Here is a 41,591-nt window from a genome sequence, read left to right on the forward strand (position 1 = left end):
TGCCGCCTGCCGGATGCGCGCCTCTCGGGGGTTGCCGTCAAGATCGGTGGCGACCAGAAACGCCTCTTGCGCCATCGCGTCGCCCTCGGGCAGCACAGCGCCTTTTCCGCCCGAAAGGACGTACCGTGGCGCATCGCCCGCACGCCGCATTCCGACCCGGTCGGGATAGGCGAGTGCTGCCATCACGCCCAAGGGGCGCCGTGGCCCCTTGGCCTGCCGGGCCAGCCGCTTTGTCTCGTCCCGGACCCGGTGCAGCGTCGCCTCGTGCGGCTCGTGCCCGTGCGCGCGTCGGAAACGCGCCGGATCGCGCAGGGCCTCGACGCGCAGGGACAGATCAGCAGAGACTCCGCGCAGCGGGTCACGCTCGCTGAGCAGTGCGGCCACCATCGGGGCATCGGCTCCGCCGCGCGTCAGCATGTGGCCCAGTCGCGGATGCAGCGGCAGGGCCGAGAGGTCGCGGCCATGCGCCGTCACGCGCCCTCCAGAGTCGAGCGCGCCGAGCATCTCCAGCACCGCGCGCGCCTCGGCCAGCCGGCCTGCGTGCGGCGGGGTCAGGAACGACAGGTCGTCAGCCTCGGCGCCCCAGACCGCGAGTTCGAGCGCGAAACCTGTGAGATCGGCCACCTCGATCTCGGCGGGGGGATAGGCAGGCAGCGCACCGTCCTGCCCGCGGGTCCAGAGACGGTAGCAGACGCCGGGTTCGAGCCGGCCCGCGCGTCCCGCGCGCTGGGTCGCCTCGGCGCGGCTGACGACGGTGGTGATCAGCCGCGACATGCCCGAGGCCGGGTCGAACTCGGCGCGTCTTGCGCGCCCGGCATCGACGACGATGCGGACCCCTTCGATGGTCAGCGAGGTTTCGGCAATGGCGGTCGCCAGCACCACTTTGCGCCCGGATCTGGGGGGCGCGATGGCCGTGCGCTGTGCCTTGAAATCCATAGCGCCGTAAAGCGGGTGCAGGCTGCACCCGGCAGGAAGATCGCCACGCAGCAGCGCCTCGGTGCGCCGGATCTCGGCCTCGCCGGGCAGAAAGACCAGAGCGCTGCCCGATGTTTCGGCAAGCGCCGTGCGCACGCGATCGGCGGTGGCCGTCTCGATCCGCGTGTCCTTGGGCAGCGGCTTCGGAAGCCAGATCATCTCGACCGGGTGGCTTTGGCCCTCGGACGTGACGATCGGCGCGTCCATCAACGCCGCAACCGGCGCGGCGTCGAGGGTGGCGGACATTGCCATGAGGATCAGGTCGTTGCGCAGCGCCCCGGCGACCTCGAGGCAGAGCGCGAGGCCGAGATCGGCGTTCAGCGAGCGTTCGTGGAACTCGTCGAAGATCACTGCGCCGACGCCGGGCAAATCGGGCCTGTCCTGCAGCATCCGCGTCAGGATGCCTTCGGTCACGACCTCGATGCGCGTAGTCTTCCCGGTCTTCGACTGTCCGCGGATCCGGTAGCCCACCGTCTCGCCCGGTCGCTCGCCCAGCGTCTGCGCCATGCGCTCGGCCGCGGCGCGCGCGGCTAGACGGCGCGGCTCGAGCATCAGGATGCGCCCTTGCGTCAGGCCCGCGTCCAGCAGCGCAAGCGGCACGCGCGTGGTCTTGCCCGCGCCCGGTGGAGCCTGCAGGACGGCGCGGCCCCGGTCGTGCAGCGCGGCGATCAGGTCGGTCAGAACAGCGTCGATGGGCAGGGCGGGGGACATGCCTTTCCTTAGCCATTCGCCCGCGCCGCGCCAAGCACTGGACTTTTGCCGGGGCCTGCCGGACAACCAAGCGATGCTGAAGGACCAACGCATGGACATCGAGGATCTCGCGCAGCGCGTGGCAAAGGGCGAGCGGCGGGCGCTGGCGCGGGCGATCACGCTGGTCGAAAGCGCGCGCGCCGACCACCGCGAACAGGCTGCGGCCCTGCTCGACGCGCTGCCCAAGGACCGGCAGGCGCTGCGCATCGGGCTGTCCGGCACGCCCGGCGTCGGCAAGTCGACCTTCATCGAGAGCTTCGGGATGATGCTGACCGGCGCGGGCAAGCGCGTGGCCGTGCTTGCCGTCGATCCGTCCTCGTCGCGCTCGGGCGGCTCGATCCTCGGCGACAAGACCCGGATGGACCGGCTGTCGCGCGACCCGGGCGCCTTCATAAGGCCATCGCCGAGCCAGTCGCACCTGGGCGGCGTCGGGCGCCGCTCGCGCGAGGCGGTGGCGCTGTGCGAAGCGGCGGGTTTTGACCTGATCCTGATCGAAACCGTAGGCGTCGGCCAGTCCGAGACCGTCGTGTCGGAGATGGCGGACATCTTCGTGCTGCTGCTGGCGCCCGCCGGCGGCGACGAGTTGCAGGGGGTCAAGCGCGGAATCATGGAGATCGCGGACCTGATCGTGGTCAACAAGGCCGACGGTGACCTGCGCGCAGCGGCGAAACGAACCTGCGCGGATTACGCAGGCGCCCTGCGACTGCTGCGCAAACGACCGCAGGATCCCGAAGGGTTCCCGAAGGCCATGACGGTTTCGGCGCTCGAGGACGATGGCCTGCGCGAGGTCTGGGACACCATCGGTACGCTTGTCGACTGGCGTCGCGAGAATGGGCACTGGGACAAGACGCGGACCGGCCAGGCGCGATTCTGGTTCGAACAGGAGGTTCGCCGGTCGCTTCTGGCCGTGCTCGAGACAGCCCGGGCCCGGGAGCTCCTGGCCGAGTACGGCGGCCGCGTCGCGGCGGGTGACTGCGTGGCCGCGGCGGCGGCGCAGGCCTTTCTGGAGCGACTGGACAAGGATGCCGCGTCAAACTGACGACAAGGGCGCCGGGGCGGGTTGACCGTGGGGGCGATTTCCACTAAAGCCAGCGAACGAAATTCCGGGGCGCTGCCGGACGGCCGCCCCTTTTGTCGTTTTCCGGACCGCCGGGAGCGATCGTTGAAAAGAGGAAAAGATCATGTCGCGCGTTTGCGAATTGACCGGTAAAGGCCCGATGACTGGCAATAACGTCAGCCATGCCAACAACAAGACCCGTCGCCGGTTCCTGCCGAACCTGAACGACGTTTCGCTGCAGTCCGAAGCGCTGGGCCGCGCGTTCAAGTTCCGTATTTCGGCATCGGCGCTGCGTTCGGTCGACCACCGCGGCGGGCTGGACAAGTTCCTGGCCAAGGCCAAGGACAGCGACCTGTCGCCGGCGGCACTGAAGGTCAAGAAGGCCATCGCCAAGTCGGGCAGCGAGGCAGACGCGCTCAGCTGAGCCGCCGGCCTTTGCGGAGACGTTTGAAACCCCGTCCGGTCCCCGGGCGGGGTGTGTCGTTTTGGCGCGATGCATGTCCGCGGGCCCGAGGCTAGGACGGGCGGCGCAGCGGCCCGGGGCCGCGAACTGAGTACAGGTGATCCGATGCAATTCCTCAAACCCTTCCTGATTTCGACCGCACTCTGCCTTCCGGCGGGCCTGGCACAGGCGGACATTGTCGTGAGCGACGCCTATGCACGCAGCTCGCGGCCCGATGCGCCGGTCGGGGCGGTCTTCATGGTGATCGAGAACGGGTCGGAGACCGCGGACCGGCTGATCGCGGCCCAGACCAGCGCGTCGATGCGTGCCGAACTGCACACCCATGTGCAGAACGCCGACGGGGTCATGTCGATGGTCGAGGTCGAGGACGGAATCGTGATCCCGGCCGGTGGCGCACACACGCTCGAGCGCGGCGGGGATCACGTCATGCTGATGGGCCTGACCGAACCGCTGGTGGATGGCGCCAGCATCAGCGTCACGCTGAGCTTCGAGATGGCCGGCGACGTCACCGTCGAGGTTCCGGTCGATCTCGACCGCTAGGCGGTTCGGCTGAGAACTTCGTCGACCCAGGCCGGAAGGGTTCCGGTTGCGGGGCCGAGGCGTACATCCTCGAAGAGATCGCCGACGAGAGAACGTTCGAGATTGAACTCGATCGTACGCGCGCCCATGCGGCGCGCCTCCGCGACGAACCCCGCGGCGGGATAGACGTTCCCCGACGTGCCAACAGAGGCAAAGATCTCGCAGCTTGCCAGGTGATCGAAGATCTCGTCCATCTGGTAGGGCATCTCGCCGAACCAGACGATGTCGGGCCGTGCCGTGCCGCGCCGGCAGGACGGGCAGGGATCGCCCGGAGCCATGACCATCGGCGCCGGCCAGCGGTGATCGCAGGCATGGCAGAGCGCGCCCGAGAGCGCCCCATGCATGTGGATGAGGTTCCGCGTTCCCGCCCGCTCGTGCAGGTCGTCGACGTTTTGCGTGACGACGATCACCTCGTCCGGGTGGTAGGTTTCGAGCCGGGCCAGCGCTTCGTGACCGGCATTGGGTTCCGCCGCCGCCGATTGCGCACGTCGGGCATTGTAGAAATCGACCACCAGTTTCGGATCCCGCGCGAACCCTTCGGGGGTCGCCACATCCTCGACCCGGTGCTGTGCCCATAGCCCGTCCTCGGCCCGGAACGTCCCGAGCCCGCTTTCGGCGGAAATGCCAGCGCCCGTCAGGATCACGATTTTGCCCAAGCTTAGCCCTCCAGAACCTTCAGCTCGCCCGCCAGACGGGGAAGTCGGGCCAGCGCCGGGTCCACCATATGCGACTGGATCAGCCCGCGCATCGTTCGGGCGATCGTATCCGCGACCTCGCCCGTCCGGTCGGCGCCGGCAAAGAGCGAGATCTGCCGCGAGAATCCTCCGGACGGCAGAGGATGCGCCTCCATCTGGTCGTGGAATCGTGCCGCGCGCATGTAGCCCAAAGGCGTCGTGATCGCCCAGCCGATGCCGCGCGCCACCATCGCCATGAGTGCCAGGTGGCTGCCGATCTCGAAACGGTCGGGCAGAACGATCTTCTCGCGCGCGAGATGCGCCTCGATCTGGCGGCTGATGAGCTGTTCGCGTTCATAGCGCAGGAAGGGCAGCCCGGCGGGATCGCGCATCGTCTCTTCGGTCACGACCGCGCTGCGGGGAACCACGAGGATGAAGGGATCGCGTGCGAGCGGGTATTCGAGTACGCCGTCGATCACCTGGCCGGTGCTGGCCGAAATCGCGAGATGCAGGCGCTGCTCGTCCATCGCCGCGAGAAGCTCGTTGCTGGAGGCCGTGATCATCTTGAAGCGGCAACGCGACATGCTGTCGGCGAGGATCGTGGCAAGGCGCGGGGTCAGGTTGTCGTCGAAATCGTCGATGATCCCGATGCTGAGCGCACTGAGATGCGCAAGATCGACGACCGTGAGCTCGGTCTGCGCAAGGCGCAGCTGCGACAGGGCGGCCTTTGCGCGTACGAGAAAGCCTTCTCCCGCCGGCGTCAGGCTCATCGGGCGACGTGCGTGATCCACGAGGTCGGTGCCGAGCGCCTGTTCGAGATTGCGCAGCTGCTGGGACACGGCCGGTTGCGACAGCCCAGTCCGCGCCGAAGCCTGTGCGACCGATCCCGATGAGGCGAGCGCCTCGAACACCTCGAGGCCGCGCAGCGTGACGCCCTTGGTGAGCATGGCACTCCCGTCAACTCATTTCGACAAATCGAACAGTCACCGGGATACCGGCAGGTTTCAAGGGGTCCGTCCGCCGCCTCCTTCCGGTTTTTGAAAGATGCCGATCACGTCCGGTTGCGCCTGCGCAGAAAACCGAGCAACCCGACACCGGCCGCCAGCAGCGGCAGCGACAGCGGACCCGGAACGGCCTGGGGTGTCATCGGATCTCGAAAATTTCTCAGATCGACAAGGCTGAGGTCTCCGTCGAAGGCGGAAAAAACCGCGTTCTGGACCGTGCCGTAGCTCTGGACCGAGCCGAAATCGAGATCGAAGCTGCTGACGTTCGCATATTTCAGGATCACCGCGCCGGTGGCGTCGCTTTCGGAGAAATTCTTGTTCGGCCCGCGGAAGGTGATCACATCGCCCTCCTGCTCGGCCGTCAGTGCCTGCGGCGTGTTGCCCAGCTGGTAGCTTTGCAGGCCGTCGGACACGAATGCCCGGAAAAATTCCGACTGGTCCGACCATCCGCCCTTGGCGCGCGATTCGCCGTCGACGTCATAGATGGCGAAGTTCAGTTCCGACACCTCGATGGCATTGGAAAAAGTCCCGGACTGGGCGCCGGTGCCGTCGAAGAACTCGAAACCGAGCCTCACGCCGTTCTCGGTCGAATTGATTCCATTGCCGTAGTAGAAGATGCCCAGATCGCCGCCGTCGCGTGTGCCGGACGGGCGGTAGTCGGGAATGAACCCCGGATCGCCGTGCCGACCCGAGTTTCCGACCTCTCCGAAATCGGTTTCCGCCTTGACGGTCGCCACGATGCGAGCGTCCACGGTGCGGCCACTGTCGGTGGCGACGTTGGTGAATTTCGCGGTCGTGCTGCGTGCAACGTCCGACCGCCCGATGACCGTGTAGCCGGTGGCGCGGCCAACGAGATCCTCGAAGTTCAGCGGCACAGCCGAAGCGGTGGTTCCGGATCCGACGATCACTGCGGCGCTGACAAGTCCGGCCACGGTATGGCGGATGCGGCGGCGGGGGCTGGGACGGGAAACTTTCATCTGTGAAACCTCGCAAACACTGAAACACCGGGCATCTTTTACGCGATGCAGGGCGGTCGGCGCGCGGGCCCGGGCGGCTAGTGGAGGGAAACTCCGGGCTATCCCCCCACTCGAACGGATAGGTTCAGGCTGGTTCGGGCTATGGTCCCGCGCGTGCGCGGGTTGCATCGCGGCCCGGGCAAAGGCATGACACGCGCACATCGAAGACCCCGGAGACGCCTATGAAGATCGCTGCCGCCGCCTACCCGCTGGATTTCCTGGAAACCTGGGAGCAGTACGCGGAAAAGCTGACAAGCTGGGTGGCCGAGGCGGCGCAGGAGGGCGCCGAGCTGCTGGTGTTCCCCGAATACGGCGCGATGGAGCTTGCGACGCTCGCAGGTGCCGACGTGGCGCGCGATCTCGAAGCGTCGCTGCACGCGGTGTCGGACCGGCTCGACGCGGCGGACGACTTGCATGCGCGGCTGGCCCGCGAGCATGGCGTCCACATCCTCGCGGCCTCGGGTCCCGCTGCGACCGAGACCCGGCCCGTGAACCGCGCGCGCTTTTTCGCACCGTCGGGACAGAGCGGTGTTCAGGACAAGCAGATCATGACCATGTTCGAACGTGACGACTGGAAGGTGATCGGGGGCGGTCCGCTCAGGGTCTTCGACACGGCGCTGGGCCGGATTGGCGTGCTGATCTGCTATGATTGCGAATACCCGCTGCTGGCCCGGGCCCTGAAGGACTGCGACATCATCCTCGTGCCGTCCTGCACCGAGGCGCTGGCCGGCTATTGGCGCGTGCGCATCGGCGCGATGGCCCGGGCGCTCGAGGCGCAATGCGTGACCGTGATGTCCTCGACCGTTGGCGAGGCGCGCTGGTCCGAGGCGGTTGATGTCACGGTCGGCGCGGGTGGCATCTTTGGACCGCCCGACACCGGCTTTCCGTCGGACGGTGTTCTGGCGGTGGGACCCATTGGCAAACCGGGCTGGACCTACGCCGAGGTCGATCTGGACGCAGTGGCGGCCGTGCGCAAAAGTGGCGTGGTGCGCAACCGTGCTCACTGGGACGAACAATCGGGATGCGACGGAACGCCCGAGCACGTCACCCTGCGTTGATTGCCCTTGAAAAGCGCGCGGTTTGAGCGCATTTAAGCGTGCGCGTCCGATCGGCGGGCGCGGCATGCAAGGAGACACCATGGCCAAGGAAGACATTCTCGAATTCCCCGGCGTCGTGAAGGAACTCCTGCCGAATGCGACATTCCGGGTCGAGCTCGAGAACGGCCATGAGATCATCGCGCATACGGCGGGCAAGATGCGCAAGAACCGCATCCGCGTTCTGGCGGGCGACCGGGTCCAGGTCGAAATGACCCCCTATGACCTGACCAAGGGCCGGATCAACTACCGGTTCAAGTGACAGTCGCCGGGCCCGCGCGGCCTGGCCTTTGCGGCGGAGCTGGCAGATGAAGTTCATTCTCGGCTCGGGTTCGCCGCGGCGCAGGGATCTGCTGGCGCAGATCGGCGTGATCCCTGACGCGATCCAAGCTCCGGACATCGACGAAACCCCCGAAAAAGGCGAACTGCCCCGGCCATACTGCGCGCGCATGGCGCGCGAGAAGGCGGCGGCGGTTGCGGCCGGGGATGATGATATCGTGCTCTGTGCCGATACCACGGTGGCGCTTGGCCGTCGCATCCTGGGCAAGCCTGCCGATGCGGATGAGGCGCGGGCTTTCCTGCGCCTGATGTCGGGCCGGCGTCACCGGGTGATCACGGCGGTCGCAGTCAAGCGTGGTGCGCAAGTCTGGGAACGCGATGTCGTCAGCACGGTGCGCATGAAACGGATCACCGAGGAAGAGCTTTCGGCCTACATCGCCAGCGGGGACTGGCAGGGCAAGGCCGGGGCCTACGGCATCCAGGGCCCGGCCGGCGCCTTCATCCCGTGGATCTCGGGGTCGTTCACCGCCATTGTCGGCCTGCCGCTGGCGGAAACCGCGGCCATCTTGCAATCCGCGGGTTGGCCCTTGTGGAAGGTGGCGGCATGAAGGGGCGCAGCATCGTTCTGGATCATCTTGGCGCGCGCGAGGCGGCCGCGTTGATCGTCGACGGCGAGCTTGACGACCTGCTGGTCGAGGCCGACGCGCCGCGTCCCGGTACGGTCTACCGCGCGGTCGCTGACAAGCCGGTCAAAGGACAGGGCGGCATGTTCTTCCGCACGCCGGACGGCTCGGCCTTTCTGCGGCAGGTCAAAGGATTGAAACCTGGGCAGGAAGTTCTGGTGCAGGTCACGGGCTACGCCGAGCCGGGCAAGGCCATTCCGGTCACCGACCGGCTGCTGTTCAAGAGCCGTTATGCCATCGTCACGCCGGAGGCGCCCGGGCGCAACCTGTCGCGCCAGATCCGCGATGATGCCGAACGCGACCGGCTTCTGGAGATTGCCGACGAGGTGCTGCAGGACGAACCCTACGGGCTGATCCTCCGGTCGAGCTGCGAGGCGGCGGATGCCGACGCCATCGCCGAGGACATCGCCGCGATGATGGACCTTGCCGCGAAGGTCATGACGGACGAGGGCCGCGGCCCGGAAACCTTGGCCGAAGGCGACGGCCCGCATGTTCTGGCATGGCGCGACTGGACCGCCCCCGCTGACGTGGTGACGGAGCCCGGCGGCTTCGAAAGCCACGGCGTGCTCGACACGCTCGACGAACTGCGCGGGTCCGAGGTCCGGCTGGGGGGCGGTGCCTCGATGTTCGTGGAGCCGACCCGGGCGCTGGTCGCGATCGACGTGAACACGGGATCGGATGCTTCGCTGGCGGCGGGGATCAAGGCCAACATGGCCTGCGCGAAACTGCTGCCGCGCGCGTTGCGGCTGCGCGGGCTCGGTGGGCAGATCGTGCTCGACCTCGCGCCGATGCCGAAGAAAGACCGCCGGACCTTCGAAAGCGCGCTGCGTGCCGCCTTTCGTCGCGATGAGATCGAGACCAACCTCGTCGGCTGGACGCCGCTGGGGCATTACGAATTGCAACGAAAGCGCGCGCGTGCGCCGCTGTCGGCACTCCTGCCATGAGCTGCCCGATCTGCGGCAAGCCCGGGAACCGCAAGCTGCGGCCGTTCTGCAGCAAGCGCTGTGCCGATGTCGACCTCGCCAAGTGGCTCGACGGCAGCTACGCGGTGCCATCGCAGAACCCGGATGATGCCGACGAGGTCGAGGCCGCGATGGAGGCGGCGCTGGATCCCAGGCGCAGCGATCCCGGCGACGCCTGACACTCTGCCGGGGTTCAGATCCGGAAGGTCGGCAGCTGGTCGAAGGCCGCTTTCAGCGCGTCACCCCAGCCTGACGAGATGCTGCGATAGACCGGGTCATCCTCTTCGATCCGGCGTTCGGCGTGCGGCGCGAAGCGGTCGTTTTCGCAGACCATGAGATCGAAGGGCGGCCCGACCGACAAGTTGGCACGGACGGTCGAATCGAACGAGACCAGCAGCAGTTTCACGGCCTCCTCGAACGGCATGTCCGGATCGTAGGCCCGCACGAGGATGGGCTTGCCGTATTTCGCTTCGCCGATCTGAAAGAACGGTGTCTCCTCGGTCACCTCGATGAAGTTGCCTTCGGGGTAGATCAGGAACATCGTCGGCGGGCCACCCTTGATCTGTCCGCCGACGATCACCGTGGCCTGGAAAGCCGCATCGCCGGTCTGACCCGTCGTCGCAGAGCCCGCGATCACCTCCTTCAGGATCGACCCGACCATGCGCGCGACCTGGAACATCGACTGCGCGTGCAGGATCTCGGGATCGCGGTTGTCCGCGCTGCGGTCGCGCTGCTCGATCAGCCCGACCAGCGCCTGTGTCGTGGCGAGGTTGCCGGCGGTCATCAGCGTGATGAGACGTTCGCCCGGCACGGTCCAGCTGAACATCTTTCGGGTCTTCGAAAAGTTGTCGACACCGGCGTTGGTGCGGGTGTCCGACATGAAGACAAGACCCTGATTAAGGCGCAGGCCGACGCAATAGGTCATCGAATCAATCCCGGAAAACGGCGCGTTGTCGGCGCCTCGCCTGCATTACTGCTGTACTTGAACGGAGACAATCATCGATTCCTCGGCATCGCCCAGCCTGAGACCGGAAATCGGCGCCGCCTCGCGGTAATCGAGACCCGAGGCGATCCGGACGTATCGTTCGTCCGGGCTGATGCCGTTGGAAATGTCGAACCCGACCCAGCCCAGCCCGTCGACATGGGCTTCGGCCCAGGCATGGCTTGCGTCCTGATCGACGCGGTCGTCCATCATCAGGTAACCGCTGACATACCGCGCCGGGCAGCCGGCGGCGCGGGCGGCTGCCACGAAAATCTGCGCGTGATCCTGGCAGACCCCGCTGCCGCCCGCGAGCGCGGCTTCGGCCGTGGTTGCCGCGTAGGTGTCGCCGATCTTGTAAGGCACGGCGGCGAGGATCGCGGCGGAGAGCCCGTGCAGCGCTCCCAGAAGATCCGGACTTCCCCGAACATCTTCCGCCAGCGCCGCGACGCGGTCCCCGGGTTCGGTCAGCGGTGTCGTTTTGAGGAAGTACCACAACGGTGCCGCCCCGGTGGCCTGTCCCAGAACGCCCGAGGTGTCATGTGTCTCGACCTGCCCCGCGGCGTTGATGGCAACGCCGGTGCCGCCGGGGGTGACCGACAGCAGGTGAACCCGGGTCTGGTGATGATCGCTATACGAGGTCTCGACCTTGCCACCTTCGACCGTGATGTCCCAGGACAGGACCCGCTGCTGCGGCGTCGTCGGCGGCGTCAGGCGCACCTGCTGAAGCGCGTAGTCCACGGGCCTGTCATAGGCGTAGCGCGTCGTGTGGCTGATATGGAGAAGCATCCTGTCCCTACCCGTTGAACCTGTAGTCGGCTTCGATCTGCGAGCCGAGCGCGTTGTTGTCCCGAATGAAGCCGGTGATAAACGCGTGCAGGCCCTGGTCGAAGACATCACGGATGCCGAGCGCCTTGAGCCGGCGGCGCATGTCCTCGGCCATGTCGTGACAGGCGTGGCGTTGTCCGTATTCGGCCTCGAGGTAGCCGAGATTTTCCATCACCTGCTTGGCGCAGAACGCCAGCGAACGCGGCAGGCGCTTGTCGAAGATCAGGAACTCGGCGATCGCTGTCGCCGTCATGTCCTGTTCGTCGAGCCAGCGGAACGAGCGATGCGCGGAGACAGACCGCAAGATCATTTCCCACTGCACGTTGTCGAGCGAGGACCCGACCGAACTCGCCGTCGGCAACAGCGTGTAGTACTTCACGTCGATGATGCGCGCCGTGTTGTCGGCGCGCTCGATGAAGGTGCCGAGCCGCGAGAAATCGTAGATGTCGTTGCGCAGCATCGTACCGTAGAGCGTGCCGCGCACCAGTGCGCTCTGCTGACGGATCACGGAAAGCGTCGCCGGCAGCTCGACCTGCGTCACCGGTTCGCGCAGCAAGTCCTGCATCGCCATCCAGCTTTCGTTGACCGCCTCCCAGACCTCGCGGGTCAGCGCCGTGCGCACCAGCCGCGCGTTGTCGCGCGCGGCCTTGGTCACCGAGATGACGCTCGACGGGTTGTCGGCGTCGCGCAGCAGGTAGTCGATGACATGGCTGTCGACATAGGCGTCGTACTTGGCCGAGTATCCGGCCTTTGCACCGGCCGTCGTCACGACGGATTCCCATTCGGAGCTGGAACTGGTCGACCGTGTCAGCGCCATCCGCGACCCGGCTTCCATAAGACGGGCGAGGTTCTCACCGCGCTCGAGGAACCGGAACATCCAGTAGAGGCCGCCTGCCGTTTTTCCCAGCATGTCAGTCCTCCAGCACCCATGTGTCCTTGGTCCCGCCGCCTTGGCTTGAATTGACGACCAGCGAGCCTTCGGTCAGGGCCACGCGTGTCAGCCCGCCCGGCGTGATCCTCACGCCCTCTGGCGATACCAGTACGTAAGGGCGCAGGTCGACATGGCGCGGCGCCAGCCCCCTGTCGACGAAGATCGGCACCGTCGACAGCGACAGCGTCGGCTGGGCGATGTAATTCGCCGGCCGCGCCTCGAGCTTCTTGCGGAAGGCCGTGATTTCCTTCTTCGAGGCGGCAGGGCCCACGAGCATCCCGTAGCCGCCCGATCCGTGCACCTCTTTCACGACCAGCTTGTCGAGGTTGTCGAGCACGTACTTCAGGGTCTCGGGTTCGGCGCAGCGATGGGTCTCGACGTTGCGCAGGATCGCCTTCTCGCCGGTGTAGAACTCCACGATGTCGGGCATGTAGGAATAGATCGCCTTGTCGTCGGCAATCCCCGCCCCCGGCGCGTTGGCGAGCGTGATGCCGCCCGCGCGATAGACATCCATGATCCCGGGCACGCCCAGCATGCTGTCGGGATTGAACGACATCGGGTCGAGAAAATCGTCGTCGATGCGCCGGTAGAGCACGTCGATGACCTTGTACCCCTGCGTCGTGCGCATGGCGATGCGCCCGTCGACCACCCGCAGGTCATGGCCTTCGACCAGTTCCGCACCCATCTGGTCGGCGAGAAAGGAATGCTCGAAATAGGCCGAGTTGAAGATGCCCGGCGTCAGCACCGCGACTGTCGGCTTGCCGTCGCAGGCTGCGGGCGCACAGGCCGCGAGCGACCGGCGCAGGTTCTTGGGGTAGTCCGAGACCGGTTGCACGCGGATCTTCGAGAAAAGCTCGGGAAACATTTGCAGCATCGTCTCGCGGTTCTCCAGCATGTAGGAGACGCCTGAGGGCGTGCGGGCATTGTCCTCGAGCACGAAGAAATCGTTTTCGCCGGTGCGCACGATGTCGGTGCCGACGATATGGGTGTAGACGTCGCCCGGTGGGCGGAACCCGATCATCTGCGGCAGGAAGGCCGCGTTATCGGACACGAGCTGCTGCGGGATGCGTCCGGCGCGCAGGATTTCCTGCCGGTTGTAGATGTCGAGCAGGAAGGCGTTGATCGCGCGCACCCGCTGTTCGATACCCCGCGACAGGCGCGACCACTCTCGGTGCGACAGGATGCGCGGAACCAGATCGAACGGGATCAGCCGTTCCTGCGCCTCGGCCTGGCCGTAGACGTTGAAGGTGATGCCGGTGCGCCGGAAGAACGCCTCGGCCTCACGCGCCTTGGCGTCGAGTCGCGCCGCGTCCTGCTGGCCGAACCAATCACTGTAGGCGTCGTAAGGCGCCCGAACCGACCCGTCCGACCGCTTCATCTCGTTGTAGAACTGGGGAGTGCTGGACATTCCAACAGCATATCCGCAGCCGCGCGCCAAACAACCATTTGTCCGCGGCTGTCGAGATCAGCCGTCGCCGGGTCGGGAAATGACCGGATTTTGTGCGATTGGCACGGATCGGCACTGACACGCCTGCGATCTTGGTCATCGCGCTGTCCGCCGCGGCCCGTGTCCCGCTCACCATGTGCGAGGCCCATCGTTTCCACCCTGATCCGCGACCGGGTCGACCTTCGCCTGTTCACGCCGAAAACCGGGCATAATCCCTCTGGACACTCTCCCCCCGACCTCCTAAAACCCGCTCACCCAGCCGCCGCCAAGGTGGCGCCCGTGCCCGGGTAGCTCAGGGGTAGAGCAGTGGATTGAAAATCCTCGTGTCGGTGGTTCGATTCCGCCCCCGGGCACCACTTCAAAGTCCAGCAACGTGCAGGAACGTCCAAGTGATTGTAATCCTTGGATTCCGAGTCCAGTGGTGTCCAGCCAAAACCCGTGACAGCCGCGAAAGTAGGGGGTATATTGCAGGGTACCGTTAATTCGATTCCGGTTTTTGCCAGTGCCCCTTTCCGATGTCGCCATCCGCAACCTCAAGTCCCGCGAGAAGCCCTACAAGGCAAGCGACTCGCACGGGCTATACCTGCTGGTAAACCCAACGGGATCAAGGCTTTGGCGCTTCAAGTACCGGTTCAACGGGAAAGAGAAACTGCTGGCGCTGGGCAGCTACCCGCTCGTAGGTCTCAAGCTCGCACGGGAAAAGCGCGACGATGCGCGTCTTTTGCTCGTCGAGGGGTATGATCCCGCGGCCGAACGCAAGCGCAGGAAACGGCAAGAGTTCCTCGAAAAAGGTATCTCGTTTTCCGACTTGGCCAAGGAGTACCTCGACAAGCTGAAACGCGAGGGTCGAGCCCCGCAGACCCTCAAGAAACTGGAGTGGATCGTGTCGCTGGCCGAGGCGCGCCTCGGCGACATGGAAGTGAAGGAGATCGAGACTCAGGACATCCTCGCCTGCCTCCGGGTTGTCGAGGCCGAGGGCAAGTTCGAAACCGCGGGTCGGCTTCGTTCGACCATCGGCGCGATCCTGCGCTACGCGATTGCCACGGGGCGGGCCACGACGGACCCGACGCAGGCCCTGAAGGGTGCGTTGATCAGCCCACGGAAGAAGCACCGCTCAGCCCTGACGGACAAGCGCGAGATCGGGGAAATGATGCTGGCCATCGACGGCTATTCCGGGGAGCCGAAAACGGCGATTGCCCTGCAACTCCTCGCTCTCCTCGCGCAGCGCCCCGGCGAATTGCGTCTCGCCTGCTGGGACGAATTCGACCTCGACGAGGCCACGTGGCGGATCCCGGCAGAGCGCATGAAGATGCGGCGCCCGCACCGCGTCCCGCTACCGAGCCAAGCGGTCGCGTGGTTGCGCGAGCTGGAACGGTTCCGGCAAAAGAGCGACCTGCTGTTCCCGTCGACGCGCAACTGGAAGAAGCCGGTGTCTGAGAACACCTTCAACCAGGCCATTCGGCGCATGGGCTTCGACAAGGACAAGGTCACGGCGCACGGGTTCCGGGCGACGTTCTCGACGCTGGCCAACGAGTCCGGCAAGTGGAACCCCGACGCGATCGAACGGGCCCTTGCCCACGTCGAAGGTAACGACGTGCGCCGGGCCTACGCGCGGGGCGAGCACTGGGACGAGCGTGTGGAGATGGCACAATGGTGGGCGGACGAACTGGACCTCTACCGCGAACAGGTCAAGCCGTGACATCCGGGACCGGAAAAAGCGAGGACGGTTTTCCACGGCAGTCGGGCGTGTCGTTCGAGGCTGTTTCGCGGATCGTTGATGCGACCGGCGTTCCCTTGAAAGACAGCGTTCAACTCGATGGTTTGCGCGCGGCGCTCGATCGTCTCTTGAACGAGGTCACAGTTCTCTCCTTGTCTCGCGATCCGCGGGGCGCGCGCCGGGAACTCGAACGGTTGAAGCGCGCGTTCGAAACTTACCAAGATCTTGCCGACCAGCTGCCCGCGTTTGCTCTTTTCCCACCGAAACCGCCGGCAGAATGGCGGGCTGCGGTGACGCTGTGGATCAAGAACACGGATGCGGAGTTGAGGTCGATGAAAGGCCAAACCCGTTCGAACGCCTTGGCAGAGTTTTACCCGCGCGCAATTGGTTTATTCGCAGCAGCTTTCGCGGCAGAGATCACGGTATGGCACGACGCGAAAGATAAGAGCGCCCCGATCGTCAAGTTCGCGGAAGCCGTGATCATAGTCGCGCGGGATTCCGCTGATATCGAGGCATCGGCGGGCCGGGCCCGGGTGAAAGCGGGCGGACTGCAGAACCCGTGGATCGTCCGGGAGCGCGATGCTATTCGCGTCGGGCTTCGTAAGGCGCTAGGGCATATGCCCGGCAGTGGACCGGGCCCACTGGGCAAACAGGGTTACGCGGGGCCCTCGCAACCGTCATGGGCATCGCACCGTCAATTGTTCACTGTTATGCTTGATCTCGAGGAAGCCGGTTAGGGAAAACCTCGCTTCCGTTCTGACTCCAGCTTTTCCTAAACTGTTGAAAGTTCTCCACGTACGTCCGTGGGCAGTCGAAACTGTCTAAAGAAGAATGGAGACGATCAATGAATATCCAGACGAATTCCGAAGCACCGTGGAAAGACTGTTCGCCGGGTGGACGCTTGCTGCGGCCGGAAGAGGTGTTCGAACGTACTGGCCTCAGCCGTTCGCAGGTCTACGCAATGATCGCGGACGGAGCGTTCCCGCCTTTCCTGAAGCTCTCCACGCGTGCAGCGGCTTTGCCCGAAACGTGGTTGGAGTGTTTCATCAACGACCGGGCGCAAGCCGCTTTGACAACTGTTGCGCAGTAGCGGGAGGTAAAACGATGGAAATGGAAACAGCGGAAGAATTGCCTTTGGTTTGCGATTGCCTTGCGGACGAGTGCTTGATGGAAAACGTAATCTACGTATTGAAGGTCGCGCGCCTCGAGCATTTTTTGGTATCGGGGCTCGATCTCGACGCGGCCCGCGAGTTGTCGGAACTCGAGGCGACCAAGCGCAGGGAAGCTTTCCAATCAGGGGCGTATTTTCGCTCGGTACTTGGTGGTCTGGCGTATTCGCAGAGCAAGAATGAATTTTCGCTTGAACTCGAACTGAGCGCCCCCGCAGGAACTGAGGTGCCGAGTTCTGCGGCGACCTAGTCGGCAATACGACTACAAAGCTGCACTGCATACCGGGCACAAAAATAGTGATCATACCCAAAACAAAGTGGCAGTTGCCTAGTTTGTTCGCAGGATCGTGATGCGTAGGCAGATCGCCACATAGGCGAAATTTTGGCCACCTGATCGTCCTCAAGAATAAGTACCCGCTTCACCAAACCCGTTGCGTCTTTCGCTTGGGGCTTGGCGAAGCTTTACAAGGAGAACGCCGGTGTCGGATGACCTTAAAGAGATCAGCTTCAGCCTCGGCTCAGGCGACAACCTTGGGCGTTCTCGTAACACCACAGAAACATTCAAGAAATTCAAGGACCGCTTCCGCGAACCGCACGTCACCCCGGAGAAGTATCGGGAGTATAAAGCGGCCTCGGACAAGCGTCAGCGCACCCTAAAAGGCTCTGCCGGATGGATGATGCGCGGCCCGGTCGAGAAGGGCAAGAACCGCAACCGCAACTCGATCCTGCCCTCCCAGATCATCACCCTCGACATCGACTACGCGACCCCCGAGTTCGTTGAACTGCTCAAGGGCGGCGACATCCTCCGGGGCTATGAGATGATAGCCCACAGCACCCGTTCCCACACTCCCGAGAACCCGAGGCTGCGGCTTATCATCTTCCTCGCCGGGAAGGTCAGCCGCGACCGCTATCAGGCTGCCAGCCGGATCACGGCCCAGCTTGCCGACCCCAACATGGAATGGGTCGATAAGGTCTCGTTCCGGCCTGCTCAAATGATGTATATGCCGACTGTCTCGAAGGACATGGAGAAGCATTACATCTACTACGAGCAGAGCGGCGATCTGCTCGATCACGAAGAGATCATCGAGACGTGGGAGATGACCAACGGGTCGGCCTCCGACATCGGCAATCTGCCCCGCGCACAGGGCGAGGACGAACTGCGTCAGGCTGCCGAGAAGGCAGAGGACCCTCTTTCCAAGAGCGGCCCGGTCGGCGACTTCTGCCGCGCCTACACCATCACCGAACTGGTGACAGGGAAGGACGGAGAGCCCGGCATCCTCGCCGATGTCTACGAGCCGGTCGAGTGGGCGCAGGGCGCGATCTCCCGGATGACCTATCTCGGCGGCACCACCTCGAACGGGGCCGTGGTCTACGATGATCTCTTCGTCTACTCGCACCACGGCTCGGACCCGGTGCAGGAGCAGCTTGTCAACGCCTACGATCTGGTCCGGCTGCATCTCTTCGGAAACGAGGACAAGGACGCCGAATCGGATACCCCGGTCTCGAAGCTGCCGTCCTCCAAGGCCATGATCGACTTCCTCCGGTCGGACGCTCACTACAAGGTCGCGCAGGCCGAGAGCCGCTACGATCTCGACGCCATGCTGACCGACGATGATGTCGAGTATCAGGCCGACGACGAAGAGATCGACGAGGACGAGGAAGCCGAGATCGACGACCTGCTCGGTGCGCCATCCGAGAGCGTCGGCAAGCAGCGTGTCGGGAGGCACCACCGCAGGCGGCAGGCCGAGAAGCCTCCGTCGAAGTGGATTGCCAAGGAACTGACCCTGACCGATGACGGCCTGATCCGGGCCACGACCCACAACATCGGCACGATCTGCATGAACGATCCCCGGCTCTGGCGGAAGATCGCTTACAACGAGTTCTCCGACGATGTGGTCATCACCGACGACATCAAGACCAAGACCAAGCTGATCCCGGACTTCAAGTGCAAGGACAGGGTGAACGGCGACCGCTGGCAGGACTACCACGAGACCGTGATCCGGGCGATCATCTCGGCCCCGACCTCGAAGGGCGGCTACGAACTGGAAGTGGCGATGGATAAGGTCCGGCAGGGCGTCGAACTGGCGGCGCGGACGAATCAGTTCCACCCTGTCCGGGAGTTCCTGCTGCAATGCAACGAGGATCATCCCGAGGACGAAGAGGACATCGACACGATCCTGATCGACTACTTCGGGGCCGAGGACAACGCCTACACCCGGCAGATTTCCCGGTTGATGATGATCGCCTCGGTCGCGCGGGTGTTCGAGCCCGGCTGCAAGTTCGACTTCGCTCTGATCCTCGAAGGCGATCAGGGTATCGGGAAGTCCACAGGCATCAAGCGCCTCTATGGAGAGCATTACTTCGGCGAGATCGACGCGAACCTGAGTAACCGCCAAGAGATCGCGGAGCAGACAGGCGGCATGTGGTGCGGGGAACTCCCGGAACTGTCCTCGCTGCACAAGGGCGAGGCGAACGACATCAAGGCGTTCATGTCGCGGCAGCATGACGATGTTCGGAAGTCCTACGGTCGGGCACCAACAGAACTTCCCCGCCAGTTCGTCCTCTGGGGCACGACCAACGATACCAAGTATCTCCGCGACACGACCGGAGGTCGCCGCTTCTGGCCTTGCCCCTGTGACAGTTCCTATGTGGACACGGTGGGCATCATGCGGGCTCGCACCCGCCTCTGGGCGCTCGCCTACCGGGCCTACGTCGAGATGCGAGAGAAGGCGGGCAACGCCCCCGATCTGCCGCTCTTTGTCACCGGGAAGGCCGCAGAGATCGCCAAGACCCTGCAAGAGCGCGCCCGGAAGCGTGAGCCGTGGGAGAACTGGCTGGAACAGGTCGAGGACTGGATCGACGACCAGATGCCGCTGCAATCCTTCGTGGCCCTCAACGACATCGACGAGAAGCACATGCTCGACGAGACCTACAAGGGCGTCAGCCTCGAATCCACGGTCTGCCGGGTGGCCTTCCACCAGCAAGAGGCGTTCCGGGAGGCTTTCGGCTTGCATGGAAACGTCCCCAGCAACGCCCAGACCGATCAGTTCTGGGAGCGCGTCACGACTGCCCTCACGGCAAAGGGGTGGGAGTATGGGCGCATCCGTATTGGCGGGAGGCAGCGCACATGGCTGATCCGGCCCGACGCTACTCTCGACGAAAGAGCGCGCGGTTTCCGCGTATGCGAACCGGCGCAGGCCCACGAATCCGGGTCCACCCAAGTTGCCGATGATAACGATGGAGAGGCACTGCTATGAAGATACTATCTGTTGACGAATGTGCCGAGGGGGTGACGGTCGAAAAGGCCGAGTTCGATCCCTTGTCCCTCGACATGCTGCCCTACGGTGTCTGGACGACTGCGGGCGGAACGGAAGTGATGTTCAACCGGGGATACCAAGGCGTCTGGATCAGGGACGAGAAGAAGCGCAACCCCCGCATGATCTTGAAGCCCAAGCACATGAGCGAGATCGCGAGGACTTCTTACACCGAGAGGTATTTCCGGGATGACGGTCAGCACAACCCGCGCCATGATCGGGCCGCTCAGAGGCGTTGCAGGGAGATCATCGCGACTTTCATCACGGGCAAATCCATCAAGGGATACCTGATCTGAGGAATCCCCACACAGGTAAAGATTACCCACACAGGTAAAGCGGCTCTCTCAGGGGGCCGCTTTTTTCGTTCTGGGGCTGAGTAGGGATCAGAGACCCCTGCTCACCCTCAAACCCCTTATTTATATGGCTTGAGCGGGGGTGAGTAGCTGAGTAGGCCCAAACCAACTTCGCGGACGCCAAAGTGCCAGATTCCCCACAGAGCCGATTTTGGGGGCAAATCGACGGGAATCCGCCATTTTTCTCGGATTCTCAGATTCCTATTGTTTTATACCTTTACCCCTGCTCACCCTACTCAGTGCGATATAACCTCTTGAAAAAAGGCCAAAAAAGCTGAGTAAGGGGGGTTACTCACCCCTGCTCACCCCTTCTCAACCCCCAGAACGGAAAAAATGCTTCTCGGATTACCCACACAGGTAAAAAATTACCCACACAGGGGATTTAAGTAAGCAATGCTGACATTTCCTAAAAACTCTGAGGAACCGGGGCTCCGCGCACCCCCCGGACGCTCCCCAGCGTGGGGAAGGACCCGAGCGCCCCTGCACAGGGGGCAACCCACAGGGGGCACAGCACCACAGGCCCCCATGATCGCAGCCCCCCAGCACCACAGGGGCACAGCACCACAGGGGCACAGCACCACAGACGCACAGGCACAGCCCGGCCCCTCTGCACCACAGGCCCCAGCACCACAGCCCCCCCGGCACCACAGCCCCCAGCCTGCCCCAGCACAGCACAGCCCCAGCACAGCCCGGCCCCAGAGATCACGGCAGAGGATTGCCCCAGAGGCCCGGCCCCCTGCCTGCCCCCTGCCATGCCGTGCGACACAGGCCCCCCGCACCACAGACCCCCAGCCCGTGCGGCCCGGCCTGCCTGCCCCCTCTGCACAGGCCCGGCCCGGAAGCCCGGACTTCAGGATCTTCGCCAGCGTCAGCCCCGGCGGCTGGCGACCCTCGAGGATGGCGCGTTGCAGAGCAGGGGCGAGGAAGGCCAGGCGGATCAGGCGGCGGCGATGCGGTGCACCGGGGGCCGCAGCGCGTATCGGAGCGCCACTTGGGTCGAAATCCAGCATGGCATCCGCCTCGCGGAGAGCCCGGATCAGGGCCGGATCGGGACGCCGCCCGTCGGATGATCCGGCGGCGTTTTGGTCTGCGCTGAATAGCTGAGGGCTGACGCGGGGAGAGTCAGTCGCATGTGATCCGGGTCGGCGGGATCGGTCTCGGCCGCTTCGCCCTGTGCGAGATTGCAGCGGAGACCGCGTAGATGCGCGATCGGCAGGGCCACGTCCAGCCTGTCGGCTTGGATCTCCAGCCGCAGGATCAGGTCGAGCGGCTGGGAAGGCGGTTTGGAACGCAATGCAGACAGCCTGCGCCAGAGCGAATACCCTACTGAGATTCTACTGCTCCGCTTGAGCCGCCCCGAAGGCTTACACCGGCCATGCAGCATCGGTGGTCTGCGCGTCTTACGATGCTGATCGGGTCACCGTTTGATCGGGTGCGAACAGGTTCTCGACAAACGACCGGTGGCCGTTCTCGATGGCCGTCGGTTCAATGCCGAGCTTCTCCGCATAGCGCGCGTTCATACCCTCGATGATGGTCATGACATCATCACCGAGCAGTTCGGCTTTGGTCGGGAGTGTCATGGTGTAGGCATAGGAAGCGATCGGGCCGAGATACTTGGTGATCCGTGTCTTCTCGATTTCCGAGATCGAGGTATGCATGCAGGCCTGGAAGCACCAATAGCAGGTCGCCCAGCATTCGACGATGTCGTCCGGTATCTGATCGTGCTCGTTGCTTAGATAGAGCTGGCGGATGGCCGGATCGTTGCCGCCGAACACGGCGAACAGCAGCCGACCCATGACAAAGGGCCAGCTGTTCGTGTCGCCTTCGGCAGGCAGGACCTGGATCGAGGAGCGCGGTGGTTGTTTGCCCTTCTTGCCTTCCGATCCCTTCCATGACGCAGCCGCGATAATCATCAGCAGTGCGCGCAGGCGCAGGATGTCGTGATTGTCCAGCTGTCCGGATTCCTGTCGGTCCTTGATACGCTGTCCAAACTTGATTGCTGCGCTGACGAGCTGGTCTTTGGTGGCTTTGCGCTGTGCCGCTTTGCGCTTGCGCGCCGCTTCCTCCCGCTCTTCCTCTTCCGGTGTCTTCTCGTCTTTCCCGAAGTCCGCGCCAGCGGCGATCGCGGCTTCCGCGTTGTCGGTTTCATCGCCGAGATTGAACGCATCGCGCATCAGGTCATCATCATCGGCGTCGTCAATCTCGTCGCGCTGTCCGTCCATGCCGAGAATGCGGTTCAGGAATCCGCGTACGAGCATGACTTCACTTCCTGCGAGGCTGTTATGTGTCAGGCTCGCTTGGGCAGTGCGCGGACGTCGTCCGGCGATAAATTGTTCGTAGCTCAGCACTTCATAGTGCGTCGCGGACTCCTCATCGTTGCCGTGACCGGCCTTCGGAATCGAGATCGGCGCTTTGCCCTTGTCTGCGTCCGGTTCGAGCCGTTCGAGGACATCGAGCACTTCCATCAGCATAAGACCGGCTTCGGTTTCTTCATCGAGACCGCGCAGGGCATTCTCCGTCTTGCGCGAGCGCGTTTCCCTGATGGCAGAGCTTAAGCGGTCGATGAGCGTGACAATGGCGGGTGCCGAGCGATGACCGTCAGCGAAGACCAGACGGGCGAAGGACGGCCTGACATCCGTCCCAGAAATCTGGAATCGCGGACTGCGCTCGCTATGCAGCGGCGACAAGGTGCAAGGGATTGCCGATCCGTTCTGGTCGAGCAGTTCGATGGTGCAACCGGTGGGATCGATGGAGGATGCAGGTCGCCAGACCAGCACATCGACCCTGACCTCGAATTGACCGGGGGCTTGTTCTGCCAACTCTTCCAGCGGCAGATCGTCATCGAGTTCGGGTTCGTCGATTTCTGCGGGCTCGATCGTGTGCTCTTCATCGAGGACACCGGCGAGATCGAGCGCCTGTATGATGGTGTCGGGCGGCAGTCTTCGATAGAGACAGACCTCTTCGTTCTCACCGACATAGCCCTCGCGACCGAGTGCCGCGAGCGTGCAGTTGGCGCTGCCGAGCAGAACGTGATCGGCAGTTTGGGTTTGCGCGATGATGGTTTTTGCGTGGATGAAGCGCCCTTCTCTAAACCCGTTGCGACGGTAGAGCTTCAGGTTGGGTAGTGCGCTTACGGCGTTCTTCGGGAATTGAACGACCGCAGGGTCGATCACCACTGACACCTCTTCGGGTGATAGCCGGTCGTTCAGAAAGGACAGTGCCGTAAGGCCCATGTCCCAATACGGGCTCACGACAATCAGCCGCGTCACCGGTTCGTCGATCAGATCGGCGAAGCGCTGGCCAATGCCGGTCTCGTTTCCGGTCGTCAGGAGCGCGGCTTCGGTCTGGTCGGCTAGGCCCATCTTCTCGGTCGAGGCGATCGCCTGCCGGAGCCACGGCGCTCTTGCCAGCATCCAGTCTTGCTGGCCGCGCAGTGCTTCCTGATCATTACCGACAAAGCGTGTCAGATAGTGCCATGCCGCTGCGACCATGCGCTGTTCCGCGGAATCTTCTTCGCCGCAGCTGATCGTCCCGACCAGTTCGAGATTTCCTGCAAGGCCTGACGAAGTAATGTTCGCCGAGCCGACGATGATGCGACCGCCCTTACGTCCGATTTGCAGGAACAGCTTGGGATGAAACACCTGGCGGGCGGTCGCACCCGTGACCGTGTAGAGCTTGCCCGCATGGTCCGGCAGTGTCGAAGCACCGGTGAGGGCGTGGGTCAGCATCCTTGCGTCGGGAACGACGATGTTGTTGCGACATCCCGCACCGCGAAGTCGCGGCAGAACGATATTCTCGTAGGCGTCGAAATCGATCCCGAAGGTCGTAAGGATGCTGGTGTGATAGCCCTTATCGGCAAAGCGCTCGTACAGTTTCATGCGGCACCTGCCGCTTCTGCGCCGAGATCAGTCAGACCCTGACCGCCGACTAGATGGATGTCTTTGAGGAAGGTGATCGCGGGGCCAAGACGCGGGTTCGTGAAAACCGGCCCGTCCTTTTCGCGCAATCTGATCCGTCCCTCATCCATCTCGATGAGGAAGGTGTAGTCTCGCTGATAACGGAACTTGCGTAGCGCCACCCACATGTGGCGGCGTATGACCCGTTCCTCGATGATGTTTGCGATGATATCGGCAAACGGTGCCTTCAGGTTGCGATCGAGGAAGCGTGTCTCGCTCAATAGCGAACGGAAGGCATCGGGATTGAAGTGGCCGAGCTCGGCAGCGATATCGCGGTCGCCTTCCTGACTGCGCTTGTGGACTATCGCCAGCAATTTGACAGCCTTCCACGCAAGCTCCGGCGCGCATAATTTTTTGTCGTCGCGTCCGGCACCGCGCACAATGTCGCGTGAGAGAGACCATTCGGCTTCCGGATCGTTCGCGGCGTAGGCGTTGGCGGCAGGGGTCAGTTCTTCGAGGAAGCTTTCCCAGTCTTCTGGCCACGCGTCGGCAGCATTACGGATTTCATCGACGCACAGGCCGATGAGGCGCTCCAAGGTGATGCCAGCCGGAAAATTGCCCAGCTGATCGAGCGCGAATTTGAGCAATGTCTCCATCGCGATGTGGCTTAGATCATTGGCGTGATAGACCCACCAGCGCTGGCGCTGCGCTTCCAGTGCAGACGATGTCAGATCGAGCGCACGGCCTTCGCTGTCGTGTCCCGCATAGAGAATCCAGCGGATTTCATCGGGCTTGGGTTCGCGGCCCAAAAGTCCCGCGACTTTCAGGATGAGCAGCACACTAAGGCGTCGTGATAGTGCTGAGGCATCCTCTTTGTCGGGCTCTTTGAGCAGGATGTCCTGATAGCGTGCGCGTTCCTCGCTCGCGGGATCGATCTCGGACGGTGCGAGCGCGGAAAACTCATCGAGCTCGGATATGCTGACAGAACCGCGCTGGATCACTTCGAAGAAGCGGCTGGCGAGCGCTCCCATCGCATCATCGAACACAGCCGCAAGCGGCTCGCCGATCTCTTCGGTGAGCACCGGTATGGGATGTCCTGCGGCGGTGAGGATGCCGATCTCGGAAACCTGACTGCCATAGGCAGCGCCATAGGCACCCCACGCTTGCTGGAGGTAATGTGTCTCGCTACCAGGTTCGGCGTCCTGCGCGAAATCGATGGTATCGCCGGTGGCATTGTTCAGTTTCTTGGTTGCCCAGTCGATTCCGGCAACACCGGTTTCACCGCCATGCCGATAGGCGATAAGGGCGTAGAGCGCTTCGGTTCGCCGGATGTAACGCTTCCATGTCTCGGGATTGGTGTCGCCGATATTCTGGCCGTAAGCCCGATTGAGCCATGCATAAAGACCGTAATAGCGCATGCGCAGCGTCACGTTACTGATGCCGGGCAGGAACGTCTGGTAGAGATTGACGCTGCTATTTTGCATGCCAAGCGGATCGAGCCCGTTCTTGTTCTGGTACTCCGTCCACTCCGGGAAATTCACCTGCTCGATGTCTGCTCCATCCATCAACCTGTACTCTCTTCTAAAATGATCTCTTCTGCCGCTGCGGCGCTATCCATCTCATCCGCGATTTCGAGGTAGCGGCAGAAGGCGTTGGCGAGTTGCATCTGGCGCGGTGTCTTGCAGTCGGCTTCGAAGACTTCAGGGCTGGCGATCAGTATGGCGACACACTGGGCGCGGGAGATAGCGACGTTGAAGCGGTTGGCGCTGTAGAGAAATTCCATGCCGCGCGGCGCATCGGCGTAGCTCGATGTTGCCATCGAGTAGATGGCAATCGGGGCTTCCTGTCCCTGAAACTTGTCGACTGTGCCGACGCGTCCACCGGGCAGTCGTTGCTGAATCTCGAAGACCTGCGCGTTGTAGGGTGTGATGACGAGGATATCGTCCAGCGTCAGATCGTGGGTGTCGCCGTCGCGGTCGATCCAGGTGGGATTGCTGGCAAGGATATCTGTCACCATCTGCGCGGTAATCTCTGCTTCCTCGATCGAATAGCTCTGGTTGCCGGAGTGCGGCACCGGCAGAAAGCGGAGTCCGCTGCCGCTGATCGGGCCGTCTGCCGTGATGGTTTGCTGTGCGCAGTCAGGCTTTGCGTGGAGCTTGCCATCATAGAAGAGCTCCGAGTTGAATGCACAAATCTCGGGATGCAGACGCCAGGTCGTTTCGAGGAAGAGCCCGCGCTCGGGGCTGATCGTGTGATCGTCGCCAAGGATATGCTCCAGTGCCGATACGTCGGTTCCGTCCGGATGCGAGCCTTGGGTCGGCTGGTCGAGTTGTTGCGGATCGCCGAGCAGGATGACCGTCTTCGCGCTTTGGGAAACCGCCAGCACATTCGCGAGTGACATCTGTGCAGCCTCATCGACGAAAAGCACATCGAGCGTGTCTGCGGCATCAGCGCGCGACCAGACATAGCTCGTTCCGCCAGCGACCTGGCATTGGCCTGAAGCCAGAGCGTCGAAGACTTCCTCGTTCTTCTTGGCGAAGATTAGGCGGTCCTGATCGGGTTCGCGCTCGCCGGGTTTTTGCATGCAGGTCAGGTCAACGCCCAGCTCTTTGGAGGTCTTGACGACCTTATCGAGCAGATTGCGGATGACCTTGTGCGAGTTCGCCGTGATCCCGACTTTCTTGCCGTCCTCGACGAGGCGGCAGATCATATGCGCGCCGGTATGGGTTTTACCCGTGCCGGGCGGTCCCTGAATCGGCAGGATGCCTCCGTCGATATGTTCGGCGATGCGGAGCGCTGCATCGAGCGGCTTTTCCCCGTCCTGTCTGGTCGGCTGGCCACCAATGCGCGGTGCTTCGCGCAGCAGAAGTGCGCGTCCTGACAGATAAGGTCCGTCGCCTTCGATCCCGTGCTCGGCAACATATTCGCCGATGCGGAAGATCGCGGCTTCCTGTTCGTCGTGATCGAACTTCTTGAAGGCAAAGACCGCTTCGGGATGTTCGTCCTTGGTCTTGCCCATCTTCTTGATGTCGACGGTGCGCTCGTCCGCGTTGATCTCGACGATGCTGCCAAGAGTCTCTCCACCAGCGCTGCGCAGGTTTTCACCGCCGCGCAAGTCCGTGTCTTGCTGGACGAAGCTGTATCGGTGTGTTGGGATGCCTGTTTTGCTTTGGTCGATCGTGTCTATGAGGCTGAGGCCTGAAAGCGCGGCGCGCTCGTCGATCAGTTCTTCCGGTGTCAGTGCCGACAGCCTGAAATATTCCCACCAGGTCGCCTTGCCCTCACGGCGGTGCCAATCCAGCAGATAGGCAAGCACCCATCTTGCTTGCTGTTCGTCGGGGCGCTCTTCGATATCGACCGGCACATCATGAGTAAGGCGTTCGATCAGTTCCTGGACGGCCAGATCGCGTGCGGTCAGTTCCTCGCTTGCTTGTTGTTCTGAGGGTGGCGGCCTCGGGACGTCATCGCCGCTATCGATCAGTTCCTGCCGTCGCTGTTCAAGCCAGTCCCGTAGCGCGATGGTAGAGGCGCAATCATCACGGTTGTAGGACTGGACGGTATTGCGGTCTTCGTCGCTGACGCTTTCGATGTCGCCGAGTTCAAGGCCTGCCTGAAGGCTGGCCAATGCCTGATTGGCATCGGGCAATGTGGTGTCTCGCTCATAGCCGTAGACCGGCTCCAGTTTCTTGATCGAATAGCTCTCGACGCCGACGCGGACGGCATTGCGAACAACGCTGTAGAGATCGACCAGCACATGGCCGCGCAGCAGTTCATCAATCTGTGTCTCGCGGGTTGCGTAGCGTCCCATCAAGCGTTTGAGCGCAGCCGGTTCGTAGGGCGCATAGTGATAGATGTGCAGATCGGGATACTGCTCCAGTCGTTCACTGACGAAATCAACGAAGCGCTCGAAGATCACCTTCTCGGACTCGCGGTCAAAGGCCCAGTCGGCTTGGTAGCGCCACTCACCGTTTTCATCGCGGAAGATGTAGCCGAATAAATATTCGAGACCGTGTTCGCCGACATGCGCATCACTCTCGATGTCAAAGAAGATGTCGCCCTCAGACGGTTCAGGCAGCAGGCAGAAACCGGCATCGCTGGTGACCGGTAGCAACTCGTAGAGCAGCGCTCCGGCTTCTCTGGACTCGATCTGAATCCGCGCTTGCTCGCGGACCTTCTCGTAGGTTTGCACCGCGCCGCGCTTTGGTTTCCAGGGCAAGGGTAGCGGGATAGAAGCGAGCGCAGTCGCGGTTGTGATGCCCCGTTCATTTAGTTCGGTCGTCTGGTTCTTACTGAGACCGGCGACCAGGCACAGATGGTCGTCTTCGCGGCGGCGCTGTTCGCACCGTTCGCGCCAGCGGCAGATATCGCAGTGCTCTTTCGGCTCGGGATATTGTGCTGGCGGCGCGTCATTTATGGTGGCGTCTTCGATCGCCGCCTTGGCCTTGCGGAAGTAGGCCGCGTAATCGGTAAACCTGAAGACCTGCGGTTCGAAGTTCGACCACGGCGCGACGACATAGACGTTCTCGGGTGCCTTGCCCTGAACCTGCGCGAGCAGATCGGCATACATGCAGAGTTGCAGCACAGAACCGGCTTTGGTCTCCCTTGCCAGTTTGGTGTCGATGATCTCGTAGGACCAGGCACCGAGATCGCTCGGGGTTTCTACGCGGCGAAGGATGTCCGCACGACCGGCCCAACGCCCGTGCTTGAGTGCACCCTGAATGATGACATTAACGCCTTGCGCCATCGCTTCTCGTGTCTGCGCAACAGCATCAGGCGTGATATCGACGCCGTCGATGGTGACGACGTCCAGTCCCTCTGACTTCAGATGCTCGACAAAGCCCTCTTCGTGACGGCGTCCGCGTTCGCGCAGGATTTCCAGTAGCGGGTCCCAGACTTTGGGCATGCTCAGCGTTCCCGCGGCGACGCTCAAATCGAGCTCGGTCAGGTGCTGACAATTCAGGTGGCCGACGAGATCGGTAGCACTTAACTCTATGACATCTATATTCTTTTTCATCGCCCGATCGTAGCAAATTGCCCGTCTCTACGTCCAACAAATCTCTATGTTTATTTTATGGCGCGTCCTGCATGGCAGGACCGGGCTCTCGTGTACCGAGCCCGCCTTCGGAGCGATCTCGGCCGTGCGGTGTCGATCCCTCGCGCAAAATCAAATCTTTATCGTTTATTATCAATCTGATACAGTGATTGCTAAGAAATCATTGAGCGAGAGCAGAACAGGAAATGGCAGACGATGTAGTCGGCAGGTTTGATTCAATCAGAATCTTTGCAAAGGGCGGGAAAATTGCGCCCCATAAACCGCTGCTATTGCTCTACGCGCTCGCTGAATTAAAGAACGAAAATATAGAGCGTATCGAATTTAATGATGCCGAAGACATCGTTGACCCTCTCATTCAGCAATATGGTTCGTTCAATACCAAGACGACGGTCGCGTATCCGTTTGGCCGACTGGCCAATGACAAGAGCGATATCTGGTGGATCGAGTCCCATCAAAAGAATGCTTCCGGCGACTAAGGTCTGACCGAAGCGCGTGACCGGCACCTCAAGGCTGTATCGCCTCAGTGGAACCTGCTCAGGTTAAGCCGCTAATGTGAATGCCTCTGCCGGTGTCCGCATGGCAAGGGCCTGGTGCGGGCGTCTGTGGTTGTAGAATTGGATCCAGTCGCCGATCATGCGGCCCGCGTGGGCCAAGGCTTTCGAACGGTGACGGTGGACGCATTGTTCCTTCGACAAGCGGATCAGGCGCTCCACTCACTGCCCGACAGGGCATTGCGAAGCAATGACCCGAGAGGGATGCCGTTCTCTTGCGGGCAGTGCGATATGTTGAACTCCTGTTTCAGGCCGTAGCTGCGGACCATCGCGGTATAGGCCCGCGACGTGAAGACCAGGCCATTGTCGCTGCGAAGAAGAAACGGCGAATCGACCCGCCTCAAAGTACCGAATCTTGCGATCAGCGCATGTTCGAGCGCCGTGACCTCCGTGGACGCCTTCGGTAATCGAGAAACTGCGCATGGAGCCATCTAAGGCATTGATAGGGCTAGTCTTCCTGCTCAATGAGCGCTGATAGCCGTGTAACGAAATAAGCGTTCACGAGTTCGATTGCCTCGTGGACAGGAAACTGGAAATGCTCATCGAGATCGTCGCCAGAGATCGCAAGTGGCGGTGGTAGCGAAAGAAGGCCGTAGTAGAAGATGACGTGAGCATTGCTCGTGTCCGACGAGAGCCCGATCCCTCGGCCATAATCGGTGAGAAGCATCTGGGTACGGACGAGCTCTTCGTGAATAAGGCGCCGCTTGCCGCCGTCGTATGAGCCGTTGCCGCGTTTGACATTGTAGGCATTAAGGGAGCGACTTACCTCGTCGAATACCAAGACGTCGACGCGCACAGAGCGTTCACGATCTCCGTACGGAAGGTGCACTTGCAACAAGGAGTCTAGACGCTCCGCGATCCGGACCTCCCGAAGTGTTTCATGTGAAAGCTTGAAGTCGTCTTCTGTCCAAACACGTAATCTGGCGCAGTCCTTAAGCCGCTCAAGCAAGGCTCTTTGAAGGATGGAGCCATGTCTCTTGTAGGCTGAGCTGATGATCGAGGTCGCACGAGAGTACTTCCTACCTGCGATGGGATCTTCTCGGAAGCGGGTTGCACCTAGCCTGTCGATCGTCTCGTCTACTGTGGGCCGCATGCGCTCGAGGTAGGCTTCGAGTTCCGAGGCCGAGGGAACCGGAGTACCTAAGGACAAGTCTTCTTCCTTCGCTTGTGTTCAACTTGAGGCCTCCATATCGTACGGAGATATTGGAAGTATATCCTGAGGTTAATGGGGAATCAGTGTAATGGCGAGCATCGATGCGAACGATCCGCGGCCAGCGAGCGAATTCAACCTCGAGCCCGATCCGCGCGTATTGCCGATGCTCGGCGAGATCAACATCGATCAGTGGCGCTGCGTGGCAGAACTCGTCGACAATGCAGTTGACGGCTTTTTGAAAGAAATGCGTGCTGGAAACTCGGTCGCTGGTGCGAAGGTCGATGTCCACTTGCCGCAAGCGGACTCATCTGGAGCGACGCTACGGATCATTGATAATGGTCCTGGCATGACACCAGACATGCTGGAGCGCGCTGTACGCGCGGGGTGGTCAGGCAATAATCCAATCGATAGTCTTGGGCTGTTTGGAATGGGATTTAACATAGCCACGGCTCGTCTTGGTTCGGTCACCGAGGTTTGGACTACGCGCAAAGGCGAGCGTGAGTGGCATGGTCTCCAAATCGATTTCGATAAGTTGCGTCTGCAACGGCACTTCCGGACTCCGCGTTTGTCGCGCCCAAAAGCCGACCCCGATCAACATGGTACTGAGATTACGATCAAGCAGCTCAAGCCAGAGCAAAGAAAGTGGCTCGCAAAAAACGCCAATCAAACGGCAGTACGCAAACGGCTCGCCCAAGCTTACTCTTCGATGCTTCGGCCTAACGGAATTCCGATCAGTTTCGAGCTGTATTTGAACCACAAGCGTATCGAGGCGAGACGTCACTGCCTATGGAATGAAGATCGGGTTGTACCCGGGCCTGGTGGAACAAACATTCCGGCAGTTGTTAGCATCAATCATGAACTCGCAGCTAGATTGTACTGCATCAATTGCATGAGTTGGCTCGTCGATGCGGAAGTGGGCGGAACATGCCCGAACTGCGAGACGGCGAATTCTGTAGTCGAACGCAAACGCAAGGTTACGGGGTGGCTAGGAATTCAGAGATATCTCGACCAATCTGAGTTCGGTATCGATTTTGTTCGTAATGGACGAAAAATTGAGATTGGGAACAAGGATCTTTTTTCCTGGAGCGATGGGGAAAATGAAGAGCGGGAGTACCCGATTGATGATCAGCGAAATCGAGGTCGCATAGTCGGCGAGATCCACATCGATCATTGCCGAGTCAGCTATGCTAAGGATCGTTTTGATCGCGCTGACCCGACATGGGATGAAATGTATAGAGTCATCCGAGGAGAGGGGCCGCTTCGACCTGAAAAAGCTAAAGACCTTGGCTACGGCCCAAATGAGTCACCGCTTTTTCGACTTTTTAAGGCTTTCCGACGGACGAGTCCTCATTCCAAGACTGCAGGTGCCTACGGACGAATTTTGATTGTCAAGGACAACGCTCGCGCTGTCGAAATGGTCAACGCCTTCCACGATGGCAATCCTGACTATCAGGACGACAGTAAATGGTGGGAGCTCGTTGAGGCCGCTGACCGTGAGTTGCTCTACGGTGCCAGCGGACGAGCAACTGGTGGCAAGGAACCGCCTTCTGGTGGCGATGGACAACTTCCTCCAGGCCTCCTCGGCGGCGCGACATCCGGCGGCGATACGCCTGATCCAGATCCGGCAACGCCACCCGAGCCAGAGAAACCCGCGGCACCGGAGCGACGCAAGGCGCCGCTCCTTAGTCGACGGTATCAACATGGCGGTACTGGCATGAAATGGAATGTCATCGCATATGAGGTCGACGCCAACGACCCTGATTTAGCGGGAGATGCGCCGTGGGCCATGATTATGGGTGACGTGACGACCAAGACGCATCATTTTCTATTCTATCCTGCACACAAAACATTTGAGTCAATCACAATGACACCAAGGGACGCGCTCCTTGCGCATCTCGCTTACATGACTGCCGACCAGACCCGCAACTCTAGCCAAGCACCCGACTTCGCTCAATTGTTCGCAGATTTCCGAGACGCCTATGGAGAGGAGACTGCTCTGGACCTAATGGCATTGCCCAACAGTGCGACGTCGGTCCTAATTGACGTAGCTCGGTGTCTTGTTTCGGTTTGTCCCGAGGAGGAACGCCCTTCGCTCTTCAACGACTTAGGCGTAGATGAGCAGACTGCGGTTATGCGTGCGTTGGCAGCAAAAAAAATCAAGCCTTCCGAAGCTACGGTGAATGGTAGTTTCCTTCTTTCTGGACCACTCGAAATTGTTCGGATTGCCGTTGAGAAACGACCAGACCTCTGCTTCGACGGAAAGCTTTGGGATTCCCCTTACGCTGACCTTGATTATGGCGACCCGCACATCACCGCCGAAGCACGCGCTGGTGTCTTGTCGCGTTATCTTGCTCTGATTGACGACGCTGTCTGGCTCTCGAAGCAAGACAGCGGAGACCTAGCCAGCAATTCACGAAGCGAGATCATTCGGGCTGTAATGTCTCTGGAGCTATTGAAGCCAGATGTTGAGATCTCTGCATGAAGCACTTTCTTGACGACAGAAGACTCCTACGTGGCCCATGGCAAGCGTTTGAGCGCGATGTTGCAAGAGTATTGATGCATGCAGGCTTCGATGATGTACGTGTGGTTGGCGGTTCGGGCGACAAAGGCGCAGATGTCGTTGGCGTGAAAAACGGTGAGATTTGGGTGGTGCAGTGCAAACACACTACCACCGCTCCACCCACGAGGCATGCGGTCCAAGAAGTTGTCGACGCCGGAACATACTATGGTGCCAACCGTATGCTTCTTGCGACTTCGCGCACGGTCGGTGGTGGAGTCCTAGCCGAAATCGAACGGTTCCGCCGGATAGGGATCAATGTCGAACTGCTCGATCCAGCTCGGCTTGCGCACCTTGCTCAAGAAGTCCCTGAGTACGCGAAATCGAGAAGAGATCTACGGCCGTACCAGCAAGAGGCAGTCGATAGATTTCGCGAAGGCCTCACGGACACGGGTCGCGCTCAAGTCGTGCTGGCAACCGGTTTAGGCAAAACCGTGGTCATGGCGGAAGTCGTCGCGGATCTTTATCGAGATGGCCTCATTCGCGAAAACCGGGTGCTCGTTCTCGCAGACAAACGTGAGCTCATCCGGCAGCTACAGTTCGGATTTTGGCATCAGCTGCCCAAGTGGGTTCCAACGCATATGCTTTCGGGCGATGAGTCTCCATCTTTCTACGACGGTATCACTTTCGCTACGGTGCAAAGCATCATTGGGCGTGTCGATGAACTGCCAAATTTTGGTTTGGTTCTGGTCGATGAGGCGCATCACATCGGATCAGCTAGTTTCCGGCGTGCGCTCGCTGCTCTCGAGCCACCTATGGTCGGTGGAGCAACGGCAACGCCGTGGCGCGGCGACGGTTTCGATATCGATGAGTTATTGGGCAAGCCGCTTGTTCGGCTCGGTATCTCAGACGGCCTGAGGCAGAAATACCTTTGCGAGGTCGACTATCGACTTCTGGCAGACAACGTCGACTGGGAGTTCGTACAGGAAATCTCTTCGCATAATTATTCTCTTAACCAACTGAACAAGAAGTTATTGATGCCTACTCGCGACGACGAGGCAGCTAGGCATATTGTCGAGGCTTTTCGAGGCGAGAAGCGGCGGGGTGCGATCGTGTTCTCTCCGACGGTTGATCACGCTGAGAGTTTCGCGGGCACGCTTCGTGGCTACGGATTGCGCGCTGAGTCTATTTCGTCGAGGCAAGAAGCCCGCGAGCGCGATCGGCTTATGGCGATGTTCCGACGAGGGGACATTGATGTGCTGTCCAGCGTCGACCTGTTTAACGAAGGCGTCGACGTTCCCGATGTCGATCTGATCGTCTTCATGCGCGCGACACATAGCCGTCGGATCTTTGTCCAGCAGCTTGGGCGAGGGCTCCGCCTGAGTCATGGCAAGGACAAAGTAATCGTGATGGATTTCGTGACGGATCTGCGTCGAGTGGCGGAAGTGATCGAACTAGAAAAGGCGGCCTCAGGTCCAATCGAACGGCTGCCTCTCGGACACAACCTGATAAATTTCCGCGATGCGTCGGCAGGAAGTTTCATGCTCGAATGGATGAAGGATCAGGCTGACCTGATCTTGCGCGAGGGTGACGCGCAATTGGAGGTTCCGCAGTTTGACTTTCCACCCGCGCCTCAGCCGGGGGGGGTGCAGTGAGGGTACCAGTCAGCGTTCGAAACGAGATCAAGGAGCACCTTTGGGCGGAAGCTGATCGGCTCAACTGGTCGGCGCTCTCGGCTGCCGACAAGTCGCGTTACTACTCGATGTGGACCGAGACGGAGAGTGTTGGCGGAAGGCTGGGTCAGTACATGGATCCACGAAAAGTTCGCGTTTATATCAAGGACACGCTCCTCAAATCCTACACTAGAGAGACCTCAGCCAACCCTGCGCGCGTGTTTCGGGTGCTCGGGATTGACGAGGGTGCAGCGGTCAGCGCGACCTTCATTAAACCGCATGGCTGCCTTCTTCCCGATGGGCGCCAGATCGCTTGGAGCAAAGCGGCAGACTGGAAGGTAACGTTGATGGCCCTTCATGAGCGTACTTTCGAGAATAGTAAACCTTTTGCAGTTGTGCTCACTGAATCTTCAGCAAAATTCGGAATGGAAACTCAGCGCGCTGTTGTCGAGAGTGCGGCTGAAAAAATTGGGATCAAGCGCCTGGTTTGGTTGGACTAGCCAATTTGATCTCGGCAGGTCGGAGTTGCGGTCCTCTGGTTTGGCCAGCATAGAGTTGCCTATGGATACGCTGACGCCAGAACAACGAAGCGAGCGCATGAGGCGGGTTCGCAACCGGGATACCAAGCCCGAACTGCTCGTGCGCCACCTCGTGCATGGCATGGGGTATCGTTACAGGCTACACCGCCGCGATCTTCCCGGCTCGCCCGACCTTGTCTTCATATCGCGCCGGAAGGTAATCTTCGTGCATGGCTGTTTTTGGCATCGGCACGCGGACCCAGACTGCAAGCTGGCAAGGCTCCCAAAATCCAAGCTGGACTTTTGGGAGTCAAAGTTGGAAACAAATAGAGAACGCGACGAGCGAAATGTCGCCCGACTCAAGGAACTCGGATGGGACGTCCTCATTATCTGGGAATGTCAGACAATAAACCGAGATAAACTAAAGGCACTTATCGAGGAGTTCCTGGGATGATGAGATCGGTCGAAATGTTCGTTGGAGCCGGCGGACTCGGGATCGGTGTTGGGCTAGCTGGCTTTGAGCCCGTGGCGGTCATGGATTGGGATCGTTGGGCCTGCGACACTCTTCGCGAGAACAAGGCAAACGGTTTGCATCCCATCATGCATTGGCCCATTCACGAAGGCGATGTTCGGTTTTTCGACTTCAGTGGGATTGAGGGAGACGTGGATCTGGTAAGCGGCGGCCCACCTTGCCAGCCGTTCTCAATGGGCGGTCGGCATCGCGCATTCCTAGACGATCGGGACATGTTTCCTCAAGCCATACGCGCGGTGCGCGAACTGGCGCCGCGTGCCTTCATCTTTGAGAACGTCAAAGGGCTAACACGCGCAAGCTTTGCGAATTACCTTGAATATATCCATCTGCAACTGACTTATCCCGAACTTGCGATCCTACCCGAAGAGGAGTGGTTACACCACCTGACACGCCTCGAGGATCACCATACGCATGGGGCAGAAGACGGGCTGCGCTATCGCGTAGTCAAGCAGGTTCTGAATGCTGCGGACTATGGTGTACCCCAGCGGCGTGAACGGGTGTTATTTGTCGGTTTCCGCGCCGACACGGGCATTAGATGGCATTTTCCTACCCAGACGCACTCCCGCGATGCGCTACTATGGTCCCAGTGGCGCTCGGGCGTGTACTGGGATCTACATGAAGTTGCTCAAAAAGACAGGCCAGACGGCGGCAAAGCCAAGGCTCGGGCGGAGAAGCTAATCGAAAAACCAACGCTGGCTCCATGGTCTACCGTCCGCGACGCGATACGTGATCTTCCGGATCCTGAATTGCAGCCGGAAGCAGCGGCAAGCTTTCATGATCATCGCTTCCAGCCGGGCGCACGATCGTACCCCGGACACACGGGAAGCCCGCTAGATGAACCAGCGAAAACGCTCAAAGCAGGTGTACATGGTGTTCCGGGTGGCGAAAACATGCTCCGCCGGACTGACGGCACCATTCGCTACTTCACCATCCGCGAGAGCGCGCGGCTTCAGACGTTCCCCGATGACATGGTATTTCATGGCTCTTGGACGGAGACAATGCGGCAGCTGGGTAATGCGGTCCCGGTAGACTTGGCTCGCATTGTCGCAGTTGGCGTCCGGGAGAAGCTCGAAGCGTTAGTCTAGATCACAGTGGGCTGGGTCAGAAGATGCCCCGCTCGGCTGGAACTGTCGCATGATCCCCCAATATTCGGTCCAAGTACGACAGGTTCGCAGGGTCGGGATGCGCTCCCTGAATGACCTGCGGCAACTGGCTTGGGTCGCCCACAAGCACGGTGTTTCGCGCGGCACGACCCATGGCGGCCATGTTTGCTGACTCCCGCAATCACGCGTTATGAATGAGGGGGCCTCGGGGCGCAGGTCACAGGTTGCTCACCATTAGGATCTAGTTGGTGGGCCTTGGAAATAGCGGCTTCCAAGGTTTCTCAGCTTTTTTGCCCTTTGAGTGCAGGATCGGAAGAGAGTTGTTTGGTACTGTAGATGGCAGGACCAGCAAAAGACCAAGTCCTCCAAATCCTAAAGGTTGTTTGCTGTATATTCGGCTACCCAAGTCCGTGCATATAGCTTTGGCTCTTTCAAATTGCTCTTGTGACTCCCATCCCGCAGCGTCAATCGGGAAGGCGCACGAATCATCGCCGAGTGTCTCACTCGCTGAGAATTGCAGATCAATGTCGTGATAGCTTTCTAATGCCTTTTCCACACTAACTTTGCCGCGCGGATGCGCGAAAATCGAAAATGCTCTAACTTTTACTTTTCTGAGACTTGCTTGGTTTTCTTTAACGAACTCAGTGAGTTTTTCAGACAGTGTCCCGCCGGTAGCAACAAGGTCGTCTACAATAACGACTGCTTCAATTCTAAAGCCTTTCTCTTCGATTTCGGTCAAAGTACTTGCCAGCTTCTGCGGCTCGACAACCAAATCTGACCTGATGCGGTTCACTTCAGCGAATAACGCGGCATATTCCGCACCACTCTTGGCAGGCCCATCAACGTATGTCACGATGATATCGCCTCGTCTCTCATTCCTTCTACGCTGCACTGGAACTGGTAGTTCCCTTCGCAGGTTGACGAACATATTTTCCAAACGTTCTCGGATCTGAGGTTCTGAAAAAAACCTGAGTTTCTGGAGAATTGTAAAAAGATATCTTTGTTCAGAGAGACTCTCCACTTGTTCTAGCCAAGCCCGTACTTTGTCGGTAGTTATCATCTGCCCTTGATAAGTTGGCCAGCACTCAACCAGCTCGACTACTTCCTGCGAGCTGACGCGGTCAAGATTTTCTTGTGCTAGGGCAGTGGACGCAATCTCTTCACTTAGTTTGTCGGCCACAAGGTGTGAGACGCCGACATCTTCAAGCCACATGGAAAAAACTCTCAGTGACACAGTGTACTCACCGTTTTTCTCTCGGAGGATTTCACGACGCATAAGATCGTTAAGAGTCGGCGGAATCTCAGCGTCTGGTAGCGAAGCGCTTGCCTTGTAACGCGAAATGTTCTCGATGGTCAGCGGCTTGTTATTTTGTAAGCTTCGGGCGATCGCAACAAATACCCTCATTCGCCGTAAGATATCGGGCTCGCGCTCATCCTGTGGTTTTGGTATGCCGTCTTGCCAAAGATGCGCAAAAGCATTTTGACCCATGGTCGATATCGCCTTTTCTACGGCTATTCTGACCTCTCGTTCAGTGATGAACATATCGCGATCTCTAATCGCTTTACGAAAGACCTCAGCACAGATCAACTTGGCGTAATAGGGGTTGCCGCTTGATATATTGAAGATTTCAGAAACTGCTTCGTCGGTCCATTCCAAAATGTCCTTCGTAGGCACATGGACCAAAAGCCTAAAATCTTCCCACTCCGTGCTCCGGTCAAAGTAGCTCAGATTAATCCGTGAGAAATTGTTTAGCTTTTGGCCTTGGCGATCCATAATATATGGCATGTTTTCGCCGCCTACCAAGGCCAAGCAGATGTTCTTGCACCTCGACAGAGATCGCAAATTAGCAAAGAACGTTTCAGCTAGGTTACCACTTAGGTAAAGAGGTTCTGGCATCTCATCGAATTCATCCAAAATTATCAGGAACCGGTTTTCCGGGCACGCTTTCAGTGCGGCCTCGGCGAGTTTTGTTAAGTCGGCCAAAGATGCTCCGTAGTTTACGTCCGGCAATGAGTATTCAGATGGAATCTCTGAAGCTATGAAGTCATGTATGCTCTGCCCGAGACGACGAAATGAGCCAGCCGGCTCAATATCAGCTACACTACCCCAAAGAATGTAGTGGGTCTTCAGTTCTTGAGGGAGCTTAATACCCTGAGAGTATTCGGCTGCCGCCTTAACTAATGATGTCTTTCCAATCCGTTTTTGGCCAACAATGTAAAAGGGCTCCATAGGAGTGCGAAGAATTTTCCCCGCTATGTCCGTCACCCGGTCTTTTCTACCCACGAACGCGTCACCTTCAGCCACGTCTGTGCTATAAGGCGAGTGGTACTCAAGCGCCGCCCAGTCCTCTCGCTTAGCCTGAGAACTAATAGTTAAGCGCACGGCTTCCGTTTTGCGAAGCGCAGATCCAACCTCTCCCCACTCGATTTGAACGCTAAGTTCTATCTGTTCGACTGGTTCTATAACCATCAGACTTGTGATTGCTTCGAACTGTCCTGGTTCTACGTCACCCAGATTAAGTCTTTCCGTGTCGACAATGACTAGATCGCTGGATTCAATTTCTGGCTCGATCAATAATCTGACGTCTGTTGCGCGCCCCTGTCCCGAATTTACCAACGGTAGGGAGACGGCAATTTCTCTGTCGGCCTCTGAAAACGGATACTTCTTTTTGATTTTCCCGTTAGGCGCGCTTGTAGTGATGTGCGCCGCCAATTGTGATTTCGTTTGTTGGATGAAATCGTTGAGCAACTCATCGCAGCTGCATAGTAATGCATCCAGGTATTCAATTGTCAAAAAGCTGGGGTGAGATTCGGAAATCCCTTTTGATTCTGCTATGAAATTTCTCGCGATCGTTATGTCTTCTGAGAGCGACGCCTCTAGTGTTGAGACTTTTTCGATTTTGGGAAAAAGCTGATCCAAGCATGAACGTACTACATTGAGCCCGTAGGGGATCAGGTATTTTTTAAATGCATTATGGTTCAAAGCACCCATAATTTGTTTTCGAGACCCAACCACGGCTGCCAAGTCGCCGTAATGAGAGACGAACGGCGCAAGAATCGCAGACACGCGCGAATGAGTTGACTGAATCTTCTGGAATTTTATGTACGTCTGCTCTTTTGAGCTTAGCTTAAGAAAGTCACAGAGTTCTGGAAGTGCGTTTTCCGAAAGACTGACTACGTTTCGCTCGATGCGATTGGTAGAATTTGGCTGTAGTAGTCCTTCAATCGATGAACACCGAATGAGTACCGCTGCAGCCTCGGCGCTCTCCATGGGTGTGGCCGATGTGTGCTCAATGAGTTCTCCAACAGAGCCGTTCTGTTCACCAGATTCACTCTTGAGCCACGACTTTAACTCCGAACGAGCGTTGTCGGTGTTCCCATCTATTATAGCTTGCTCGATCCTACTCAAGGAATGCTCGGTTATCGGCAATTTTCCACGCCATCTCTCTATTCAATTCTTGCTTGCCTTGCAGCCTACACTGTGTCCGTGGGGTCGGAAAGGTTGTACCTCACCGTTTCGTGGCAGATATCGACACCCCGCTCGTGGAGCAGGTCCTCGACGTTCCAGAGCGACAGCGGGAAGCGCATGTACATTGGACTTGCCCTGGAAAAGTGGAGAGCACCAACTGAGGAACCAGGAGGTGTTCTATGGGAAATGGAAACAAGCCGACGCCGGAATTTCGGCGTGAAGCGGTGCGACTGGCGCTGACCAGCGGCAGGACACGGCGGGAGATCGCTGAGGATCTGGGTATCGGGTTATCGACGCTGACACGATGGCTGAGCCAGGAGCGTGATGTCAGTGAGCCGAGTGAGGCACCGGTCGATCTCCATGCTGAGCTGAAGCGACTGCGGCGTGAAAATGCGGTCCTGAAGCAGGAGCGCGATATTCTAAAAAGGCCGCAGCCTTCTTCGCGAAGGAGGGAAGTCGATGACGTTCGGCTTCATCGCAGGGGAGAAGGCCAGCTTTCCTATCAGCCGGATGTGCCGCGTTCTTGGGGTCAGCCAGAGCGGGTTCTTCGCCTGGCAGGAGCGTCCCGCCTGTCGTCGTCAGCAGCAGGACATGGTCTATCTGGCGCAAATCCGAACGGCCTTCGCACTTTCGAACGGCATCTATGGCAGCCCTCGGATGCACCGCGACCTCGTCGATGATGGGCATGAGATTGGGCGTCATCGCACGGCGCGCCTGATGCGAGAGAAACATTTGGCCGCGCGGCAGAAGCGACGCTTCAAGCGCGCGGCAGAGAGCGAACATGCCTGGCCTGTCGCCCCCAATCTAGGCTCTGGACCCATTGATTTGGTTGCAGTCGGTGCATCGGGCTGATTCAAGCTCCTGAACATCAG

General features: G+C 60.4%; 35 protein-coding genes, 1 tRNA gene and 3 pseudogenes (1 of these 39 cut by a window edge). 22 read left to right on the forward strand and 17 right to left on the reverse strand.

Annotated features, from left to right (window positions below; translation table 11 throughout):
* Positions 1-1,686: the 5' portion of an ATP-dependent helicase HrpB gene (hrpB, locus tag R5H30_RS14100; protein WP_318329097.1), read on the reverse strand. 750 nt of this gene lie to the left of the window's left edge; only the first 1,686 of its 2,436 coding nucleotides appear in the window; its start codon is at positions 1,684-1,686; the stop codon falls past the left edge of the window.
* A gap of 91 nt (positions 1,687-1,777) precedes the next feature.
* Here hrpB and meaB point away from each other — a divergent pair, with 91 nt between their 5' ends.
* The 3 genes from meaB to R5H30_RS14115 all read left to right on the forward strand — a co-directional run bounded on the left by meaB (position 1,778) and on the right by R5H30_RS14115 (position 3,785).
* The gene (gene meaB, locus R5H30_RS14105) at positions 1,778-2,764 is read left to right on the forward strand and encodes a methylmalonyl Co-A mutase-associated GTPase MeaB (RefSeq protein ID WP_318329139.1); all 987 of its coding nucleotides are present in this window, start codon (positions 1,778-1,780) and stop codon (positions 2,762-2,764) included.
* Between the two features lie 142 nt (positions 2,765-2,906).
* Entirely contained in the window at positions 2,907-3,206 is a 300-nt protein-coding gene (gene rpmB / locus R5H30_RS14110; protein ID WP_318329098.1) for a 50S ribosomal protein L28, read from the forward strand.
* Positions 3,207-3,350: 144 nt separating this feature from the next.
* Complete coding sequence (locus R5H30_RS14115) at positions 3,351-3,785, forward strand: copper chaperone PCu(A)C (protein WP_318329099.1); 435 nt, start codon at positions 3,351-3,353, stop codon at positions 3,783-3,785.
* Here R5H30_RS14115 and R5H30_RS14120 read toward each other — a convergent pair.
* From R5H30_RS14120 to R5H30_RS14130, 3 genes are all read right to left on the reverse strand, one after another.
* Complete coding sequence (locus R5H30_RS14120) at positions 3,782-4,480, reverse strand: NAD-dependent deacylase (protein ID WP_318329100.1); 699 nt, start codon at positions 4,478-4,480, stop codon at positions 3,782-3,784. The two genes, R5H30_RS14115 and R5H30_RS14120, sit on opposite strands and share 4 nt — an antisense overlap.
* Positions 4,481-4,482: 2 nt before the next feature.
* Entirely contained in the window at positions 4,483-5,445 is a 963-nt protein-coding gene (locus R5H30_RS14125; RefSeq protein WP_318329102.1) for a LysR family transcriptional regulator, read from the reverse strand.
* A gap of 104 nt (positions 5,446-5,549) precedes the next feature.
* Positions 5,550-6,479 (reverse strand): hypothetical protein, encoded by a 930-nt coding sequence (locus tag R5H30_RS14130; protein WP_318329103.1) that lies wholly within the window; start codon positions 6,477-6,479, stop codon positions 5,550-5,552.
* 221 nt (positions 6,480-6,700) lie between these two features.
* On the opposite strand from R5H30_RS14130, the gene R5H30_RS14135 reads away from it, so the two are divergent.
* From R5H30_RS14135 to R5H30_RS14155, 5 genes are all read left to right on the forward strand, one after another.
* On the forward strand, positions 6,701-7,576 hold the full coding sequence (locus R5H30_RS14135; RefSeq protein ID WP_318329104.1) for a carbon-nitrogen hydrolase family protein: 876 nt from the start codon (positions 6,701-6,703) through the stop codon (positions 7,574-7,576).
* Positions 7,577-7,655: 79 nt separating this feature from the next.
* On the forward strand, positions 7,656-7,874 hold the full coding sequence (gene infA, locus R5H30_RS14140) for a translation initiation factor IF-1 (RefSeq protein WP_007792573.1): 219 nt from the start codon (positions 7,656-7,658) through the stop codon (positions 7,872-7,874).
* Positions 7,875-7,920: 46 nt separating this feature from the next.
* Positions 7,921-8,499, forward strand: a complete 579-nt coding sequence (locus R5H30_RS14145) for a Maf family protein (RefSeq protein ID WP_318329105.1) — start codon at positions 7,921-7,923, stop codon at positions 8,497-8,499.
* Positions 8,496-9,518, forward strand: a complete 1,023-nt coding sequence (locus tag R5H30_RS14150) for a ribonuclease E/G (RefSeq protein ID WP_318329106.1) — start codon at positions 8,496-8,498, stop codon at positions 9,516-9,518. The genes R5H30_RS14145 and R5H30_RS14150 overlap by 4 nt, the downstream gene beginning before the upstream one ends.
* Positions 9,515-9,715 carry a DNA gyrase inhibitor YacG gene (locus R5H30_RS14155; RefSeq protein WP_318329107.1) on the forward strand — a complete coding sequence of 67 codons (201 nt, stop codon included), beginning with the start codon at positions 9,515-9,517 and terminating at the stop codon, positions 9,713-9,715. The genes R5H30_RS14150 and R5H30_RS14155 overlap by 4 nt, the downstream gene beginning before the upstream one ends.
* Positions 9,716-9,729: 14 nt before the next feature.
* Here the strand turns inward: R5H30_RS14155 and R5H30_RS14160 are convergent, their stop codons facing one another.
* Genes R5H30_RS14160 through R5H30_RS14175 form a run of 4 tightly spaced genes read right to left on the reverse strand, consistent with a single transcriptional unit; the run spans position 9,730 to position 13,682 of the window.
* Positions 9,730-10,461, reverse strand: coding sequence for a proteasome-type protease (locus tag R5H30_RS14160; protein WP_318329108.1), 732 nt, complete (start codon positions 10,459-10,461; stop codon positions 9,730-9,732).
* A gap of 45 nt (positions 10,462-10,506) precedes the next feature.
* Positions 10,507-11,304 (reverse strand): transglutaminase family protein, encoded by a 798-nt coding sequence (locus tag R5H30_RS14165; protein WP_318329109.1) that lies wholly within the window; start codon positions 11,302-11,304, stop codon positions 10,507-10,509.
* Between the two features lie 7 nt (positions 11,305-11,311).
* A complete protein-coding gene (locus tag R5H30_RS14170) occupies positions 11,312-12,253 on the reverse strand; it encodes an alpha-E domain-containing protein (RefSeq protein WP_318329111.1) in 942 nt (313 codons plus the stop codon).
* Position 12,254: 1 nt separating this feature from the next.
* Entirely contained in the window at positions 12,255-13,682 is a 1,428-nt protein-coding gene (locus R5H30_RS14175; protein ID WP_318329112.1) for a circularly permuted type 2 ATP-grasp protein, read from the reverse strand.
* Positions 13,683-14,002: 320 nt separating this feature from the next.
* Here R5H30_RS14175 and R5H30_RS14180 point away from each other — a divergent pair.
* The 7 genes from R5H30_RS14180 (at position 14,003) to R5H30_RS14210 (ending at position 20,217) form a co-directional block, all read left to right on the forward strand.
* Positions 14,003-14,077 (forward strand) — tRNA-Phe (locus R5H30_RS14180).
* Positions 14,078-14,223: 146 nt separating this feature from the next.
* Positions 14,224-15,420: a tyrosine-type recombinase/integrase gene (locus tag R5H30_RS14185; RefSeq protein WP_318329113.1), complete on the forward strand. Its 1,197-nt coding sequence runs from the start codon at positions 14,224-14,226 to the stop codon at positions 15,418-15,420.
* A complete protein-coding gene (locus R5H30_RS14190; RefSeq protein WP_318329114.1) occupies positions 15,417-16,175 on the forward strand; it encodes a hypothetical protein in 759 nt (252 codons plus the stop codon). Before R5H30_RS14185 ends, R5H30_RS14190 begins: the two co-directional genes overlap by 4 nt.
* A gap of 107 nt (positions 16,176-16,282) precedes the next feature.
* Positions 16,283-16,528, forward strand: coding sequence for a helix-turn-helix transcriptional regulator (locus R5H30_RS14195; RefSeq protein ID WP_318329115.1), 246 nt, complete (start codon positions 16,283-16,285; stop codon positions 16,526-16,528).
* A 14-nt stretch (positions 16,529-16,542) separates the two neighbouring features.
* Positions 16,543-16,857 carry a hypothetical protein gene (locus R5H30_RS14200; protein WP_318329116.1) on the forward strand — a complete coding sequence of 105 codons (315 nt, stop codon included), beginning with the start codon at positions 16,543-16,545 and terminating at the stop codon, positions 16,855-16,857.
* 229 nt (positions 16,858-17,086) lie between these two features.
* Positions 17,087-19,864: a virulence-associated E family protein gene (locus R5H30_RS14205; protein ID WP_318329117.1), complete on the forward strand. Its 2,778-nt coding sequence runs from the start codon at positions 17,087-17,089 to the stop codon at positions 19,862-19,864.
* Complete coding sequence (locus R5H30_RS14210) at positions 19,861-20,217, forward strand: hypothetical protein (protein ID WP_318329118.1); 357 nt, start codon at positions 19,861-19,863, stop codon at positions 20,215-20,217. Before R5H30_RS14205 ends, R5H30_RS14210 begins: the two co-directional genes overlap by 4 nt.
* 1,093 nt (positions 20,218-21,310) lie before the next feature.
* Here the strand turns inward: R5H30_RS14210 and R5H30_RS14215 are convergent.
* From R5H30_RS14215 to R5H30_RS14230, 4 genes are all read right to left on the reverse strand, one after another.
* On the reverse strand, positions 21,311-21,568 hold the full coding sequence (locus R5H30_RS14215) for a hypothetical protein (RefSeq protein ID WP_318329119.1): 258 nt from the start codon (positions 21,566-21,568) through the stop codon (positions 21,311-21,313).
* Positions 21,569-21,674: 106 nt separating this feature from the next.
* Entirely contained in the window at positions 21,675-24,152 is a 2,478-nt protein-coding gene (locus R5H30_RS14220; RefSeq protein ID WP_318329120.1) for a phospholipase D-like domain-containing protein, read from the reverse strand.
* Positions 24,149-25,735 carry a hypothetical protein gene (locus R5H30_RS14225; protein WP_318329121.1) on the reverse strand — a complete coding sequence of 529 codons (1,587 nt, stop codon included), beginning with the start codon at positions 25,733-25,735 and terminating at the stop codon, positions 24,149-24,151. Before R5H30_RS14225 ends, R5H30_RS14220 begins: the two co-directional genes overlap by 4 nt.
* Positions 25,735-29,184: a TM0106 family RecB-like putative nuclease gene (locus tag R5H30_RS14230; RefSeq protein ID WP_318329122.1), complete on the reverse strand. Its 3,450-nt coding sequence runs from the start codon at positions 29,182-29,184 to the stop codon at positions 25,735-25,737. Before R5H30_RS14230 ends, R5H30_RS14225 begins: the two co-directional genes overlap by 1 nt.
* A gap of 224 nt (positions 29,185-29,408) precedes the next feature.
* Here R5H30_RS14230 and R5H30_RS14235 point away from each other — a divergent pair.
* Positions 29,409-29,696, forward strand: a pseudogene (locus R5H30_RS14235) (phosphorothioated DNA-binding restriction endonuclease family protein); the annotation flags it as partial.
* Positions 29,697-29,762: 66 nt separating this feature from the next.
* Here the strand turns inward: R5H30_RS14235 and R5H30_RS21795 are convergent.
* From R5H30_RS21795 to R5H30_RS14245, 3 genes are read right to left on the reverse strand one after another with little or no spacing between them, the layout of a single operon-like run.
* Positions 29,763-29,936, reverse strand: a complete 174-nt coding sequence (locus R5H30_RS21795; RefSeq protein WP_412105142.1) for an integrase core domain-containing protein — start codon at positions 29,934-29,936, stop codon at positions 29,763-29,765.
* Positions 29,924-30,205, reverse strand: a complete 282-nt coding sequence (locus tag R5H30_RS14240) for a hypothetical protein (RefSeq protein WP_318329125.1) — start codon at positions 30,203-30,205, stop codon at positions 29,924-29,926. Before R5H30_RS14240 ends, R5H30_RS21795 begins: the two co-directional genes overlap by 13 nt.
* Positions 30,206-30,222: 17 nt before the next feature.
* Positions 30,223-30,924, reverse strand: a complete 702-nt coding sequence (locus R5H30_RS14245) for a hypothetical protein (RefSeq protein WP_318329126.1) — start codon at positions 30,922-30,924, stop codon at positions 30,223-30,225.
* Positions 30,925-31,015: 91 nt separating this feature from the next.
* Between R5H30_RS14245 and R5H30_RS14250 the strand changes: the two genes are divergently transcribed.
* The 5 genes from R5H30_RS14250 to R5H30_RS14270 all read left to right on the forward strand — a co-directional run bounded on the left by R5H30_RS14250 (position 31,016) and on the right by R5H30_RS14270 (position 37,232).
* On the forward strand, positions 31,016-33,409 hold the full coding sequence (locus R5H30_RS14250; protein WP_318329128.1) for an ATP-binding protein: 2,394 nt from the start codon (positions 31,016-31,018) through the stop codon (positions 33,407-33,409).
* Positions 33,406-35,079 carry a DEAD/DEAH box helicase family protein gene (locus R5H30_RS14255; RefSeq protein ID WP_318329129.1) on the forward strand — a complete coding sequence of 558 codons (1,674 nt, stop codon included), beginning with the start codon at positions 33,406-33,408 and terminating at the stop codon, positions 35,077-35,079. Before R5H30_RS14250 ends, R5H30_RS14255 begins: the two co-directional genes overlap by 4 nt.
* Positions 35,076-35,597: a hypothetical protein gene (locus R5H30_RS14260; protein WP_318329131.1), complete on the forward strand. Its 522-nt coding sequence runs from the start codon at positions 35,076-35,078 to the stop codon at positions 35,595-35,597. The genes R5H30_RS14255 and R5H30_RS14260 overlap by 4 nt, the downstream gene beginning before the upstream one ends.
* 61 nt (positions 35,598-35,658) lie before the next feature.
* On the forward strand, positions 35,659-36,069 hold the full coding sequence (locus tag R5H30_RS14265; RefSeq protein ID WP_318329133.1) for a very short patch repair endonuclease: 411 nt from the start codon (positions 35,659-35,661) through the stop codon (positions 36,067-36,069).
* Complete coding sequence (locus R5H30_RS14270) at positions 36,069-37,232, forward strand: DNA cytosine methyltransferase (RefSeq protein ID WP_318329134.1); 1,164 nt, start codon at positions 36,069-36,071, stop codon at positions 37,230-37,232. The genes R5H30_RS14265 and R5H30_RS14270 overlap by 1 nt, the downstream gene beginning before the upstream one ends.
* A gap of 259 nt (positions 37,233-37,491) precedes the next feature.
* Here R5H30_RS14270 and R5H30_RS14275 read toward each other — a convergent pair whose 3' ends face one another.
* A complete protein-coding gene (locus tag R5H30_RS14275) occupies positions 37,492-40,659 on the reverse strand; it encodes a phosphoribosyltransferase-like protein (protein ID WP_318329135.1) in 3,168 nt (1,055 codons plus the stop codon).
* A 95-nt stretch (positions 40,660-40,754) separates the two neighbouring features.
* A pseudogene (locus R5H30_RS14280) lies at positions 40,755-40,844 on the reverse strand (IS6 family transposase); the annotation flags it as partial.
* 54 nt (positions 40,845-40,898) lie between these two features.
* On the opposite strand from R5H30_RS14280, the pseudogene R5H30_RS14285 reads away from it, so the two are divergent.
* A pseudogene (locus R5H30_RS14285) lies at positions 40,899-41,466 on the forward strand (transposase); the annotation flags it as partial.
* Positions 41,467-41,591 lie beyond the last annotated feature (125 nt).

The sequence above is a fragment of the Roseobacter sp. FCG-D35 genome, assembly GCF_033436665.1.
Lineage (GTDB): Bacteria > Pseudomonadota > Alphaproteobacteria > Rhodobacterales > Rhodobacteraceae > JAWQFO01.

What these genes read in the sequence shown, in the direction of transcription:
- meaB (WP_318329139.1), top strand. Translation starts at nt 1,778, where the DNA reads ATGGACATCGAGGATCTCGCGCAGCGCGTGGCAAAGGGCGAGCGGCGG.
- rpmB (WP_318329098.1), top strand. Translation starts at nt 2,907, where the DNA reads ATGTCGCGCGTTTGCGAATTGACCGGTAAAGGCCCGATGACTGGCAAT.
- R5H30_RS14115 (WP_318329099.1), top strand. Translation starts at nt 3,351, where the DNA reads ATGCAATTCCTCAAACCCTTCCTGATTTCGACCGCACTCTGCCTTCCG.
- R5H30_RS14125 (WP_318329102.1), bottom strand. Translation starts at nt 5,445, where the DNA reads ATGCTCACCAAGGGCGTCACGCTGCGCGGCCTCGAGGTGTTCGAGGCG.
- R5H30_RS14130 (WP_318329103.1), bottom strand. Translation starts at nt 6,479, where the DNA reads ATGAAAGTTTCCCGTCCCAGCCCCCGCCGCCGCATCCGCCATACCGTG.
- R5H30_RS14135 (WP_318329104.1), top strand. Translation starts at nt 6,701, where the DNA reads ATGAAGATCGCTGCCGCCGCCTACCCGCTGGATTTCCTGGAAACCTGG.
- infA (WP_007792573.1), top strand. Translation starts at nt 7,656, where the DNA reads ATGGCCAAGGAAGACATTCTCGAATTCCCCGGCGTCGTGAAGGAACTC.
- R5H30_RS14145 (WP_318329105.1), top strand. Translation starts at nt 7,921, where the DNA reads ATGAAGTTCATTCTCGGCTCGGGTTCGCCGCGGCGCAGGGATCTGCTG.
- R5H30_RS14150 (WP_318329106.1), top strand. Translation starts at nt 8,496, where the DNA reads ATGAAGGGGCGCAGCATCGTTCTGGATCATCTTGGCGCGCGCGAGGCG.
- R5H30_RS14155 (WP_318329107.1), top strand. Translation starts at nt 9,515, where the DNA reads ATGAGCTGCCCGATCTGCGGCAAGCCCGGGAACCGCAAGCTGCGGCCG.
- R5H30_RS14160 (WP_318329108.1), bottom strand. Translation starts at nt 10,461, where the DNA reads ATGACCTATTGCGTCGGCCTGCGCCTTAATCAGGGTCTTGTCTTCATG.
- R5H30_RS14165 (WP_318329109.1), bottom strand. Translation starts at nt 11,304, where the DNA reads ATGCTTCTCCATATCAGCCACACGACGCGCTACGCCTATGACAGGCCC.
- R5H30_RS14170 (WP_318329111.1), bottom strand. Translation starts at nt 12,253, where the DNA reads ATGCTGGGAAAAACGGCAGGCGGCCTCTACTGGATGTTCCGGTTCCTC.
- R5H30_RS14175 (WP_318329112.1), bottom strand. Translation starts at nt 13,682, where the DNA reads ATGTCCAGCACTCCCCAGTTCTACAACGAGATGAAGCGGTCGGACGGG.
- R5H30_RS14195 (WP_318329115.1), top strand. Translation starts at nt 16,283, where the DNA reads ATGAATATCCAGACGAATTCCGAAGCACCGTGGAAAGACTGTTCGCCG.
- R5H30_RS14200 (WP_318329116.1), top strand. Translation starts at nt 16,543, where the DNA reads ATGGAAATGGAAACAGCGGAAGAATTGCCTTTGGTTTGCGATTGCCTT.
- R5H30_RS14210 (WP_318329118.1), top strand. Translation starts at nt 19,861, where the DNA reads ATGAAGATACTATCTGTTGACGAATGTGCCGAGGGGGTGACGGTCGAA.
- R5H30_RS14220 (WP_318329120.1), bottom strand. Translation starts at nt 24,152, where the DNA reads ATGAAACTGTACGAGCGCTTTGCCGATAAGGGCTATCACACCAGCATC.
- R5H30_RS14225 (WP_318329121.1), bottom strand. Translation starts at nt 25,735, where the DNA reads ATGGATGGAGCAGACATCGAGCAGGTGAATTTCCCGGAGTGGACGGAG.
- R5H30_RS14230 (WP_318329122.1), bottom strand. Translation starts at nt 29,184, where the DNA reads ATGAAAAAGAATATAGATGTCATAGAGTTAAGTGCTACCGATCTCGTC.
- R5H30_RS14240 (WP_318329125.1), bottom strand. Translation starts at nt 30,205, where the DNA reads ATGGCTCCATGCGCAGTTTCTCGATTACCGAAGGCGTCCACGGAGGTC.
- R5H30_RS14250 (WP_318329128.1), top strand. Translation starts at nt 31,016, where the DNA reads ATGGCGAGCATCGATGCGAACGATCCGCGGCCAGCGAGCGAATTCAAC.
- R5H30_RS14255 (WP_318329129.1), top strand. Translation starts at nt 33,406, where the DNA reads ATGAAGCACTTTCTTGACGACAGAAGACTCCTACGTGGCCCATGGCAA.
- R5H30_RS14265 (WP_318329133.1), top strand. Translation starts at nt 35,659, where the DNA reads ATGGATACGCTGACGCCAGAACAACGAAGCGAGCGCATGAGGCGGGTT.
- R5H30_RS14270 (WP_318329134.1), top strand. Translation starts at nt 36,069, where the DNA reads ATGAGATCGGTCGAAATGTTCGTTGGAGCCGGCGGACTCGGGATCGGT.